The sequence below is a fragment of the Kitasatospora nipponensis genome (assembly GCF_039528135.1).
GTDB lineage: Bacteria > Actinomycetota > Actinomycetes > Streptomycetales > Streptomycetaceae > Kitasatospora > Kitasatospora nipponensis.
Genome location: NZ_BAAALF010000037.1, coordinates 1 through 54,825, shown reverse-complemented (window position 1 = coordinate 54,825; position 54,825 = coordinate 1). Strand labels below are relative to the sequence as shown.

Here is a 54,825-nt window from a genome sequence, read left to right as displayed (position 1 = left end):
CACAACGGCCCACCAGGACCCGCGTAGACAGCGCATCGCCGCCCACTGTTCACCGACCGGGCCACTCCACACCACTGCCGGCGGGCAACCTCTTGCCGCCTGGTTCGTGACTGCTCAACCCAGCCGTGTGCGGCCGCCCCTGCTCCAGGTTCACGGCCAGCTTGCGCCGGCAGGTGTTCGCCCTGCTGCTCGGCGGCGCCGAGGTCACCCGCCCTACCAGGGGACCGTCTCGCCGAGGCGGTCCAGGAACTGCAGGCCGGGGGCGCCGGCCTGGGCTTCGAGGACGTCGACGACGGCCGGGATGCTCTCCTGCGGGGCGAGGGGCGCGTCGGGTCCGCCGAGTTGCGTCCGGTTGTGACCGGGGTCGATGAGCAGCTTGGTGTGCCCGTCGCCGGCGTGGCGGGTGGCGTAACTGCGCATCAGCTGGTTGAGCGCGGCCTTGCTGGCCTTGTAGAGCTCGTAGCCGTCCTCGGTGTTTCGGGCGATGCTGCCCTGCTCGGAGGACATGACTGCGACGGTCCCGCCAGGCACGACGAGTCCGCGCAGGGCCTCCAGGGCACGCAGCGGGCTGAGCGCATTGGTGACCATCACCTCGGTGAACATGTCGGTCGGGACGTCGTGGATCGGCAGATCGCCGCGGTCGATGGCGGCGTTGACGAAGAGCAGATCGATTCGACGGCCCTCCAGGCGCTCGCGCAGGGCGGCCAGCTGTTCGACGCTGGTCATCTCCAACGACTCGACCGTCAACTGTCCGTTCCGGGCAGCGGCGTTCGCCTGCAGCTCGCCGCCGTCCCGGCGGGTCGTGGCGATGACCCGCCAGCCGCGTCGGGCGAGTTCGTGGGCGAGGACGAGCCCCAACCCTCGGGAGGCTCCGAGGACGAGGGCCTGGCGGTGGGATGTGGTGGACACATGCACTCCTTAGCGATAGGAGGCTTAGATTAGACGAGACGTTGCGTCTAGACAATGTGGTGGGATCGCTGCCCGGTAAGGTGTCCCGCATGCCCGAATCGAGCTCCCAGCCCTCCAGGCCCCGCTCCGGCAGCCGGCGCGACGAGGCCGCCCGACTGGCCGTGCTCCATGCCGCGGACGACCTGCTGGTCGAGCACGGCTTCGGCGCCCTCACGATCGAGGCCATCGCCCGCCGGGCCGGTGTCGCCAAGCAGACGATCTACCGCTGGTGGCCCTCGAAGGTCGAGATCCTCCTGGACACGCTCATCGAGGACAGCGACAAGCGCCTTCCCGTCCCGGCCGGGAAGCCCACCGCGGAGAGCATCCGCGACTACCTGCGCGGCTTCGCGCGATTCCTCACCGGCGACCCCGCCGGCAAGGTGCTGCTCGCACTCATCGCCCAGGCGCAGCATGACCCCGGCACGGCCGAGAGCTTCCACCAGCGCTATCTCCGGCCACGCCGTGACCAGGAACGCGACCTGCTCGCGCGCGCGGTCGACGCCGGCGAGATCTCACCCAGGCTCGACCCCGACGCCACGATCGACGCCCTGGTCGGCCCGCTCGTCTACTGCGCCCTGACGGGAGCGGGCATCCCCGGCGACCTGGTGGACACCCTGGTCGAGGACCTGCTGATGCCCCGACCGCGGTGAGCGCCCGCCGACTGCTCACCGGCCGTCATGGCATCCGCCGGTAGCCGTGTGCGGGAATCGGGCGCCCGCCCAACCGCTCCGTTCCGGCCTCAGCCCTGGTTGCGTCGGCGCGGCTCTTCGAGGTTCAACGAGATCGGCCTGGCCTGCTTGGACCCTCAGCGGGCGGGAGGTCGCCCCCGCCAACTCACCGTCGAAGACGAGGACTTCGTCATCTTGACGGCCACCACCCGCCCGCCCGAGCTCGCCCAGCCCCTCACCCGCTGGTCGATCCGCAAGCTCGCCGCCCACCCGCGCAGGGTCCACGGCCGGGTGATTCGCAGCGGCCGCGAGGCCTGGTCCGCTGGAAGGTGACGCCGCGTCGGGCAGACATCCGCAGCGAGAAGGGCATCCGGTGGGGCGGGCGTGCACTCGCGGCTCTCGACCGAGTTCATCGCCGAGGTCCTGGGCCTGAAGGTGAGTGCCCCAGCCGGGCCCTTCCTTCCCGTCGACCTGGGCAACGGCGTGACGCTCGACTACTACGACGCAGGCCCCCGCCTCACCGACGCAAGTCAGCTCAACCACCTCTGCGGCGGCCGCGGCGCGCACTTCACCGACCCGGAGGACCCCACCATGGAGATCATCACCCGGCCCTACATCCGGCGCCAACTCCCCCTGGGCGCCTCAGCCGGGGCCATCCCCGCCGAACGACTCCGAGCCTCCTCGCGCGCCGGCGCAGGCGAGGAGGCTCGGAGAGCTGTCACCGAACTCGACCGACCCTCAGAGGAGGGTATGTGACGTGATGTCGCTTCTGTCGTCACCGGCACGTGTGGCACCGTCGCATCCAAGCTGATCGGAGAGCCTGGCCGTGCTGACGTACCGGCCGTGAGCGACCGCGAGCCCTACGAGAGCGAAGCCCTCGGCCTGCACCGGGACGACGTCCACCCCGACGACAGCGTTCCGTGCCGTCGGTGCCGTGGTGGACGCCGAGGGCGAGGGCCGGATGACGTTGGTGCCGCCAAGTCGCGGGCAGGTCCAACAGCGCGTGGCCGACTGGGAGTTGTTCGAGCCTGCCGTCGCTCCCGTGATGGCCCGGCGCCCGGACGGTGAACCGGCGGTGAATCCTGAGGCCGCCTACGACCGGGCCGCCGTGGCGCGGCGGAGTTGACCTATCTTGTGACCCATGGCAGCTTCAAGTCCCGACCCGCTGGCAGAAGTTCTCTCCCGGTCGGCTGACGGCTGGTGGCGGCTGGAGTTCATACCCGACCAAGGGGTCGAGGTGCGCGCCATGCTCAAGAGGAGCAGCGTGCTGCCGATCCAGCTGGCGATCGGCTTCCTGCCGGCCATTCTGGTGATGGGCGTTCTCCTCCGGCTTCTGCCCCTCGGGGGTGCTCTGCTGGCGGTGGTCCTGATCCCCCTGGTCGGTCTGATCTTCCTGCTGGTGAGAGTGCTCATCACCGCCGACGCCGAGATGGTGCGGTGGATCGACTTCTGTCCGCCGGACTTTCCGGATCGGATGGTGCTCGGCCGGATGCGGGAGAAGAAGACCGAGACCGTAGGCGAGCTGCGCGGGGTCTCCGTGGTCGAGGAGTTGAGGCTGGGGGACCGAAAGTCGATCAAAGTGGTGCTCCACGCGCACCGGACGGTGGAGTGCGTGCCTACTGTGCAGTCCCCGATGGCCCGGGTCGACGCACCGGCGCTCATGGCCTGGTTGAGCGAGCAGCTCGCCCCGTTCGAGATCCCGGTGGAGTATCTGACCGATATCGACAGGAACTTCGAATGTCCGGAGGAGTGGTGGCCGGGTCGCGACATCGCCCGGTTGATCTGGCGGGTGCCCGAGCAGGAGTTCGAGCGGCTGGCCGCAGAGCACGGCCTCGAGGGGTATCTCTTCACCTCTCCCAATGAGGGGAAGAGCACCCCCGAGCCCGTCCTGCTCTACAACCCGGGTGTGGCCCACGGCCTGATCGAGGCGGTCCGCGCGAGCCGAAACTGACCGTCTCCCAGAGGACGGGGGGGTGACGTGATGTCGCTTCTGTCATCACCGCAGCGTGTGGCACCGTCGCATGCAGGCTGACCGGTAAGCCCAGCCGTACTGGTTCCCGGTGAGGGCGCTAGCGATCATCGATCACTTGTTCGGCGCGAGTCCGTTCGCGATTCGGCGACAGGTCGGTACGCGGTGGCCCGTCGTCACGCCCAGTCCTCCGGTTCCCAGGCGTAGAGCAGGTCGAGCAGCTCCCGGTCCCCGTCGAGTTGCAGGGAGTCCACCGAAATGCGGTCGTACCGCCAGAGGACCAGATCACTGGCCGTGCCGCGGATGGAGAGGCCTGCCGCTTCCGGGGCCTGGCCGATGGCGGGCAGCCGGGTGGTCCGTGCACCGTCGCCGTCGACCGTCAGACGCCAGGAGCGGTCCTCGGCGGCGTGGAAGTCGAAGGCGGCGGGCTTGTGCGGCCAGGCACTCCTCGTGAAGCTGGCGATGTACAGGCTCTCCTCGACACCGTCGAGCGCCACCTCGACGGCCAGTGAGGCCGAATCGCCCACGGTGAGCTGGGCGTCGTAGGTGTGCACCGCGATCTCCTGGACCTGGTGCCGGGCGACGCCACCGGCCGTGTGCGGCGTCTGCGTGACACCCCAGCCGGTGAAGCAGCCCTGGTCCGGACCGGCCTCCCGCAGGGCCGCCAGCATCAGTTCGGTCGAGGCGGCCAGCCAGGCCAGCACGCCCTCGCGCTCCTGCGGCGCGACCGCGTCACCCTGGGCCGGGGTCCTGGACGTGGCGTCCGGCCCGGCAGCGACGGTGGCGGCCCAGCGACGGCGGCCCTCGCCGATGTGCTGCACCAGGTCGAACAGCGTCCACTCGGGGCAGGTCGGCACGGGCAGGTCGAGGCTGGGCGCGACGGCGATCGCGGCGCGGAAGGCGGTTGAACGTTCGTCGATCAGCCGCAGCAGATCGGGAAACTCCAGAGGCTTGTACACGGCGGTAGTTCTACCACCTTGACCCATTCGCCCGACAGCGGTTTTCCCAGCCGTCACGGCGGGGAACTCCGGCCCGGGCGAGCCCACGCTCGGGCTTTCACCACGCCACAGCCGGGCCCCGCGTTTGGACCCGGCCCTGAGGGTCGGACCGGATGATCACCGGGGCTTCCGGCTCAGCGGCTGCCCGGCGGCGATCCGAGGGATCGACCCCTCCCTCGTGTATCCCGCCGCATGGCGCTGAGGTTCCGAATGAACGTCGCGCAGGTTCAAGTACGGGCCGGGTCGGTGTTCCTAGGATTTCGGCAGTGGAAGGGAAGCGTCCCGGCCGGTCCGGATCGAGGTGATCGGTTGTCGCCGGGCCACCTCGATGCCCAGCGGTACCGGCAGCGGGCGCTGCCTGCCTGCCTGCCTGCGAACGTCCCTGCGCCATCTGAGCTCGCTTGGCGCTCCGCCGGCGGCGCGTCGGGCACCGCCGGCAGGTTCCATTTCAAAGATGCACACGAGTAATCCTTCCCGTGCTTCACATGCATTTGAAGTCAACGATGGGGCTGTATACCGTCGAGGCGAAAGCGCAGGAAGCAACGCGCAGTTCGGCTCCGACCGCCGCATCACCCCTCCTCGAACAGGAGCACCACCATGTCAGAAACACCTTCGACCACTGACGTCGCCACCGACGCCGACCTGCTCGATCGGACCGCGGCCGCTGTGCGCGCAGCCGGCGAGGCGCTGCGCGAGCGCAGCGGCGAAGTCGTTCGCTACGAGAGCCGCGAAGAGCTGATGCGTGCGCTCGCCGCCAACGACGACGCGGCCCTGGCGATCCTGCGCCCGGCCCTCACCCAACTGCGGCCGCAGGCCCGGTGGGTGGAGGACGAACTCGACGGCGGGGCGCTGCCGGCCGGCGAGTGGTGGGTGGTGGACCCGGTCGAGGGCAACGTCAACCACCTGCACGCGCTGCCCGAGTGGGCGGTGACCGCCACCCTGGTGCGCGACAACCGGCCGGTGCTGACCGCGGTCCACCTGCCTCTGACCGGCGAGACCTACACCGCCTCCGCCGGAGGCGGCGCCCACCTCGACGGACGGCCGCTGAACGTCTCCGCGACCGTGGACCTCGGCCTGAGCATCGTGGCCACCAGTCAGGCCCGGCCGGACGAGGACGAGAAGGTCGTGCGGCGCGTGGGCGCCTCGATCACCGCGATGCTGTTCGACGCCCTGGTCGTCCGCACCTCGGTACCCGCGACCCTGCATCTGGCGAACGTGGCCGCCGGCCGGACCGACGCCTTCTGGCAGTTCGCCGGCGCCCGGGCGGACCTGCTGCCCGGAGTGCTGCTCGTCACCGAGGCCGGCGGGCGGATCTCCGACATCGAAGGCCGCCCCTGGACCCCGCAGAGCGAGAGCTTCCTCGCCACCGCACCCGGCGTCCACGCCCAGGCCATCGCCACGCTCTCCCGCTGACCCCGTCCACCACAACCACACCTACGCAAGGACCACATCACCATGACCACGATCGCAGTTCTCGGAAACGGCCGCGTCGGCGGCAACCTGGCCACCGCCCTCACCCGGGCAGGCCACCAGGTGACCGCGGTGGACCGCTCGCCGAGCGCCGCCGCCGACGCTGCCCGGGCAGCCGAGATCGTCATCAACGCCACCCCTGGCGCCGGCTCCCTGGAACGTCTCGCCGCCCTGCGCGAGGAGCTGCACGGCAAGATCCTCGTCGATGTCTCCAACGCCACCACCGACGCACCGGACGGACTGCCCGCCGATCTGATCTACCCCGGTTCGAGCCTCGCCGAGCAGCTCCAGGAGGCACTGCCCGAAACGCGCGTCGTCAAGACGCTCAACACCATGCTCTTCCCCGTGATGACCGCGCCGGCCGCGCTCACCCAGACGCCGACCGCCTTCCTCTCCGGCGACGACCCGCAAGCCAAGCAGACCGTCCGCGAACTCCTCACCGACCTCGGCTGGCTCACGGAGTGGATCACCGACCTCGGCGGGATCCGGACCGCCCGTGCCACGGAGGCCGCCATCCTCTTCGTGCCGCACTTCATCCGGTCCCACGGGTTCACCCCGTTCGCGGTCTCCATCGCCCGCTGACCGCCGAGGCCGCGCCGGCTGCGGCTGACACCGAGCCGGCACCGAGCCGGCACCGAGCCGGCACCGGCCTGGACGGTTCCCGGTGGGACACGCGTCGACGCGACTCGACGCGAGTCGACGGCGCTGAACCGCGGCCGTACCGTTGGTCACCCGCCTGCGGCCGGCCCGCGGCCCGGCCGGTGCCGGTCCGCCGAGCGCGAGGCCGCAGCGGCCGACCGGGCGTACTCGGTGGGTGTGCGACCGTAGCGCTTCTTGAAGGCCCGGGTGAAGTGACTGCCGTCCGCGAACTGCCAGTGTGCAGCGAGTTCCGAAATGCTCAGGCGCCCTGACGGTGCGTCGAGGGTGAGCCGGGCCTCGTGCAGCCGCCGGTGGCGGATGTAGGTGGTCACCTGCTCACCCGTTGCGGCGAAGGCCCGGTGCAGCGTACGGACGGAGACGTTGAGTTCACGCGCGAGCAGGGCCGGCGAGAGTTCGGGATCGGCCAGCAGTCGGTCCGCGAGGTCCTTGGCGGCCTGGGCGAGCGCGGGAGCCAACCGCGGCTCCACGTCGTCGAACCGGCCCTTCACCACCGCCTTGGCCAGCTCGACCAGGGTGTTCTGGGCGGCTGCCACACCGGCCGGGGCGAGGTCGGCCACGGTCGTGTGGATCATGTCCGTGAGGGCCGTCAGCAAGCGCATCTCGGCCGAGTCCGTCGGCCCGGTGACGACCAGGTTCCCGAGCAGGGGTTTGAGCTCGCCCGGGGGCAGGACGAGGAACTTCGCCGTGAGGTTCGCCGACGTCTCGAAGGCCGTCAGGCGCCCGACGTGCCGGACCAGGAACTGCCCGGCCGGCACGATCCGGTCGCTGCAACCGGGCAGGCCGCCCAGAGTCCATGCGCCGCGCCGCACGACGTACATGGCCACCAGATCCTGATCGCCGCCCGGGACGTCCGCGGTCCGGGTCGCCGACGCGGCGTGCAGATCGGCGATCGCCGCGCCGTGCACCTTGGCCACGTTGCCCTTGACCCGGAAGTCACCGACCGTATCCGTGCTGAAGGACGGCAGTTGGAAGACGTCGTCACCGACCTGCGTCCCATCCGCGCCGGAAGGCATCGAGTCCGCGCGGTGCGGCGTCCTGGGCGGTCGAGTCCACCGCGAACACCCCGCGCCTGCCGTCGGCCCCCGCTCCGGTACCGCGCATCGCTCTCCGATCCCCTCCCACGCACTGCATCCACGCCATGATGTGGTGATCGTGTCCCGCAGGGCACCGCCCTGACTCACCGTGGACACCGTACCGATCTTCCTGCGGACGGCTCACACGGCCGCAGTCGAGGGGCAGAGCTGCTGCTTGAGATCCGATCAGAGGATCCGACCGCCCGAGTAACGGTCAGGAGAGGGGAATCGGTCGCGGTTGGTCACGCTGCGAAGGCAGCGTCTCGCTCGGCCAGGTGACCGCTTCCGCAGCGGGTGTCGGCCCGGCGGGAGGCGACGAGTTGGGGTGCGGTGACCGCTTGCCAGCCTGCCTCGGCAGCCCCGCACGCACTGCACCCGGTGGCGACCGCGCCCCAGGCAGGCAAGCGCACCGTGTCCCGTCGGGACCACGCCCCTCAGGAGTGGCAATGACTCAACGGAGCGACATATCTCCCGCGCGGTGCCGGGTCGATTCCGGGCATTGGGGTTGCCCCGACCCGGACACCGGCGAGGGCGTCGATCAGTGAAAAGCTAGTTCCTGCTGAAGAGCGGATCCGTCTCTTCGTGGAGCACGCCCCCGACCACCGGCATCCTGGTCCTGGGATCCCCTGGCGGCAACGTCGCGACGACCTGAGGCATGGAGATCCTTGGCACCGTGTTGCCTGGTTGTGCCATGAGGAACTCGAGCGAGGTCCCGTAGGCCACACCGGCCACGCGCGCAAAGACGGCACACGTCGCGCACATAGGGCATGGCTCGGCCGTCGTCACCAAGACGGTCGTGGAGGCGGCAGTAAAGCTGCCCTTGTTGATGCTGTACCCCCGGAGCGCATTGAGCTCCGCGTGTGCCGACGGGTCGGCGCCGCCGGTGTTCGCCGCCCTCCAGACGATCTCACCATTGCCCACGTCGACGAGTACGGCACCGTAGCCGAAGGAATGAGCCGCCCCCTTCGCAACGTCGATCGCTGCGCGCATTGCTGTGTCGAGGTTCCTGCGCACGGGCTCCGGCAGTGCGTCGAGCGGCGAGGTGGGGAACTCGGGCTGGAGCGGCAGCTTGGTGGGCGGTGGGCACTGCTGGATGGGTGAGGCCTGCGCGTCTGCGCGCGCCTCACCCGAGAGCGACAGCGCCCCAACGGCACCAATGAAGAGCGCGCCCTGACGCAGCGCCTGGCGGCGATCGACCGAGTGTGGCATCGACGTCGTCATCGGACATCCGACCCAAGTGGACCAAAAGGCTGCGGTGTGGGTGCTCCCGAACATGCCGCAAGTCCCCTTGTATCCGACTTCGCGCAGCGCTTGCCGCCCTCGACGACGAGATCACGGTATTCCATGATCATCCCCTCTCGATTCTCGACTGTGACTGATGCCTGAAGTAAAGCCTTTAAGCCTTTCTGCATCCCCGTCGCTCGGACGCCCGGAGAACGGGAAGACGTCGCAGGGGTCAGGCGCGGCCCCGATGCCCGCCATGCCGGGGCGCTGGGCGCAAGTCCGGACTCGACCCTGAGGCGCTCAGCTGTGGCTGGCTGTCGTGCCACGGACGTGCCACGACGAGTGGCACGTCACGGTCAACCAAGTGGTGCGGATAGAGGTCTGTCCAATCCGGGAAGAAGACGCCCTCCGGACCTCGGCTTCGATGCGGCGGGCGGCGCGTCGGGCTTCTCGATCGAGCCCGAGGCCCGTCCGGAAGATCCGTCAGTGACACCGCCAGCCCCCGATGCCGGTCAGGGCGCCCGCCCGGTGCAGGGTCACATAAAGAGCGGATCCGTCTCTTCGTGGAGCACGCCCCCGACCACCGGCATGTTCGGCAGGGGGCCCGTCGCGACGACCTGAGGCATCGAGATCCGGATCGGCATGCGGGTGGGTGGATGTCCGATGAGGAACTCGAGCGAGGTTCCGTACGCCACGCCGGCCACCCGCGAGAAGATGGCACACGTCGCGCACATGGGGCATGGCTCGGCCGTCGTCACCAAAACAGTCTTCTGCAGAGCCTCCCCATCGGGGTGCAAGAGGCCGAAGTTCCGGAGCACGTTGAGCTCCGCATGATTCGTTCCGGGGCCGTCACCCCCCTTCGCCTCCGCGACGATCCGACCATCATCCACGTTGACCAGTACGGCGCCGAATCCGCGGAACCGCGGTGCCGGCGACACCACTTTGATCGCTGCGCGCATTGCCGTCTCGAGGTTCCTGCGCACGGGCTCCGGCAGTGCGTCGGGCGGCGAGGTGGGGAACTCGGGCTGCAGCGGCAGCTTCGTGGGCGGTGGGCACTGCTGGATGGGTGAGGCCTGGGCGTCTGCACGTGCCTCACCCGAGAGCGACAGCGCCCCAACGGCACCAATGAAGAGCGCGCCCTGACGCAGCGCCTGGCGGCGATCGACCGAGTGTGGCATCGACGTCGTCATCGGACATCCGACCCATTGGGCCCAAAAGGCCTCGGTGCGGGTGCGGGTACTCCCGGGCATGCTGCAAGCCCCATTGCATCCGACTTCGCGTAGCGCTTGCCGCCTTCGACGACGAGATCACGGCATTCCACGATCATCCCCTCTCGATCCTCCACCGACGCCGGGTCGCGTCTGATGTGGCGGGCTTTGGTCTGCTCAACTCAACGTATCGGTGGTTCAGTAGTGCGACTTAAGTGTCGCGCCCGGGTTCCACTCATTCGGGTGGGGTCGGCGCGGTCATGAAACACACCCTGGCCGTGTACGGCAGTTGTCGTCCCAGATCGGCCTCTGAGACATGCAGAGACTGAGCCGCCTACATCGCCGCTACGAACGCAAGGCCGAACTCTTGCTCGCCCACGAGACTCCGGACGGCGCGGCCCTGCGCCCCGCCCCCGTCGGCAAGGGCGGTCCGCCGTGGTCTTGATGGACCGGCCGCACTGTGGCTCCATGGACCTCTAACCCGGCATTGCTGCTGGGGGCTTGGGGGAACGGTGATGGAGACTCAGCAGCGGGTGGTTCAGCGAAACCGGCTCTTCTCGTCCTTGATCTGGGCGCTGGTCGCAGTCTCGGCGACCTTGCTGGTCTTCGCGATCGTGCAGAAGAACCTGCCGGGTTCTGCCGGACACTGGCCCTGGAAGCTGCAACTGCTGGACATCCCGACAGCCACGACCGCCACCCTCGGCACCGTGGGCGCCGCCATCGCCCGCGCCCAGTACGCGCGCAGCGTACAACCGGTCCTGAGCAGCGGCGGCCTGGTCGCCGAGGGCCTTGCCCCGAACGGTGCGCTGGTGTGGAAATGCACGATCGGCAATGCCGGTGCTGCGGCCGTGGTCGTCGTCGAGGCGAGCTACTGGGTCGAACTCACGCCGTCAGCCGGCGCCGCCGCGCCGGCACCGCGGCGGCGCTGGCTGACGCACGATGAGGTGGTGGCCCTGCTGGTCTCCCTGGGGCTGTCCGAACATGACGACTTCTCCGTGACCCTGGTGACTCCCGGCGCCGCGTACGGCGCGGAGTCGACCCACCAGGTGGCGTGGTTCACGGAGAGCGCGATGGGAGTGCTGGCCGACCTGTTCTTCCGCATCCGCGTTTCAGACCGGGCCGGGGACGTGCACGAGCGGACGCTTCCCCTGATGAAGAATCCCGTCCGTGACCTACGGCGTCCCTCGCGCACCTGATCTCTGGGCGTCACAGCGTGTCTCCTGGGCGGGTCGGAACCGCCCCCGTCTGCACGGCTCGGCAGCGGCCGACCGGTGGACCTGGGCGGTGGACCTGGCCGGTGATCGCCGCCCACACCCGGTTCCGCCTCACCCGGCCGCTCGTCGCCGCCCTCCGCCACCCCTGGGAACGGCCCGACGGAACCGAACAGGCTCACCACCGCCCGCGTCCGGCGCGGGCTCAGGAACCTGCACACGAGAGCCCCCTCGCGGCGTGTGCACCACAACCCGCCTGCCGTGGTGCGGCGTCGCCTCCGTCGTCAGCGACGGACGGTCAGGGTGACGATCGCGGCCTCGCGGGTCCGTCGGGGAGTACTCACGGGCGGGGAGTTCCGATCGGGTTGGGCACCGGGACGACGCCGGAGTCGATGAGGTGACGGCTGATCGGTGTCGCCAGTCGGATGGCCTCCTCGACACCCAAGGCGCCGAGTCGGGCGACCGGGTCGGCCGCGAGCCGGTCGGTGCTGCTCTCGATCTCCCGTCGCAGGGTTCCCCCGCTTCTGGTGAGCCGGCCGTCACGGTCCAGCAGGCCCTTGGCCGTGAGCCGGCGCCGGGCCTGGTCCCACTCACCGTCCGTCCATCCCCGGGTGCCCTGGATGAGCTCGCGGGGAACCCGTCCGGTGGCGACGTGGGTGAGGCCGGCCTCGATGCCGGTGAGTCCGCTGTGGACCAACGCGATGACGTGCCCGTCACCGCGGTGTTCCCGCAGGACGGTGGTGGCGAGCCAGAGGCGGCCGGCGAGGGTGGTCGGGCGGGGCACCGCCGACCAGGCCGCCGCCAGGGCCCGCCCCTCGTAGCTGCAGCCCTCCACAGCCTGCTCCAACAGCTGCACCAGGCGTTCGAGGTCGGTCGCGCTGACCGTCGTCGGCGTCAGGGCCCGTTCGAGCGGGACCTGCACGGCGTCCACGCGAGCCCGGAGCACCGTCTCTGGTGTCGCGTACGCCCAGGCGTCGGGCAGGGCCCGAGCGACCTTGCCGGGCGCGAAGGCGAAGCAGAGTGCCTGCGCGGCGGCCGCGCCGAGCGGTCCGACGGGTGCGAGGCGGCCCGCGAAGTACCCCATCCACCATCCGAGGAGGCCCACCTCCCGCGCGGCGCGGGCCGGCTCGGGCGCGAAGTAGACCAAGGCGTGGATCGGCTCCACGGCTTCCCAGAACCGCCTGGCGAGCGTGGCGGTCACTGCCACGGTGCCTCCTCTCCTCATCCGAGCCGCGCGGGTGCCCGGCTCGGATGATCAGCCTGCCTGTTCCCCGACAGGCCGGACAGTGCCAATCTGAGCGAATGGACCAGGATCTGGATTGGTGGGTGCGGATCGCCCTGGACGGCTGGCAGCGCCGCACGGGCCCCAGGTACCGGCGGATCGCCGCCGCTCTCGCCGACGCGGTGGAGCGCGGGCTCGTCGGCGCCGGGGACCGGCTGCCCGCCGAGCGCCCGCTCGCCGACGCGCTGGGAGTCAGCCGCGGCACGACGGTGCGCGGCTACGACGAACTCGCCCAGGCCGGATGGGTCGAGCGCCGTCAGGGGGCCGGCACCTTCGTCCGTCCGAGGCCGGCCTGGACCCACACCCCGACCGAGAACCCGACCTCGGCCCTGCTGCACCGGCGGTTGGCCGGCGCCGGCGACATGATCGACATCTCCCTGTCGGTTCCCCCCGGAACCGACCACCTGCCACCGATCCACGAACCGCTCCGCATGTCGGACCTCGCCGGCCACGGGCTGGACCCGGCCGGCCTGCCCGACCTGCGCGCAGCACTGGCACGCCATCTGACCGACCATCTCGGCCTGCCGACCACGGCGGACCAGCTCATCGTGACCTCGGGCGCCCAGCACGCGCTGTCACTGCTCTCCCTCGCCGTCATCTCCCCCGGTCGGCCGGTGATCACCGGATGCCCGACCTACCCGGGGCTCGCCGGCGCCATCGCGGGCCGGCAGGGCCGTCTGGTCACCGTCCCCGTGGACCCGCTCGGGGTGGAGACGCAGGCCCTGGAACGGGCGGCCGCGCAGGCCCACGCCCCGGTGATCTACGTCGACCCCGCGGCCCACAGCCCGACCGGTGCCGTCCTGTGCGGGTCGCGCCGGCACACACTCCTCCAGTCGGCCCGCCGTCACCGCGCGCTCGTGGTGGAGGACCTGACCCAGGCCGGCCTCCAGCTGGACCTGGAGCCCGGTCAGGCCGCTCCCGCCCCGCTGGCGGCCGACGACGCCTCCGTGGTCACCGTCGGCTCCCTGTCCAAGATGTTCTGGGCCGGCCTACGGATCGGCTGGCTGCGCGCACCGGAGCCCCTGCACCGTTACCTCCTTCGGCTGCGCTCGGCGAACGACCTCGCCCCCAGCGTCCCCTCCCAGCTCCTCGCGACCCGACTGCTGCACGCCGCCGACGCAGCCTGGCAGCAGAGCCTGCGCCAGGCCCTGCGTGCGCGACGCGACCTGCTGCTGACGCACCTCACCCAGCAGTTGCCCGCCTGGCAGACCCAGAGTCCGCAGGCCGGCCTCTCGATGTGGGTGACCCTCCCGGTCGCCGACAGCGAGACCTTCACCCACCTGGCCACCCGCTACGGCGTCATCGTCGCCTCCGGTGCCACCTCCTGCGTCGACGGCCGCCACTCGAGCGGTCTGCGGCTCTCCTTCGCGGAGTCCCCCAAAACCCTCGAGTCCGCTGTCGACCGCCTGTCCGTCGCCTGGGAGGAACACAGTCGCCGACTCGCATCGAGCCCGGGCTGAGTGCACGGCCCCGAGAGCGCCTGCCGCGGAACTCCCCGGCTGCGGCCGACACTTCCAGGACCGGCCACCCTGTCGTCCACAACCGGTGCCGGCTGCAACTCCGTCGAGTGGATCACCGTCGCGGGTGCCGGATGTGGACCACCCAGCCTGAAACGATCATGAAGCCGCCAACTCCGTCGGCACGAGCGGTCGGTTGCTCCTACCGCGGCCTTCGGGAGAGCCCGACCGCAGCGGCCGCACGGCCGCGGCACCGCCGACCCGGTCCGCAAACTCCGCCAGTCCGTTGCGTCGCAGTTGCGTCGTGGTCGGCCTGGCTCACCCGGTCGGCCCCGGTCGGCCGCGTCCTCACGTGCTTTGCGCCCCCGCAGTCCTAGATTCGGCCGAAACGCACCATTCCGCGCGCACGTGCCAACTCCTGCGCCACGCGCGCGTACGCGTCGATCGCCTCGAAGGACTGGTGGCCATGACACGTCGTCCGAACATCCTGATGATCGTCACCGACGAGGAACGCGCGGTGTTGCCTCGTCCGCAGGGCTTCTCGTTGCCCGCCCGGGAGCGGATGGCCGCGCGAGGCACCACCTTCGAGCGGTACTACACCGCCTCCGCGATGTGCAGCTCCGCCCGATCCGTCCTCTACACCGGGCAGCATCTGCCGATCACCGAGATCTACGACAACGACAACATGCCGTACATCCGCCCGCTCGACCCCCGACTGGGCACGCTCGGCACGATGCTCCGCGAGGCCGGCTACTACTGCACCTACCAGGGCAAGTGGCACCTCTCCAACGCCTACCTCACCCCGCAGCGCCCAGGACCCAGCACGAACGCCCTGGAGCCGTACGGGTTCAGCGAGTTCAACGACTGGGGCGACATCGACGGAGGCGCCTGGGCCGGGCTCAGGATCGACCCCGTCATCGCCGGGCAGGCCGTCAAGTGGCTGCGCAACCGGGCCCCGGTGGTGGCACCGGACCAGCCCTGGTTCATGGCGGTCAACTTCGTCAACCCGCACGACATCATGAGCTTCGACTACGGCGGCTCCTCCCAGGTGCAACTCCCGTTCGGCCTCGCCCACGCCGTCGTGGCCAGGGCGGCCGCCGACATCCCCGTGTACCGACGCCGCTGGGACTTCGACCTGCCCGCCACCCTGCACGACGACCTCTCCGGCGCGGCCCCGGCAGTGGCCGAGTTCGCACGGATGCTCGACGTCGTCTTCGGCCCGGTCGCCGACGACCGGCACTGGTACGACGGCCTCAACTTCTACCTCAACGCGATCCGTGACGTGGACCGCAGCATCGACCTGGTCCTCGACGCCCTGGAGGCCTCCGGACAGGCCGACCACACCGTGGTGGTCTTCACCTCCGACCACGGGGAGATGGCCGGCTCCCACGGTCTGCGACAGAAGGGCGGCCTGGTCTACGACGAGAACTTCCACGTCCCGTTGATCCTCAGCCACCCCGACTTCCCCGCCGGCGTGCGCACCGAGGCCCTCGCCTCCGCCGTCGACCTGGCCCCGACCCTGCTGGAGTTCGCGGGAGTCGACCCGGCCGAGACCGCCACCCGCCATCCCGGCCTCAAGGGCCGCTCGCTGCGCCCCGCTCTCGACGGCGGCACCGTCCGCGACGGCGTACTGACCGCGGTGGAGTCGGTCACGGCCCTGGACGCCGGCTTCTGGTTCGAGTTCGCCGACCCCGAGGCAGCCGAGCGGATCCAGTCCGGCGATCTGCGCCCGGACTGGACCAAACGCGGGTTCCTGCGCGGCTACACCGACAGCCGCCACACCTTCGGCCGCTACTTCTCGCCGCTCAACCCCAACCGTCCCACCGGGACCGAGGCGCTGTACGCCCAGAACGACGTCGTCCTCTACGACCGCGTGACGGATCCCGGCGAGACCCGCAACCTCGCCGCCGACCCCGCCCACCGCGACCTCGTCGCCCGCTACAACACCCTGCTCGAAGACCTGATCAGCGCCGAGATCGGCACCGACACCCGCGCCTGGGTCACCGAACGCCCCCGTCTGCTCGGCTGGCCCACCTGGCACGGCGACACCGACCAGCCCACAGCCGCCGCAGCCCCGCGCTGAACCCCGTGATCACGACCATGAGGGCCCGCGCAGAGTTCATCAACAGCGGTGAAGCGAACCCGCCTTGCCGAGCTTGAGCCGCTGGTCGACCAGCCTCCGGAAGTTGGAAAGGGGAAGGCCAGTCACGACATCGTCCAGCGCAACGACCCACGTCTGGACCTCATCGACCGCCGCAACCTGAAGCCCTGCTGCTGGAGCATCTCGGGATCGACGCCCTGATCGGGCGACCCGAGCTCCCGGGTCGGCATGCCGGGGACCTCACCTGACCCAAGTCCCGGTGCGCGCTGCCGCCGTCCGGCCAATGCCTCCGAAGGCGGTCGACCAGCGTCGCTGACCTCCGAGTAGCCGCACGAGCCGACCGCCGAAGCAGAGTTGCGCTCCGCGGGCGGGTCGCATCGCCGCACCGGGCCCTGCGATCCGGGCGGGCAGGCAGCGCCGACTCATGCCGACACCAACGGATCGGCAGCTGTGTCTCACCAGGCAGCAATCCGGAACCAGCTTGCGAATCAAGGAAGTTGTCCATCTCCCTGCCGGTCCACTTGTCACCGCCCGTGCTTACGCTGGTCGGATGGCGAATGGCGTGTTCCACACCGGATACGGCATCACGATCAACCTCACCCTCCCCGACCTCGGCCACCCCGGGCACCCCGGCCTGCTGGAGGAGATCCTGCGACCGGTCGACGAGCGCGACCGCGGCCTGCTGGAATGCCTCGACCACCATGCCAGCAGGATCTGCCGCTCCCAGCACGCGGACAAGTCCCCCTGGATGTTCGTCAGTGCCCGGCGCAGGAACGGCCGACTGATCCTCGTCGCCTCCCACCTGCCCGTCACCCACAAGGCCACCCCCGAAGAGAGCGCGCGCCACCGGGCGATGAAGGAACGGATCGCCCGCTGCGCGGAGCGGCACGGCCTGAGCGCACAGGTCGAAGCACGCTCGACGGACGGCCGCATCATCACCGACGTTCTGGTCACCGGGGCCGGCGGTCGGCGGATCGGCTGGGAGGCCCAGTACTCACCGATCACCGGCGAGACCGTTCGCCGCCGCTCGCGCAAGGCCGCCGAGCACGCCATCACACCGCTGTGGGTCACCGACAGCGAGAAGGCCGCGCTGATCGACCGGACCCCATGGGTACGGGTGGACGACTTCTCCTCACGCGACATCGCCTCCCGCCTGGCCATGTTCATCCGCGGTGGAATCCGCCACCTCCAGATCTGGAAGTGCCTGCCCACGAGCGAACGCCCTTGCCCGACCACCGGCAGCGCCTGCGGCCACTTCCACTCCGGCTGGTTCCTGCCGACCCTGTGCCTTCCGAAGAAGCCGCCCACCGAGGTGGACCGCCTGGTCGTGGCCAGCGCCGACGGCGAGTTCGTCCCGTTGCGCACACGCGCCGCCGGCGACCGGCGCGCGGTCGCCCACCTGTGGGTGCCCGTCACCGACCGGGACCGGTGGTGGGACATCGTCGGCCCACCCGAGTCCACCACCGACCCGGAGGACACCACCGACCCGGACGAGGAAGAGATCGCCTTCACCGGTGAGGACATCGACCCCACCTGCCGCTACGGCGAGCAGACCCACACCCGCAACGACACCCGAACCCGCCGAGACCACCCGGACGCCACCGGGCTGCACACCTTCGCCCGCGCCCCGCGGTCCCTGTTCGCCTTCCCCACGGTCTCCCCCACCCTGGACGCCACCGCCACCCAGCGCCAGGCGGCGGCCACCCGATTCGGCTGCCCGATCTGGGAAATCGGGCCCTGCGGCCTGTGCGGTGCCCCGATCCACCGCTACGGCAACCGCTCCACCCACGCCTGCCGATCCTGTCGCACCGCCCTGAACCACACCTGACACCGCGGTGGAGATCTCTGTGGATCAGGCTCCGCAGGGTCCTCTACGCTCGGCCGATGAGCGATGAGAAGGTCCCGATGGTCGGCGACTTCAGAGAACTCGGGCACGGCAGGCCGGACGGGCCATCGCTTCGGGCCGCCGCGGGCGTCAGGGAGCCGGCTCATGCTCGTGAGCTGATCCAGTACCTTCACAGCGGTGTGGTTCTGGCCGCAACGGCTGGTCTCACGCATGATGTCCTCAGCCCCGACAGGACCGTCATCGGTGGGCTCTGCCTGCTGACCGATGGCCGATGGCTTTGGTACTCCGACCTTGCCCACTACGTCGAGCACCATCATGTCGCTCTCGAACCCCGGTTCGTCGCCCATGCGCAGAGCGCAGACTGGACTGTGCCGCAACTCCGTCGCCAGGACCTGCTCGCCATGGAGGCCGCGCTCTTCGACGACGTCGCAGACTGACACCGGACTGCTGCACCTCACACCGCCGCCCGCGCCAGAGGCCGTGGGCCGGGCCGTGACGCCGGCCCACCGCGAGTGAGCCGCCGCAGGATGATGCCGATCATCCCCCAGCGGATCATGGTCTCAAAGTGGGCCGGGTTGGCCTCGTAGTCCCGGGCGAGACGCCGGTGGGCGGTGATCCACGACAGCGTGCGCTCGACAGCCCACCTGGGGCAGCTGACGCCACGGGCACCCGGTCCGCACGACGTGGGAGATCGGGTCCAGGATCCGCCGCCGTGGATGCTCCTGCCGCCGCCCGCCCTCGGCCCGACCCGCGCCGACGGGAGCAGCGGCTCCACCAGCGCCCACTGCTCGTCAGTCAGGTCCGACGGCAGATCCCAAGCGCGGTCTCAGACAGTTCTCATCCCACGGCAACCGGCCGAGCCGTTCCCGTGTCTTCACCCTGGAGAACGCACAGCCTGGCAGGGCGGGAGTCTGGTCGGCTGTCCTGACGATCCGGGGGGATCCATGCGCTCACGTCTTCTGTTGACGGTCTCCGTATCCACGCTCGTGGCCGGGCTCGGCCTGACGGCCTGCGGTGCCGACCCCGCCGCCCAGGGGCCCAAGGCCGGTGCGTCCGCTCCGCCGTCCGCAACACCGGCGTCCCCAACACCGGCGTCCGCAACACCGGTCTCCGTCGCACCGGCGGCGGGTCGGTCCGCGGCTCCGGCCGGGGCCACGACTGTGGCTCCTTCCGCGACCGCAACCAAGACCGCGTCACCGACGGTCCCCGAGAGTGCTCCTGCCGCCGCGTGCACGACGCAGAACCTGAGGTGGACGCTCACCCGCATCACCGATCCGGCCACCGGCGTCAGGGACCCGGCGAACGCCGAACTCGTGGCCGTCAACGCCGGTTCCCTCAGCTGCACCCTGGTCGGATACCCGAAACTCGAGTTCCACGTGGGCAAGGGGCCGCAGGCCGTCGGGGTCGGGAAAGGCCGCCCTGCCGCGGTCACGCTGGAGGCGGGCAAGGGAGCAGTGATCGCCCTGAGCTACTCCGAGCTGAACGGCAAGGGCCCCGACAGCGGCGCCTGTGTGTCCGTCACGGCCGGTGCCGCCGACGTGGCCGCTCCCGGCGACGGCACCACGGTGCGTGTTCCGGTGGTGGACCAGCGCGGCAGGCCGGCGCAGGTCACCATCTGCGGCGACGAGGTCCACATGAGCCCGCCCGTCGCCCGGCAGTAACGCCCGCCCGACCCGCGCCGGGTACCCGCCGGCCGCCGCAGTGCCCGCTCGCGGCGCTGGACAACCCCGACCACCGGGCCGCCCGCGACCAGCGCCAGGCCGCCCGCGAGGACGAGCAGCACCAGGCCCACCAGGAGCTGATGGGGTCCCGGTACTGAGCGCGGAACCGGCCTGCCTATCCCTCATCGACCTCCTGGTCGACGGCTTCGTTGGCACGGTCGATCTCGGCCATGTGCTCCTCCGCCCAGGTCCGCAGCCCCGCGAGCGCGGCTTCCAGGGACAGCCCGAGTCCGGTGAGTCGGTAGAAGACCCGCGGCGGCACGGTCGGTTCGACCCGACGCGACACCAACCCGTCGCGGGTCAGGCTTCGCAGCGTCACGGACAGCATCTTCTGTGAGACGCCGGGCATCCGGCGTCTCAGCTCTGCGAAGCGCACCTCGTCCGGTGTGGCATCGGCGAGCGTCTTGACGGCCATGGACGTCCACTTCGTACCGATGCGGTCCAGCAACTGCCGCGTCGGGCAGTGGGGATCGAACAGATCGCCGCGTACCCCACCACCGGCGCCCCGGGCTCCTCGGGTGGTCACCTGTGGCTCACCACCTTCCCTGAGAGTGCCGTCTAGGAAGCAGTCGGACAGTTACCTATCGTTCTGTGGTCACCAATGGTAACCATCCGGAGGAGCCGTCATGCCCGCGCCCACCGCACACCACCTGCGCCGCATCGCGACGAACGGCGTCCGACTCAACGTCGCAGTCGCCGGGGAGGGACCCGCAGTTCTCCTGCTGCACGGCTTCCCGCACACCTGGCAACTCTGGAGCGGCATCATGGGCCGACTGGCCGGACGGTACCGGGTCATCGCCCCGGACCTGCGAGGCTTCGGTGCCAGTGAACGTGCCGTCGAGGGTTACGACGCGGGCACCCTGGCCGCCGACGTCGAAGGGCTGCTCGACGCACTCGGCGAGCCCTCGGCAGCGGTGGTCGGCATCGACGCGGGCGCCGCCCCCGCAGTCCTGCTCGCGCTGCGCCGGCCCGGCCTCGTCCGGCGCCTGGTCGTGATGGAGGCGCTGCTCGGCCGCCTGTCCGGAGCCGAGGACGTCGTCGCGGGCGGCGCCCCGTGGTGGTTCGGCTTCCACGCCGTCCCCGGCCTCGCTGAGACCGTCCTGGCCGGCAACGAGGCCCCGTACATCGACTGGTTCCTCGACTCGGGGACGCTCGGGCGAGGAGTACCCGACGACGTCCGTGCGGCCTTCGTTCACGCGTACACCGGGGGCGAGGCCCTTCGCTGCGCGTTCTCCTACTACCGGGCCCTGCCCACCAGCGCGCAGCAGATCCAGGACGCCGTCGCGACGGCGCGGCTGACCATGCCCACCATGGCCATCGGCTCTCACCCCGTCGGCACCGGGCTCGAACGCCAACTCCGTCCCATCGCCGATGACCTGGTCGGACACCACCTCCAGGACTGTGGCCACATCATCCCCCTCGACCGCCCCGACGCCTTGTTCGCGCTCCTTGCTCCCTTCCTCTCCGCCGATCTGCCGATCTGCCGATCTGCCGATCTGCCGAAGTGAGTGGCGCGGCGCCGCCCTGGTCGATCGGATCACCGCCGTCCGGGGACGTGCCCCGCGCTACGGCGCGCCGAGTTCGGTCAGGGCAGCGTGCATGAGCGGGGCGGCGAGGGGGCTGAAGTGCTCGTTGATGCTCAGGGCCTGCTGGAGTTCGGTGCGTGCCGCGTCCCGGTGGCCCAGGGACTTCTCGATCATGCCCTGGTGGTAGTGGAAGAGGGCGTTGCGCATGCCCAGGGCGGTGGCCTGGCGGGACTGCTCCAGTGCTTCGGCGTCGCGGCCGGCTGCGTGCAGGGCCCAGGCGTAGGCGTCGTGCATGTCCAGGAACGGGCGGGTGCGCAGGCCCTGTTCGGCCAGGGTGACGGCCTGGTCGGGGTTGCCGTGGTCGGCTTCGAAGAGGGTGGCGTCGGAGTCGAGCGCGACGCCGTTGTCGGTGAGGAGTTTCTCCTCGCCGCGGAAGACCCGGTACTGCTGCTCGGCGTCCTTCGTGCGGCCCAGGGACTGCAGGAGTTCCCCCAGTTCCAGGACGTAGGAGGGCTGGGGGACCTTCGCGACGGCGCTGGTGAAGTCGACGACGGCCGCGTCGGTGTGGCCGAGGGCGGCCTCGGCCTTGGCGCGGCCCTCCAGCAGGTCGGCGGAGACCGGCGCGGCGGCAAGCCCTGCGTTGCTCTGGGTCAGGGCGCTCTTCGCGTCGCCTTGGTCGAGGGCGAGCTGGGCGAGGTGGTAGCGGGTGAAGGCCCGGTCGGCGGGGGTGGCGGCGTCGTTCAGGGCGCGCTGCATGTCCTCGGTGGCGGCGGCGGTGTCGCCGCGCAGTTCCCAGGCGTAGGAGGCGCGGGTCAGCGAGGGGGTGCCGGGACGCAGGTCGACCATGTGCTGCACGGCGTCGAACGACTCCGGGTAGCGGCCGAGTTGGGTGTAGGCGTCGGCGAGGATCCCGTACAGCGTGGCGTTGTCGGGGTTGATCGCGATGGCTTTCTGGGACCAGTCCAGGGCGGCGGCGAAGTTGTGCCGGGCGGCTTCGAGTGCGGCCATCCCGGCCATCGCGGTGAAGTTCTCCGTCGCCTCGATCTGCAGGGACCGGGTGAGGACGGCCTCGGCCTTGGGGTAGTAGGTGGGGTCGACGGTGGCCTTGGCCTGCTGGACGTAGTCCAGCCCCAGGGTGCCCAGCGCGGGTGCGTCCCCGGGCTTCTCGCGCAGGTGCTGCTGCAGGCCCGCGATGTCGGTGGCCAGCGCGTCGGCGGAACTTCCGGCCTCGCGCAGTCCCGCCGGTGCACCGACCGGCGCGGCGTTCGGGTCCGACCCCCCGGGGCTCTCCCGGGGGGTCAGTCCCAGGGCGCCGACCAGGAACAGCCCGACGCCGAGGGCGCCGGCCGACGCGGTGAGCAACAGCCGGCGCCCGCGCGAGGCGCCCGGGGTGATGCTTGGTGTCACGAGGTGCTCCGTGCTCGATGCGGTTCGGGTTCAGGGGGTGCGGGGTGACAGGGTGCCGTGGTCGGCGGGCGAGACCTGCGGGGACCCTTCCTTGGCGGCGGCGGCCGGTTCGGCGAAGACGACCAGGTTGGAGAGGTACTCGTGCTGCTGGTGGTCGTAGGTGCCGCCGCAGGTGATCAGCCGCAGGCCGGGCGCACCGCTCGCGTCGGAGCCGTAGACGACGTCGTTGGGGAAGTCGTCCTTGGCATAGCTGCGCAGCGCCTGGACGGTGAAGGTGGCGGTGGCGCCGTCGGATTCGTCGACCTCGATGCCGTCGCCCGGGTGCAGGGCGGACAGGCCGGCGAAGACCGCCGGTCCGGTGCGGGAGTCGACGTGGCCGGCGAGTATCGCGGCGCCGGGGCTGCCCGGGGCCGGTCCCTGGGCCCACCAGCCGGCCCGGTCGGGGTCCACGGGTGCGGTGAGATGGCCGTCGTCGGCGACCACGAGGTCCTCCAAGGCGGTGTCCACGCCGATGCGCGGTATCCGGAGCCGCACCGGCGGAGCATGACGTGTTCCCGGCGCGGTGTCCGGGTCGGCCTTCACGGTGGTGGGGTCCGTGTCGGCCGCGGTGCGTGGCGTGCCGGGCAGAGTGCCGATGTTCGCCGTCGGTGCCGCCGGTACGACACGGTGGTGCAGGAGTCCCATCGTGCCGGTGGCGCCGAGCGCCAGCCCCACGGTCAGCGACACCGCTGCCCCGAGCCGGACCCTTCGGGCACGGCCGGTGGCAGGGACCATTACCGCGCGGCGCGCCGGCGGCGCAGCACGACGACGGCGGCGCCGGTCAGCAGGACCCCGCCGCTCACCCTGTCGCCGGCCGCGATCGGCGTGCTGCCGGCCTTGGCCAGGCCACCGAGACCGGCCTCGACGCCGCCGCCCGGGTGCAGGGAGTCGGCCTGGTTCACGGCCAGGGTGCTGGGCAGCGCCACGTACGGGAAGGACCCGCTCGGCTGGCGGTAGGGGGCGTTGACGCCGTCACCGGCGGCGAGGCCGGGCACGATCTGCCCGGTCTGGGCCGCACCCTCGAGGGCCTGCAGCTCGATGTCGACGACGTCGTCGTTGAGCCGGCGACCGTTGGGGTAGCCCTGGAAGTCTCCGGCCAGGACACCGAGCCGGTTGGGCTGCGCGGTGACCGGTACCGCCATGTTGAGGCGCAGTTCCTCGGAGGGGAGGCCTTGCTGACGTCGGCGTTCAGCAGTTGGGAGTTGAGGTCGGCCTGGATCGGGCCGCCGGAGTTCTTGGAGATCCCGGTCAGGAAGATCTCCACCAGGTCGTTGCGGGGGGTGGCGGGGGCGGGGATGCCGTAGATGCTCTGGACGAGCTTGGGGACGATCGGGTCCTTGACCGCGTTGACCACCGGGGTCACGGTGTGGTCGTCCACCGGGGGCAACGCGTTGAAGGCGTCCTTGTACTTCAGCGGGACGACGACCTCGTTGACCAGCGGGTTGCCCAGGCGCGAGACCTGCCGCCAGCCGGCCTCGCCGCCCTTGTCCTTGACCCCTTCGCCGCCCTTGCCCTCACCGCCCTTGTCGCCGCCGTTGGTGCGCGAGTCGGCGACGACCGCGCCCTTGCGGTCGGTGGTGGACCAGATGCCGATCACCGGGTTGCGCGTCGCGTCGCCCTTCAGTGCCAGGTCTGCCTTGGGCACCTGCAGCGCGATGGTGTTGACGTTGTACCCGGCCAGCGTGTTGTGACCGGACTCCTTGAGGTTCCCGCCGTACAGCAGGTCGAAGACCCGCAGGTCGAGGAAGAACGGGTCCGAGGCCTGGCCGGCGTAGGTCTGCCCACCGCCGGGCACGTCCAGGGTGGCCTGCTTGCGCAGCCGCTCGTAGTCGGGCATCGAGGCCTTGCCGACGTTGGACGGGGCCGCGGGCACGTCCTTGAGCAGTGTCCTGGTCGACCCGTCCGCCTTGGTGACGGTGAGGGTGTACGTCTGGGTGAAGTTCAGGGTCGGGTCGGTGAGGTTGTTCACCACCCCGGTGTTGTACAGGAACTGGTTCGCGTCGTCCTTGTAGTGGTTGGTGAACGTCCACGTGTAGGTGGTGTCGGGCTTGCCGTCACCGTCACTGTCGATCTTGATGTTGTAGTGCGCGTCGTCCGCGAACGGGTAGAAGTTCGGGCCGCCGTTGGGCTCCTCGAACGGGATCCAGTTCGCCACCAGCGTCACCGTGTCCGGCTTGTCGGGGCTCGTGAAGGCGTACACGTCCGTGTTGTCCGCGCGTGGGTCGCCCGAGATCAGCGGCGCCTCGCGGTGACTGGAGGCCGAGCTCACGCCGGGGGTGAGTCCGGCGAGGCCGGCAGCGGCGAGCAGGGCCAGAACTCCCATCCCGGCCATCGGCCGCTCGACGCGACGGGCATGGACCGGCAGGCGGGGCGAGCGGGGAAGCGACATGATCCATCTTTCCGTTGGCGGTGACAGCACCCGCCGTCGCACCCCGTGGGCTGCGTTCGCATGCGGGTGGGTCGGCGTGGGGCGCCGGTGCACGCGGGAACCGGTGCGCAGAGGCCGGACAGGCTGCCGAAAGTGGTGCCAGGCGCACGCGCGGACACCGCCGCGCAGAGCACTCGACGCCGCAGGGCGCTGGGCCCGGCCGCTGTCATGTCCGACGGGCCGTGCGGCCCACACACCACGAGAACACTCACCGTGCCGGGAGGACTACTCAATGGAGCCATTCGAGGGGCGGCGCACCGCTCGTGCCACCCGCCCCGGCAGCCTGTTCACAAGGTGCGGACGGGCGGGATGAAGACCGAGCCCGCCCACAGCGACACCAGCCGCGTCGACACCGGGCAGCGGGTCTTCCTCAACGGCGTTCGCCGCCGGGTGAGCTCGGGTTCACCCGGCGCCCTGTGAGCCGATGTGGGCGAGCAGCGAGGCGGTGCCGTCCTCGGCGGCGATCCCGCGCGCGAGTTCGGCCGCGCGGTGGCGGTGGGCGGGCTCGGACAGGCAGGCGGTGATCGCGTCGCCGAGGGTGTCGGCGGTGAGGTCCTGGAACGGCAAGGGTCGGGGGGCCACTCCCAGCTGGTGCAGCCGGGACGCCCAGAACGGCTGGTCGGCCATGACGGGCACGGGCACGGCGGGTACCCCGGCCCGCAGCCCGGCCGCGGTGGTGCCCGCCCCGGCGTGGTGGACGACGGCGGCGGCGCGTGGGAACAGCCAGTCGTGCGGGACGTCGCCGACGGCCAGGACGTCGTCGCCGCGGCCGCTCAGATCGGCCCACCCGGCCTGCACCACCGCGCGCACGCCTGCCCGCTCCACCGCCGCGGTCACCAGCTCACTGAGCCGTTCGCCCTGTCCCACCGCCATACTGCCGAACCCGATGAACACCGGGGGCGGACCGGCCTGCAGGAAGTCGACCAGTTCGGCCGGGGGTTGCCAGCCCTGCGGCCGCACGGGCCACCAGTAGCCCACCACTTCTACCCAGGACGGCCAGTCCTCGGGGCGCGGCACCACCAACGGGCTGAAGCCGTGGAAGACCGGCCGGACGTCCACCGGCGCCGACGACGCGCCGGCGGCCAGCCCGAGGCGGGCACGCAACCGGGTCACCGCGCCGGCGAATACCCCCTCCGCGCGCCTCACCACGTCCCGGCCCGCGGCGAGGTTGCCCTGCGGCCCGAGGCCGTCGGTGTTCCGTGCGTTGGGCAGCGGGAACTGACTGGTGGCGAACGACGGTGCGAGGTAGGTGCCGATGACGGGGACACCGAGCGCCTCGCCGACCGTCCGGCTGAGCGGCGCCGGACCGAAAGCCGTGAGCAGCAGGTCGGCTCCGCCCGCCACCGCCTGCGCCACTCCATCGGCGAGCCCGTCCGCGTACGCCCTCGTCAGCGCCTGGGCCTCCTCCCGCGACGCCGCCCGGGCCCAGTCCCGGATCAACCCCTGCGGGTCCCCCGGCACGGACCGGTAGTCGAGACCGCATCCGCCGACGAGGGTGGCGAAGGACGGGTGGGCGGCCACGGCGACCTGATGGCCCGCGTCCAGCAGGCGGCGCCCCAGGCCGGTGAAGGGCGCGACGTCTCCTCGCGAACCGGCGGTGATGATCAGAATGCGCATGGCCCGATTCTCCGCCAGTAGGCCACGACAAGAGTGGCTCGGTCCTGCGGCATCGGCGACCGGGAGCGCCCCGGGCGCACCGCGCCGGCGCCTCCGCGCCGCGGCACGGTGCTCGGCTTGCGGCCCGCACACGGGCTCGGCACACGGGCGGAGCGCTTCCGCTCCTGGATCGTTGCGGGGACAGCCCTTAGCCGCCGCCACCGGACCCTGCTCCCCCGAGCCGCTGGTAGAGCACGTGCCGGGACCGTCGGGTGCGGGTCACGAGTCCGGCACGGTGGAGGAGTTGCAGGTGGTGGGAGACGGTGGCCGGGCTCAGGGCCTTGGCGGAGTGCACGGGCGAGACCGCGAACCTGACGCCTCCCAGGCCCTGAGCTCCCAGGCGGATCCGGATCACGAGCACGCCCCCTTCGCCGGTTCCTTCGACGGCAATCGAATCATTCGGTCGGTCGATCGGCGCGCTGTTCCCTGGAATCACCGCACGGACCGGCCCTGATGGGTCATGAGCCGTCAGGGGCACGGCCGAAGGCTTCGGCCGTGCCCCTGACGTGGTGACCGGCCACCGCAGATCCTGACAGCAGTGACGGGACGGCCTTCAGTCCTGCTTGATCGCGGAGATGTCGAACTCCAGGACGACCTTGTCGCCGACCAGCACACCGCCGCCTTCCAGGGCCGCGTTCCAGGTCACGCCGAAGTCCTTGCGGGAGATGGTCACCGATCCCTCCAGGCCGACCCGCCGGTTGCCGTAGGGGTCGACCGCGTTGCCCGTGTACTCGAAGTCGATGCCGACCGGGCGGGTGGTGCCCTTGATGGTCAGGTCACCGGTGACGCGGTACTCGGTGTCGGAGCGCGGCTCGACCGAGGTGCTGCGGAACGTGATGTCGGGGAAGGTGGGCGCGTCCAGGAAATCGTTCGCCCGCAGGTGCTGGTCGCGCTGCTCGACGCCGGTGTCGATGCTCTCGGCCTTGATCACCACCTGGACCGTGGAGCGGGCCGGATCGGCACCGTCCAGATGGGCGGTTCCCTCGAAACGCCCGAACGCACCGCGGACCTTGGTCACCATGGCGTGGCGGGCGACGAAGCCGATCCGCGTGTGGACGGGGTCGAGGACGTAGTCCCCGGTGAGCTCGGCGAGGGCGGTGGTGGTCACAGTGCCTCCGTAGGAACGGATCAAGGCGGCGGTCCGCCTGGACGGTTTCGGAACCACGCTAGGGCGTGACCGGCGCCCGGCTGGGTCAGGCGCACGGGGCGGCAGCAGACTGGGACCCTGACCGGGGTCCGCACGGGGCGGGCGGCCTGTTCGGCGAACCGGGAACGTGCGGGCTCCGTCCAGGTGGCGGCACCGCCGGCGCCCCGGGGATCACCACGGCCACACCGGCTCCGGCTCTCGCACAGGTGAGCGGCCTTGCTAGCGTGGGGGTGACACGCAGTCAGCACGGGGGTGTGCAGGGAGGGGATCCGGTGAAGGGGCAGATCGCGCACGCGTTGGAGGACGCGGCCAAGAAGACCACGAAGAGCTTGGCCGAGGACTTCGCGGGGTCCTACAAGAAGATCCTGAAGGACACCGAGCAGAACGCCACCAAGGTCGCCGAGCACACGGCCAAGAACGAGTCCAAGCTGGTCGACGGCCTCGGCCGGACCGGGAAGGGCGAGCCGGGCGCGGGCTCGGTGCGCGACCCGCACCCCGACGAGCACCCCTCCGGCGGCGGCAAGCCCCCCGAGGGCAACAGCGGCAAGGGCAACAGCGGCCCCGGCAAGGGCGACGGCGAGCCCGGCAAGGTGGAGGGCCCGAACCTCAACGGCGACGGCCGGCGCGGCGGCCAGCGCTCCGACGGCAACGAGGGCACCGAGACCGGCGGCACCGACCCGGTCGACCTGGTCTCCGGTCAGATGATCACCTCCGAGACCGACCTGGACATCCCCGGCCTGCTGCCGATCCTGCTGCGCCGCGCCTACGCCTCCGGCTACCGGATGGGCACCCTGTTCGGCCCGGGCTGGTCCAGCACCCTCACCCAGCGCGTGCAGGTCGACCACCAGGGCATCCACTACGCCGGCGACGACGGCCAGTTGCTGCACTACCCGGTGCCGACCGGGCCGGGCCGGCAGGTCCTGCCCGAGGAGGGCGCCCGCTGGCCGCTGACCTGGGACCACGCCGAGGACACCATCCGGATCCACGACCCGGAGACCGGCTGGACCCGCCACTTCCCCGCCGTCCCGGGGTTCGCCACCCGCCCGCTGGCCGCCCTGACCGAGCGCAACGGCCACCGGCTCGACATCGTCCACGACGAGGCCCGGCTGCCCGTCGAGCTGCGCCACAGCAGCGGCCGACGGGTGGCCGTCGGCCTGCTGCGCACCGCCGCCGGCCCGCGGATCGAGGAGCTGCGGCTGCTGGACGGCAGCAACGGCGGGCTCGGCACCACCGTCGTCGGCTTCGACTACGACGCCCGCGGCCGGCTGACCGACGTCGTCAACTCCTCGGGCCTGCCGCTGGTCTACGACTACGACGGCCAGGACCGGGTAACCGCCTGGACCGACCGCAACGGCCACCGCTACTCCTACGAGTACGACGAGGACGGGCGGGTGCGGCAGGGCCACGGCCCGTCCGGCGCGCTGAGCGTCGGCATCGACTACGACCCGGCGAACCGGGTCAACACCGTCACCGACAGCCACGGCGGCCGCACCGCGTACCACTACGACGAGCACCACCACCTGACCCGGATCACCGACCAGCTCGGCCACAGCGTCCGGGTCCAGCACGACCGTTACGGCCGCCTGCTGCGCTACACCGACGAACTCGGCCACAGCACCCGGCTGACCCGCGACGAGCGGGGCGACGTGGTGGGGGTCGACCGCCCGGACGGCAGCACGCTGCGGATCGCCTACAACGAGCTGCACCAGCCGGTGGAGATCCGCACTCCCGAGGGCCTGACCTGGCAGCAGGCCTACGACGAGCGCGGCAACCGCACCGCGCTGACCGACCGGGCCGGCGTCACCACCCGCTACCACTACGACGAGGCCGGTCGGCTGACCGAACTCACCGACGCGCTCGGCCGGGTCTCCCGGTTCGGCTACGACCCGGCCGGCCTGCTGACCGAGGCGGTCGACCCGCTCGGCGCCCGCAGCACCTACCAGCGCGACGCCTTCGGCCGGGTGACCAGCGCCACCGACCCGCTCGGCCGGACCACCAGGACCACCTGGTCGGTGGAGGGCCGGCCGCTCTCGCGCACCCTGCCCGACGCCGGCACCGAGTCGTGGACCTACGACGCCGAGGGCAACAACCTCACCCACACCGCCGCCGACGGCGCCGTCACCAGCATGGAGTACACCCACTTCCACCTGCTGACGACCCGCACCGACCCGGACGGCGCCCGCCACCGGTTCACCCACGACCGCCTGCTGCGCCTCACCGAGGTACTCAACCCGCAGGGGCAGAGCTGGCGTTACCAGCACGACGAGGCGGGCCGGGTGACCGCCGAGCAGGACTTCGACGGTCGCACCGTCAGCTACGGCTACGACGCGGCGAACCAGGTGCTGCACCGGGAGAACGGCGCGGGGCAGAGCCTGGACTTCGGGTACGACGTGCTCGGCCGGGTGGTCGCCAGAACCGCCGACGACGGGCGGACCACCAACTACGACTACGACCTGGCGGGCCGGCTGGTCGCGGCCCGCACCGCGGACTGCGAACTGACCCGCCGCTACGACCCGGTGGGCCGGCTGCTCGCCGAGACCGTCGACGGGCGGACCGTCAGCTTCGGCTACGACGTGCTGGGCCGCCGGACCAGCCGCCGCACCGCGGCCGGCACCGTCAGCGAGTGGACCTACGACGCGGCCGACAACCCGACCTCGCTCACCTCGGCCGGCCACCGGATCGACTTCGAGCACGACCTGCTGGGCCGCGAGACCGGCCGCAGCTTCGGCGGGCAGCTGGCGTTCGGCTTCGGCTGGGACGCGCTCGGCCGGCTGACCGGTCGCACCACCGCCGCCGGCGGCACCCCGCTGCTGCACCGCGCCTACAGCTACGGCCCCGGCGGCAGCCTGACCGGCATCACCGACCAGGCCCCGGACGGCACCAGCGCGCACACCGGCTACGAGCTCGACCAGGCCGGCCGGGTGACCGCCGTGCGCGCCGCCGACTGGACCGAGAGCTACGTCTACGACCGGGCGGGGCACCTCGCCGAGGCCGCCTGGCCCGGCCGCGGGGAGGGCGCAGCCCAGGGCGAACGCGCCTACCACGGCTCCCGGTTGCGCTCGGCGGGCCGAGTCGACTTCCGCTACGACGAGGCCGGCCGGGTCACCGGCCGCCGGATCCGCACCCTCTCCGGCCGGACCAGGAGCTGGCGCTACACCTGGGACGCCGAGGACCGGCTGACCGAGGTCGTCACTCCCGACGGCGCGCACTGGCGCTACCGCTACGACCCGCTCGGCCGGCGCATCACCAAGCAGCAGCTGATCAGCACGGGCGGCACGGTCCGCCCCAACGCCCCGAACGCCTCGGTCGACGCGGGCGCCCCGGACGCCCCGGACGACGCGGGCGCCCCGGACGACGCGGATGTCACGGGCGCCTCCGAAGGCCCCGACGCCGAGTTGACGGTCCTGCAGTGGACCGAGTTCGGCTGGGACGACTGGACGCTGATCGAGCAGACCGCGCACAGCCCGCAGCTGCCGGGGCCGTACACGCTGAGCTGGGACTACCACGGCCTGCACCCGATCGCGCAGAGCGAGCAGCTGGCCACCGGCGCCGACGACCAGGCCGAGGTCGACCGGCGGTTCTTCGCGATCGTCACCGACCTGGTCGGCACCCCCACCGAGCTGCTCGCACCCGACGGTTCGACGGCCTGGCAGCAGCGCAGCACCATCTGGGGCGTGCCGGTCAGCGCGGACCGGCAGGTCACCGACACCCCGCTGCGTTTCCCCGGCCAGTACTTCGACCCCGAGTCCCGGCTGCACTACAACGTGCACCGCTACTACGACCCGGTGGCCGCCCGCTACCTGACGACCGACCCGCTGGGCCTGGCCCCCGCGCCGGACGCCTACGGCTACGCCCCCAACCCGCTGGTGGCCTGCGACCCGCTGGGCCTGATGCTGCGGGCGCCCAACGGCCAGTTCATGGCCAACCCGAACGCGGTGCCCAACACCCACACCCGCAGGACCGAGTACCCGAGCGGCTACCGGCAGCCGACCCACGAGCACATGATCCGCCACTGGACGGACGAGGGCATCAACCAGCAGACCGGGCGCCCGGTCGACGCCGCCAACAACCCGATCCCACGCGACCAGCTGACCTGGCGGGACCGCAACGGTCAGCTCATCCCGCAGGGCCAGGTGACCTACGAACACGTGCCCGCCGTGGTCGACCACTGGAACAGCACCGGCTACGACACCGACCGTGCGGCACGCAACGACTACTACAACGACACCACTAATATGGAAGCGATGGACGGACCCACGAATTCGGCCGGCGGTGGCGCGATGACCTCGCGCTACCGCCAGACCACCGGACCGAATTACAGCCGCACGTGATCCACCTCCCGCCGCCCACCGACCGCACCACCCCTGGAGATCCGCGCCCATGGACCTGAGCGAGACCCTGTCCGGCATGCCCGCCGCCGAAGCCCTCGCCGGGCTGCCCGACGCCTGGCACTGGTCGCCGAACCCGCGCTTCCACTTCACCGCGGCGCTCGCCGCGGACGGCAAGCACGCCTTCCAGGTGAACACCCTCGACTCCTACGACCCGGAGCTGGTCACGGCCCTGCTGGCGTACGCCCGCGCGCACACCGACCAGTTGCTCGGCGACCCGCGCCCGCTCGTCGCGCTGCCCGGCTTCTCGGCCGCCGGGCGCGACGTCGACACCGCCGCGGTGGCGGCGCCGCGCGCGCACACCTACCACGCCCGGGAGAACGCGGCGCTGCACGCGCTCACCTACGCCGTCTTCCCCGGCTGGCACTACGAGTTCTCCGGTACCGAGACGGACGAGCAGGCGCTTTTCCAGGTCTCGCACCCGCAGGGCCTGCGGGCGACCAGCCTGGACCGGCAGCCCTCGCCGTTCCTGACGATGCGCTTCGACAACCCGCGCACCCAGGGCGGAAGCATCGGCCCCGACCGCGGGTTGACGAAGGCGGCGGTGCTCTTCCGCGAGCTGGAGCTGCTCGAAGGGGTCGAGGGCGGGTTCGTGGAGTTCGAGAACTTCCGCCACCAGGTGTGGCGGGCGACCTGGTCGGGCAGCTTCGTGCTGACCGGCCAGGGCGAGCGGCAGGAACTGGAGCGCGACGGGCTGCTGCGGTTCGCCGAGGCCGCGCTCACCTGACGGGCGCTCCGGCCGGGCGCGTCCACCGGGCGCGCCCGGCCTCCTTCCACGGGGGTGGCAACCGAGAACAAGGGGGTGGGTCGTGGCGATCGAACTGCCTGACCCGGTAGTGGATTTCCTGCAGGTCATCGGCGTCAACTGGCCGCAGGTCAACGAGGACAAGGTCCGCGAGTTCGCCTCGCACGTGCGGGACTTCGCGAACAACATCGACGACACGCACCAGCAGGCGAGCAGCACCATCAAGGCGATGGGCGACGCCTACCAGGCCAACTCCTACGACTTGTTGGTCTCCAAGTGGGCGCACCTGTCCCAGGGGCACATGACCGACCTGCTGAACGCCTGCCACGTGCTGGCCACCGCGCTGGACGCGGCGGCGGACTTCATCGTGGGGCTGAAGATCGAGACGATCGCCGAACTGGTGGTGATGGCCGCCAGCTTCGTCGCCGACCAGGCCGCCGCGGCCTTCACCTTCGGGCTCTCCGAGCTGGCGATGCCGCTGATCATCGAGGGCGCCGAGAAGATCGTCCAGGCGCTGGAGAACCAGCTGATCCAGTACATCCTCGCCCAGGTGGTCGAGGCCGCGCTCACCCCGCTGCTCGGTCTGATCGAGAAGGCGGTCTCGGGCATGACCTACTCCGCCCTGGAGGACATGCTCGACGCCTCCGGGGGTGGCGCCGGCAGCGGCTTCAAGATCCACCCCGAGGACCTGAAGGCCCACGCGGCGGTGTTCGCGCAGCACGCCGACAGCGTCCAGGCCCACGCCGGGGCACTGTCCGACAACATCGCCGGACTGGACTTCAGCTGACCGAGGGGGCGATCTGACGCAACGTCAGATCGCCCCCGCCTGCGAGGTCGTACCGGGCGCCGAGGAGGCCGACCTCCTCGGCACCGACCACCACCCGTTCTGGTCGCAGAGCCGCCACGCCGGAGCGGCGCCACCCCATGGTGAAGCGGTCCGAGCAGGCCGGCTGGCGTCCGCTGTCCTCGAACGACGGCCTGGCCTACGTCACCAGCGACCATGACAAGACTCCTAGCGACTCCTGAACCGGAAGCAGCGAACCCATGCGCGTCACCATCGACGGTCTGACGATCCACTCCGAGGCGGACCTGCACCGGGTGTTGGACCGGGAGCTGGACTTCGGCTACTACGGGTACAACCTCAACGCCCTGTGGGACCGACTGTCCACCGATGTCGAGCGCCCCGTCGAGCTGGTCTGGCAGAACTCCGAAGCCTCCCGGACACAGCTCGGAGTCGAGCTTTTCGACCGGATCGCGGCCCTGCTGGACCGGGTCGTGCGCCAGGACGAGAACTTCGGGTGGCAGGATCGTTTCACCGTGCGCTTCGAGTAGCTCCCAAGAGGCACCGAGCTCGAGGGCCCCGCCGGTATCGTTCCGGCGGGGCCCTCGAGCGTTCGCCGGCACAGTTCACCCCAGCTGCCGCAGCAACCGTCCCATCGCGCCATGCCGCAGCCGATCCATGTCGAGAGATGCCTTGCCGGATGGAACCGCAGAAGTCACATCCTCCCGGACCACAAGGGAACTCTTCGCTTTCGGGCCTCAGGCTCCGAAGACATCATCCGCTGGATTCGAGCTGAATTCAGCTCGCTCGATACTATTATCCGTCCTTCCTTTGGGGGCTTTTTCCTGCCCGGGCATCCACCTATCTTCTTCGTAGACGCATCACCGTGGTGTGGTGGTCACCATTCGGAAGGGAAATCCATGTTTGCCAAGCGCATCTGCGTTGTCGCGGCCAGCTCTGCCCTGTTCGCCGGCCTCGGGGTCACGGCCTCGGCCCAGACCGTCAGCCGCTTCGACGACGGCAGCTTCGAGAACCCGAGGGTGGCGGCCGGCAGCTTCACCACACTGTCCGCCGGGCAGGCCATCGGTCCGTGGCAGGTCACTGCGGGGAACGTCGACCTGATTGGCGCCGGCTTCTGGCAGGCGGCGGAGGGAGACCAGTCCGTCGACCTCAACGGCACCACTCCCGGCACCGTGGCCCAGACCTTCACCACCGTCCCCGGCGCGAACTACACCGTCACCTACGCCCTGGCCGGCAACCCCGCCGGCGGCCCGACCCTCAGGACCGGCAACGCCCTCATCGACGGGCAGGACTTCCAGGACTTCTCCTTCAACGTCACCGGGAAGTCCACCACCAACATGGGATACGTCAACCGGCAGTTCACCTTCCGGGCCACCAACGCCACCACCACCATCGGCTTCGCCAGCACCACGCCGAACACCTCCTACGGTCCGGTCCTCGACGACGTCCGGGTCGAACGCTGCGCACCCTGCCCGACCTGCACCAACGGCTGACGGGCCGGGCATGCTGGGCGGGCGGTGCCGGCAGGCACCGCCCGCCCAGCGATGACTCGACCTGGACCGGACGCGGACTTGGCAGGCGGCGATGGCCTTCCCTCGCCGCAGCCCGACCGCGCCGATCGCCGCGCTCCGGCTCGGAGCCGATCGCGCCTCAGGCGGTGCCGAGGGCTGTGCGCAGCACGTCCACGGCCTGGGTGATCGCGGCCTGGGCGGCCTGGGTGCCGCGCAGCGCGTTGAGCATCACGAAGTCGTGGATGATGCCCTGGTAGCGGGTGGCGGTCACCGGGACCCCGGCCGCGCGCAGCTTCGCGGCGTAGGCCTCGCCCTCGTCGCGCAGCACGTCCGCCTCGCCCGTGATGACCAGCGCAGGCGGCAGGCCGGTCAGCTGCTCGGTGCTCGCCCGCAGGGGGCTGGCGGTGATCTCGGCGCGCTGCGCGGGGTCGGTGGTGTACTGGTCCCAGAACCACTGCATGCCGTCCCGGCGCAGGAAGTAGCCCTCGGCGAACTGGTGGTAGGACGGCGTGTCGAAGGACGCGTCGGTGACCGGGTAGAAGAGCACCTGCTGAACCAGCGTCAGGTCGCCGCGTTCCTTGGCCATCAGGGTCAGCGCCGCGGCCATGTTGCCGCCCACGCTGTCCCCGGCCACCGCGACCCGGGCGCTGTCCAGACCCTTGCCGGCACCCTCGGACACCACCCAGCGGGCCACCGTGTAGTTCTGCTCGATCGCCACGGGGTAGCGGGCCTCCGGGGAGAGGTCGTACTCGGGGAAGACGACGGCCGCCCCGGCCCCGGCGGCCAGCTCACGGACCAGCCGGTCGTGGGTGTGGGCGTTGCCGAACACCCAACCCGCACCGTGGATGTAGAGGATCACCGGCAGCGGGCCCGCGGCGCCGGCCGGCCTGACGATCCGGGCCCGGACACTGCCGGTCGGGCCGCCCGGCACGGTGACCCACTCCTCGTCGACCGCGGGCTGGTCGATCCCGCCCGCCTGCACCTCGTCCACGGCCTTTCGGCCCTCGACCGGGCCGAGGTCGAAGAGGTAGGGCGGGTTGGCGGTGGCGGCGGCGAACTCGGCCGCGGCGGTCTCCAGGACCGGGACGGCGGGGGTGTGGTCGGACATGGTGCTCTCCTCACTCCGTGGCGGTGCGGGCTTCCTGCCCACGAATCGAAGACTATGACACGATTAACTTGTGCGCAAGGTAATCGTGGGCATTGAACTCGTGTCATCGCTGGTCTAGGCTCTGTGCGTGCGCCCGCGCGAACCGCCGCGGGTGCGAACGGCAGGTGCAGGAGGGTCGGATGAACGGCGAGGCGAACGCCCCGGAGCAGGAGTTCTCCCCGATACTCGGGGACCAGCTCTGCTTCGCCCTCTACGCCGCCTCGCGCGCCGTGACCACGCGCTATCGCCCCCTGCTGGAACCGCTCGGGCTGACCTATCCGCAGTACCTGGTCCTGTTGGCGCTCTGGCAGCAGGACACCGTACCGATCAAGGAGATCGGCGCCGCGCTGCAACTCGACTACGGCACCCTCACCCCGCTGGTCAAACGCCTGGAGGCAGGCGGCCTCGTCCGCCGCGAACGCCGCCCCGACGACGAGCGCACCGTCCTGGTCACCCTCACCCCCGAGGGCCACGCCCTACAGGCCCGGGCCGCCCACATCCCCACCGCGATGGGCCGCGCCATGGGCCTGACCCCCACCCAGTTCGACCAGGCCCGCACCCTGCTGCGCCTGCTCACCGCCAACGTCTCCGAGTAGCGCCCCACCGATCATCGGATTCGCGGTGCCCGCCGCCCTCGTCCGGTTGGATTTCGACTGCCCCAGGAAGGACGAGGGCCGGGCGCACGGCGTTCGTCGGAGGAATCGTTTCTCCAATCAGCCCACAGCTACCTTTAGTGGCGACACTGTTGCTGATAGTGAAATGGGTCCTTCTCGTGCGTCTTCGCAGCACCGTGGCCGCCGCCCTCGGCGCCCTCACCCTCGTCCTCGCGATCCCCGGATCGGCCTCGGCCGCCACCGGCGATTTCCTCTACCAGTACAAGGACAAGCTCGGCACCGTGACGCCCGGTGCCCTCGCCGACCCGCAATCAGGGGTGTGCCTCAACCTTCCGGAGCTTCTCAGTGACGGCGAGCCCGCCTTCTCCCCCAGCAACTTCACTGACGCGACGGCGACCGTCTTCGCCGAGGCCGATTGCGACGGCGACACCTACTACGTCATGAACCCGGGAAAGAAGCTCGGATCCGCGCCCAAGCTTCGCTCGGTCATCTTCTCCTGATCCGGCAACCTGGCGGCCGCTTACCGGAGGCGGCGGCAAGCGGCAGCCAGCAGGCGCCGGTCAGGCGGGGGTCAGGCGCCGGTCAGGCGGGGTCCTTCACCGCAAGCACGTCGACCAGGCGGATGTCGGGCGCGGCGGCGAGCAGGTCGGCGCCGACCGTCCCGAGGGCGGCGGGGATCCGTCCGTTCAGGTGTTCCTGACGGCCGGCCTCGTCCTCGAAGGCGTCGAAGATCCCGAAGGTGCTGCCGTCGACCTGGAACGCGTACCAGACGCGGGTGGCGGGCTCCTCCGCCACGATCGCGCGCCCGCCCTCGAGGAACGCCGCGAGTTCGGCCTCCTTGCCCGGCTTGGCCTGGAGCAGTGCCAGCACACCCAGCTTGAGCGTCATGTCGTCGTCCTTCGTTCGGTCCGGACGGCTCGTCCGGAGGTCGTTGTTCCTGGTGGTCGGTGCGGTGCCGTGCGATCGCTCCCGCACCGCCCACCGACGACGTTACGGAGACCGCGATCCGACCTGAAGTGACGGAAACGACACCTCTGATACCGTTCCCGACATGCAGATCGCTGTCGCCGTCGTCGAGGGGACCTTCGACTCCGGGCTCTGCGCCGTCCTCGACGTGTTCGGAACCGCCAACTCGCTGATCGGACAGCGGGAGCCGGGCCCCGTCCCCTTCACCGTGACCACCGTAGGCGCCGGCTCCCAGGTCCGCACCGGCAACGGGCTCCTCCTGGCCACCGAGCCCGTCGCCGGGCTCACCCAGCGGCCGGACCTGCTGCTACTGCCCGCGGTCGGGCTCAAGAGCCCCGATCAGATCATCGAGGCGGTGCGGTCGGACGCCAACGCCTGGGTCCCGGCACTCGCGGGCGAGGTGCACGCGGCCGGCGCCGACCTCGCGGCCGCCTGCACCGGTGCCTTCTTCCTGGCGGAGTCGGGGGTCCTGGACGGCCGGCGCGCCACCACCAGCTGGTGGGCCGGGCCCGCCTTCCGAGCCCGCTACCCCGAGGTCCGGCTGGACGACTCGCGAACCCTGGTCCACGACGGCGCCTTCACCACCGCCGCTGCCGCCTTCGCCCACATCGACCTCGCGTTGGCCGTGGTGCACCGCCACAGTCCGGCCCTGGCCGACCTGGTCGCCCGCTACCTCCTGATCGGGGACCGCCCCTCCCAGGCCGCGTTCGCGGCCCCCACCCTGCTGGCCCAGGCCGACCCGCTGGTGGCCGCCTTCGAGCGCTGGGCGCGCACCCACCTGGCCGACCCTCCCCCGCTCGGCGCGGCCGCCCGTACTCTCGGCGTCAGCGAACGGACGCTGCAGCGCACCACCCAGTCGGTGATCGGCATGTCGCCGCTGGACTTCCTCCAGGAGATCCGCCTCGACGAGGCGACCTTCCTGCTGCGGACCACGACGATGGGCCCCGACGCGATCGCCGCCCGGGTCGGCTACCGCAACACCAGCACCCTGCGGACCCTGGTCCGCCGCCGCCGCGGCACGACCCTGCGGGCCCTGCGGCAAGGCGGTGCCGCCCCGGAGCGAGAGCAGCAGGACTGAGAGGGGGTCGGGCGGCCCCGCCGCCGTTGTCCCCTTCGCCTCCCCCTGCACCCCCTACGCCCAGGATGGATCACCGAAGAACTTCGGTTCGCGCTCGTGCCGGCGGGCGGCGCCTGCACGCTGAACCGACCGATCCCTACGGCTGCCCGGAGGGCAGCGGGTCCTGGCCCAGCATGCGGTTCCCGTAGGTGGCCGAGTCGCGCACGGCGTCGAATCCGTATCCGAGCATCTCCTCCTCGTAGGCGCGCAGGGCCTCGGTGAGCGGTCGCCCGCCGGCGGCCTGGGCGAGCCGGTCGGCCAGGACTCGGGCGTCCCGCAGGGCGGTGTTCGCGCCGACGCCGATGACCGGGCTCATGGTGTGGATGGCATCGCCCAGCAGGGTGACCGAGGTCGTCTCCCAGGCGGCGACGGGCACACTGGTGCGCACCGCGACCGGGAAGATCGAGGCGGGGTCCTGACGGGACACCGTCTCGACCGGCCCGGGGTGCCAGCCCTCGACCAGCGAGAGCGTCAGCGCCCGCAGGTCCGCGCCGCCCATGGCGAACAACTCCGCGTCGGTGCAGGGGAACTGTTCGCGGCGGGCGCCGAAGACGCAGGCGAGGTAGGCGCTGTCGTCGCCGAGTTCGATGTCCGGGGCCAGGCGGGCCGTCACCTGGTGCATCGGTTCGCGGTACTGCACGGGAGCGAGTCCCACGAAGCGCCGCTCGGGTCCGACCACGGTGGTCCACAGTCCCAGCAGCTCGGGCGGGACCAGGGAGCGGGCCCGGTCGTCGGCGCAGGGGACCTTGCCGTAGAGCAGCCGCAGCCCGGCGTCGACGACGCGCGCCTGCGGCAGGTACTGCTTGCGGACCGCCGAGTTGACGCCGTCGGCGCCGATCAGCACGTCGCCCGTGGCGTTGGTGCCGTCCGCGAAGTGTGCCGTCACCGTGCCGGAGGCGCTGACGTCGTAGCGGGTGAGCCGGGCGCCGTAGTGCACGGCCTTGTCCAGTCCGGCCAAGAGGATCTGACGCAGCGTCATGCGGTTGACCGCCAGGTTCCCGCTACCGGGCAGGCCCGGGACGAGCGGGAGCTCCTGGACGTGCTGGGGGTTCAGGTGGTGGTCGAAGGTGGCTATACGCGACCCGGGGGTCCCGGCGGTGGCGGCGAACACCTGGTACGCCTGCGGGGTCAGCACGGCCCTGAGGGCGGTGATGCCGTCGGGGTCGAAGCGCAGGCGGTAGCCCTGGTTGCGGAAGGCCGGGCCGGGGTCCCTCTCGTGGACGGCGACGCTGATCCCCGCCCTGAGGAGGCCCTGCGCGAGGGCCAGGCCACCCAGCCCACCCCCGGCGATGATGACGTGCAGATCCGACACGGTCGTGTCCCTTCTCGGTCGTGAAAACGAGGAAGGGACGCACCGGGCTGCCTCAACGGGCACCGTACGAGCGACTGTTCGCCATCCGGACTACCTACCGGACCGTGACTTTCGTACGTCCGCCGAAGACGCTAGCACAGGTTCGGCCACCCCCGGCGGCGTCAACACCCGCTGCCCCACGGCGAAGTGCGCGGAACGGGCCGTCCGCCCGCGGTCTCGGGCACGCGACGTTCGGCGACGCACTCGCGGGCACCGGACGCCCGCTCGTCATCGCCTCCGGCGGCCCGGTCGGGGCGTCGCGGGTCAGGACGGGCGGCCGGCGCTCTGCGCTCAGGGTCTCCGGGGCAGGCGGACCGTCAGAAGCCGGGCCATGGGCGCCAGCCGGCGACCCAGGGCGAACAGGGACTCCGTTCGCGAGCGGTCGGCGTCCAGCACCGTGAAGAGGTACACCCCGAAGTAGAAGGTGATGGCCGCATTGGCCAGGTCACGGGGCGGGACGAGCTTGGCCAGCGGTGTCCCGCCGATCACCCGGTCCAGCGTGGACTCGGCGAACTCGATCCAGGCCTGCGCGCGTTCAGTGATCGGGCCGCGCAGTTCGGGCTTCGAGACGGCAGCGCCGACCAGCTCGGAGAACACCGCGTGATGCCCTCCCTCGATGTCGTCGTGGTAGATCCGCTCGGCGGCCACCACCAGTTCCTCGAGCGTGCGCACGTCGGCGACGGTGGCGCGATGCACAGCCAGGCGCTCTTGCGAGACCCGCTCGAAGACGGCCACCAGCAACGGCTCGATCCCACCGAAGTGATAGAAGATCAGGGCCGAGTTGACACCGGCCTCCCGGGCGATCGCCCTGGCGCTGACGCCGAGGTAACCGTGCCCGCGTAGCGTCCGGGTCGCGGCCTCGATCAGCCGCTCCCGCGTCTGGGCCCCGCTCTCGGCAGCACTGACCATCGCTCCACCCCTCTCTTGCGCCTGCCCCGCTCGATCCCTCATCATACGGTTTAATCGAACGATTAAACCGATCGCTCAAGGGGGGAAGGGATCGTCACGGCCCGTGAGGGCAGCGGCTGGTGCGACTCCCGGTCGCGGGTCCGCGCAGCCGGCGGATCGAGATCGCCCCTCGCGTGGCGAACCGGCAGCGCCACCCGCGCCGTCAGAAGGCGCCTTTCAGCACTCCCGCCGAATGCACCCGCATTCCCAGCGAGTGATTTCTCCCGGTACGGCCGTCCCTTGGTACACCGTGCGATCGCCGAACGGAGGCGTGTAATGGAGAAGGCGAACGTGAGCCTCGCGGAGATTCTCCGACTTGCCCGTGAACGGACGGGCCTCACCCAAGAGGAGTTGTCGGCGTCCAGCGGCGTGAGTGTGCGCACCATCAGTCATCTGGAGTGCGGTGCGGTGGCCAGGCCGCGCGCCGCCACGGTGCGCCGCCTCGCCGTTGCGCTGCACCTGGACCAGGACACTTCGGAGAAGCTGCACATGATCTCTCGCGCGCACTCGGAGGACCTGCTCGCAGCATTGTCACGTGCGGGTTTCAGCGCCTCGCAGGGGTCGCCGTGAGCGCCTCGGAGTTGCGCGCGAACTGCTAGCTGATGACCTGTCAGGAGTACGCGCCAGTCAGTAGGTTCTGTGGTGCTGAAGGAATTCACCTTCCGCACACGACCCCGTGGCGAACGCCGGACAGGGTCGGCGGCGCCGCATTCCGAAAGGACGAAATGATATGACCATGAGGTTCAACCTCGGGCGTCGTGTTGCGACGGCTGCGGCCGTCGCGGCACTTGCCGCAGGTGGATTGGGCGTGGCGGCGGGCAGCGCGTCGGCGTCGGGAAACCAGTCCATCGGGCTGAGCACCTACCACGGGGTCGGTGTCTACTCGGGGGCCGCGGCCAACACTCCCAAGGTGGCTGACGACTTCGCCCCCTACGGTGGGTGGGTCGCCTCGGACTGCTGGGTGCCCGGCCAGTACGTCACCAGCCAGGGTGACGTCTGGTACCACGTCTACCAGGAGCACTACAACGGCGGCAAGATCACGTACCAGTACGGGTACGTGTACGCGCCCTACGTGGACAACAACCAGATGCTCTACAGCGGACAGCTCATCCGGTGCCCGTGGGGATAGCAGCCGTCGGGGTGGCGGCGTTGACAACTCCCCGCCACGAGGCACGATGACGCGTTCGAGGGCCTTCACGGGGGAGGGCCCTCGAACGGCCTCGCCGTCCGGCACCCAGCGCGGAGGTTCACCGATGACCACCACCCCTCCTACGACCGCCCGGCCGCCGCGATGGGCACGGCCGGCGCCGGCCGGTTCGGCGACAGGTCGGTGCGGCGCGGTGGTTTCGTGGCCCTCAGACGTTCGGGTTCCTCGGTCGGGGGCGGGCCAGGGCGATCAGGTTGCCGGCGTTGCCCGGGCTGAGGACGACGGTCAGCTGTCCGGAGCCGCGCGGGAAGTAGCGGGCGGCCCAGTGGCGGTGGAAGGACCGGGCACCGCCGACGGTGTACATGGAGGCGGCCGCACCGGCGCTGGTGCCAGGCCCGGCCCAGGCCTCCAGCGTGACGTGGTCGTTCCCGTCCACCGCGACCACGGCCGCCGCGTGGTAGGGGCTGAGGGCGAAGTCTGCCGGCGGGGTGGTGGCGATGCTCAGGTACGCCTCGCCGACCGCGGGAGTCGCCCGGGCGTTCCTCGGGCCGGGGTAGTTCTGGGCGAGGGCGATGTTCGGGGCGTAGCCCGCGCCGAAGTCCGCCGGGCCCGCGCCGTTCTGGGCGATCGTGCTGTGCAGCCCCGCCTGCGTCCTGAGCTCACCGACCGCGTTGTTCATGATCTCCTCGGCCGTGTGCAGGCAGTCGTTCACGATCACGCGGTTGAGCTGGTACTGGTCGTACTGGGCGCCGTTGTTGAACAGGTCCTGGGAGACGTGGGTCAGCCGTAGGGCCGGATGCACGGCCTGACCCTGCAGGGCCCACAGGGACCCGTCGTTCTGACGGATCGCGTAGTGGTCGTTCTGCGACACGATCATGCCGGTCACGGCGTCCACGCGGCGGAGCTGGGCAACCGGTCGGGCGGACCCGGAGGTGCCGCCTTCGTCGTGGCGGGGTCCCACGTCGCGTGCCGGGGTGGCGCCGGACATCACACGCCGGGCGTTGGCCTCGGCCGCCACCTCGAAGCGGTCCGTCGGGTCCGACAGCCGTAGCCCGTCGCCGTGGTCGGTGCCCGCCACCGCTGCGTGACGCTGCTGCAGGACATGCGTCAGTTCGTGGGCCAGCGTGTGCTTGTCACCGCCTTCCGGGCCGAGGACGACATGGCTGCCGGAGGTGTAGGCCCGGGCGCCGATCTGCTCGGCGGACCGCCGCGCCCCGCTGTCGGCGTGGACCCGCACGTCGGAGAAGTCCGCACCGAGCCGGGCTTCCATCTCCTGTCGCAGCCCGGACGCGAGGGGATGGCCGGCCGTGCCGAGGACACCGTGGACCGCCGAGCGCTGCACGTCGTCGCCGGCCTGCGGCCGGCCGCCGAGAACGCCGGCGCCGGGACTGGACCGGGCCTGCAGCATCCTGGTCACCGCCGCGTTGCCGATGCTGCGCTGCAGTGCGACGAGCCCTTGCGGCGTCAACGCGCTGACGCCGGCAGGGGCCGGGTCCGGGCGCGCCCCGCGCTCGAGAGCCACGGGTGGCGCCGGACGACGTTGCGACTTCTCGTCCTCGTGATGGGTGCGCATCCGCGGGCCTCCTCGAAGCGTTCGGCACGTGCACCCCTGCCTATGCGTCCCGCGACCGGGCGACCAGGACCACAGGGGCAGCACCGCGGGCACTCCTCGGGCGGGACCGAACCGCCCGCGCGGGACACCCTGCCGGCTGCTCAGGTGCGGAAGAGCGCGACCTTGAGAGCCTCGTTCGCGCCGGCGTCCGCGAACACGTCGTAGGCCTCCTGCATCTCGTGGAGCCCGAAACGGTGGGTGACCAGGCCCGCGACGTCGAGCCGTCCGGCCGTCAGCATGTCGAGCAGCAGGGGGGTGCTGCTGGTGTCCACGAGTCCCGTGGTGATGGTGACGTCCTTGATCCACAGGTCCTCCAGATGGAGGGTGGCCGGCTTTCCGTGCACGCCGACGTTGGCGACGCGGCCACCGGGGCGCACCACGCGGGTACAGAGCTCGAACGACTCGGGGACGCCGACGGCCTCGATCGCCACGTCGACGCCCCGACCGTCACGGGTCAGGGCCCGGACCGCCTCGTCGGTGGCCTCGGCGACCGTGAGCACGACGTCGGCGCCGGCTCGCCCGGCGGCGTTCAGGCGGCTCGTCGCCGGGTCGATCGCGATGATCCGGGCGGGACTGTAGAGCCTGGCGGTGGTGATCGCGGCCAGACCGATCGGGCCGGCGCCGACGATCACCACGGTGTCGCCGGGGCCGACCCCGCCCTTGCGGACACCGACCTCGTAGGAGGTGGGCAGGATGTCGGCGAGCAGCAGGGCACTCTCGTCGCTCACCCCGTCGGGGAGCTTGTGGAGGGAGGTGTCGGCGAAGGGCGTGCGGACGTACTCGGCCTGGGTGCCGTCGATCAGGTGTCCGAGAATCCAGCCTCCGCCGCCGGTGCACTGGCCGTAGGTGGCCGTGCGGCAGTAGGTGCAGCGGCCGCAGGCGGAGATGCAGGAGACCAGGACCCGGTCGCCCTCCGTCACCGTCCGCACGCCGGCTCCGGTCCGCAGCACCGTGCCGACGGCTTCGTGGCCCAGGATCCGGCCGGCGGTCACCTCGGGCACGTCACCCTTGAGGATGTGCAGGTCGGTGCCGCAGATGGTGACGGCGTCCACCCGTACGACCGCGTCCTCGGCGTCCTGGATCACCGGGTCGGGAACGTCGTCCCAGGTGCGACGTCCGGGGCCGTGGTAGGTCAGGGCCTTCATGTCCGATCACTCTCCTGACAGGTCTCGCGGCTGGTCCGCCTTCTCGGCCTCCCGAACGCCACGACCGCGGCCTGTGAGGCCGGGCCGTCGTCCGCCGGCTGGTGCTCGCCCGGGCCGCGGACGAGGCAGGGTACTCGGGGTCGACCCCCACGACGACGGGGGAACGCCCGTCCGCGTTCCCGGGTCCCGCCCTTCGCTTCGTCCCCGCCTGCGGGCGGCAGCCCCCGGCGGCCCTGCGCTCCCTCCTCCTGCCAGCGTCCCCCACTCGGCGCTCGGCGGCATCAGGGCCGCCCTGCCGGTACCGCCCGGCGTCAGGTGAGAGGACTCGGCCGGCGGGCGCACCCAGGTGTACGGGCTGACGGCCGGCGCGGCCGTGCTCGCCGTGCTGCTGTTCCTCGGCCCGCTGCTGACGTACACGCCCTCGGCCGTCCTGGGCGCCCTGGTGGTGTTCGCCGCGATCCGGATGATCGACGCGGCTCCCCGTCGGTACGCCGATGTGGCCGCGGGCGCATGGGTGCCCGGGCCCAGGGACTCTCACGGGCTCCGGGGTTCACCGCAGGGTGCGGAAGAACTCGGTGAGGTCGTCCGCGAGGAGTTCGGGTTCCTCGTGGGCGGCGAAGTGCCCGCCCCGGGGCATGCGGGTGTACCGGGTGATGTTGTAGGTGCGCTCGGCCCAGCTGCGGGGCGGCTGGGTGAGGTCGGCGGGGAACAGGGCCAGGGCCGTGGGCACGTCGACCCGCTCGACCCGCCTGGTCAGCCCCTGGGCGTATTCGTAGTAGGGCCGCAGGGAGGTCGAGATGGTACCGGTGAACCAGTAGAGCGAGGCCTGGGTGAGGAGGAAGTCGTCGCTGAACCGGGACGACAGGTCACCGCCGCAGTCGCTCCACGCACGGTACTTCTCGAGGAGCCAGGCGAGCAGTCCGGCCGGCGAGTCGGCCAGACCGTAGCTCAGGGTGAGGGGGCGGGTGCTCTGCTGGTGCTGGTAGCCGCCCTCGTGGGCGGACCAGAGCGCGACGGAGTCGAGGTACTCCCGCTCCTCGGGTGTGACGTGGGCCGGGTCGTGGGCCGGCGGGCCGGCGACGGCCGTCAGATGGATGCCCGCCACGGCCTCGGGGTGGGCTTCGCCGAGGCGGGAGGTGATGCCGGCGCCCAGGTCGCTGCCGTGCGCGGCGTAGCGTTCGAAGCCGAGTTCGTCGTGCATGAGGTGGTGCCAGATCTCGTGGGTCTGCGGCGGCCGGGCGAGTGAGGGCCGCTGCGGCGAGAAGGCGAATCCGGGGAGCGAGGGGACGATGACGGTGAACGCGTCGGCGGCGTCGCCCCCGTGGCGCGAGGGGGTGGCCAGCCGGCGGGCGAGGGCGGTCAGCTCGAGGAACGAGCTGGGCCATCCGTTGGTCAGGACGATCGGCAGGGCGTCGGGGCTCTCGCCGTCGAAGCGCAGGTAGTGGACGGGGGTTCCCTCGATGTCCGCGACGTGGGAGGGCAGGGCGTTGATGGTGGCTTCGTGGACGCGCCAGTCGTAGGCGTGGGCCCAGTGGGTGACGAGGCGTTGCAGTTCGCCGGGGTCGGTGCCGGCCTCCCAGCCGGTGGCGGGCCAGGGGGCCGGCCACCGTGTGCGGAGCAGCCGTGAGCGCAGTTCGTCGAGCTCGGCCTCGGGGACGGCGATCACGGGCGTGTGGCGGGTCATGCGGATCTCCAGGGCTGGGTTCTCACGGGGCGGCGGCGGCCTGGGTCGATCGGGGCCGACCGGCTGGGCCGAGTGTCCGGTCGATCGCCTCGCGCGTCCCGTCGCGGGACTGCGGCGCGATCGCGAGAAGGGCGTGCATGATCATTCCCTCCAGCAGGGCGTCCAGGCGGGCGGCGCCGTCCGGGTCGGTGAACCGGGCCAGAACGGCGCAACTGTCCTGCGTCCAGGCCTGGGTCAGTGCTCGCAGTGCGGGGTTCCGCAGGGCCGCCAGGTGCAGCTCGAAGCCGAGGACCGCACTGCGGTGCCTCGCCGGACCTCCGTGGACGAGATCGACCAGGACGTCAAGGAACTGCTCGCGCGTCCCGACCCCCTCGAACAGGGCCTCGAACACCGCGGACTGCAGCTCCACATACCGGGCGAAGGCCTGCGCCTGGAGATCGGCCAGGCTGGTGAAGTGGTAGGTGATCGAGCCGAGCGGCACGCCCGCCCGGGCGGCGATGTGCCGATGCGTCGTTCCGGCCACCCCGTGGTCCGCGATGACGTCGAGGGTGGCGTCCAGGATGTGCGTCTTGCGGCCGGGGTCGTGGCGACGGGTTCGCCGCCGCCCGTCCTTCGATCCGACGGGGGCCCGGCGTTCATCACCGGCGGATTCGCCGGCCGTCTCGCCTTCGGGACGGTCCGCCGAGGGCGGTTCGTGGTGCGCCATGCGCACCACCGTAGATCCATAGGAACAGATGTACAAATCAATCGTTGCTCATCGCCCTCACGACGCGGCAGCACACCCGCACCGACGGGCCTCCCGCGCGGACCGGCCCCGGGGCGGGACGGAAATCCGGTCACTGCGGTGGGGTGCGGACCGCTTGCGCCGCCCGTCGCGATCGACCGCCGCTGCGAGCGGACCCGGCAGGCGACCTGATGAAGTCTGGAAGTCGCCTGACTGCGGACCGTTCGATCGCTTAGCGTCAATGTCCATGGCACACATGGACATTGCACTGCGGAAGGCTGCCCTGCTCTTCGAGGGCGCGATCGGGATGGCCCTGGTGGATGCGGACAACGGCGTCACTCTGGGCGCACTCGGCGGCAGCTCGGACTTCGATCTCACCGCCGCGGCGACAGGGAACGCCGAACTCCTGCGCACCATCAAGCGGACGGCAGGGCGGCTGGGCCTGACGGGCTCGGTCGAGGACATCCTGATCACCCTGAACACCCAGTACCACCTGATTCGTCCCCTGACCTCCCGCAGCAACGGCGGCCTCTTCCTGTACCTCGCGCTGGACCGCCGGTCCGCCAACCTCGCCATGGCGAGGCACCAACTCGTTTCTATCGAGGGACAGTTGAGTCCGGTCTGGTGAGTCCATCGGTGACCGTCCGATCGGCCCCGGCAGGCCACGTCCCCGGCCCCGTACGGAACCGACCGCTCGCCGGGGTCGGCAGATCCCCACCGACCCCGGCGGAGGCCTTCCGAGCGGCGCGCTTCGGCAGCTTCCCGGCTGCTCATGCGCGCGGCTCGTGGAGCGCGTCGCGCGGCCCTGCGACCTCTTCGGTACAGGACACGGCCTGTCCGCCACCCCTGCGATGGTGGTTCACGAGCCGCCACGGGGGACACAGCCCCAGGCCATGACGGCCGCGCCGCGCTTCTTCCGGCGGCGCACATCCGAGAACCGAGGCAAGGAGCGGGCCATGTCCGTGACGACCGCCACCCGTCCGAACCTCCGGGGGGCCGCGCGCGAGGTGCTGGACTTCCACCGGTCCGGCTTCGGCGGCGGGCCCTGGTGAGCACGCCATGACCGTCCTCGACACCCGCACCCTCAACCGCGCGACCCTCGCCCGTCAGTACCTGCTCGACCGCGCCGACACACCGACCCACGACGCCGTGGCCCATCTGTGCGGACTGCAGGCACAACAACCGCAGGAGCCGTTCGTCGGCCTCTGGTCCCGCCTCCAGGCCTTCGAACCCAACGCCCTGGACACTCTGCTGACGGGGCGTCAGGTGGTGCGGACCCACCTGATGCGCCGCACCGTCCACCTCGTCACCGCCGACGACGCACTGGCCTGGCGGGCCCGCCACGACACCATGCTGCGCCAACGGGTCCTGGCCACCTACCGACGCGAACTCGCCGGCATCGACCCCGACGAGGTCGCCGCAGCGGGGAAGGCGGTCATGGCCGACCACCGGCCGCGCACCATGGCCGAACTCGTCCAGGCGCTCCAGGACCGCTGGCCCGCACCACCTCGCCGTGTCCTGGGCGAACTCCTCGTCGCCGCCCTGATCCCGATGGCCCAGCTCCCACCACGCGGCCTGTGGCACACCACGGCAGGCGTACGCAATCTGCCGCTGGCCCGCTGGCTCGGACGCGACCTCGACCCGCCCTCCCCCGACCCGAGCGACCCGACCGGGCAGCACCTGGTACGGCGCTACCTGGCCGCCTACGGACCCGCCGCCGGCGCCGACATCCGCGCCTGGTGCGGCCTCGCCGGGCTCCCCGCCGCCGTCAAGGCCGTCCGCGAAGAACTCGTCACCTTCCACGACGAACGCGGCCGCGAACTCCTCGACCTGCCCGACGCACCGCGCCCGCACCCGGACACCCCCGCACCGGTCCGCTTCCTGCCGGCCTTCGACAACGCGATCCTCGGCTACCACGACCGCAGCCGCATCATCGACGAAGCCCACCTCGGCCTGTCCGTCGCCGGCCTGCGCGCCGTCCTCGTCGACGGACGCGTCAGCGCGACCTGGACCGTGCGCGACAACCGACTCACCGTCACCCCGCTGCGCCCGCTGACCACCGCCGACCGGGAAGCCGTCCACGCCGAGGCCCGAGCCCTGGTCGAGTTCCTGGACGAGGGCATCGACCGGGTCCACCTCGAAGCCACCGACGGCCGGGCCCGACCCTGACGGTGATCTCGCGGGTGCAGGGCAGCCGGGGCCTTCCTGCGAACCACTGCGGACCTCCCCCGCCGTCAACAAGCCGCTGGAGCAGCACCGACGCGCGGCGGCGCCGGCCGAGCGGTTCCCCCGGCGGGCGGTACCCGGCCACCGGCCGGGCGCCGTCGCGGACTCCTGACGGTCAGCGGGTGGCCGGGCGCCGTCCAGGCCACCCTGCACGCGCTCTTCGGGGACACCGCGTCCGTGGGCGCCGGGCCGCCCCAGGCGCTCCGGACCGTCCGCTCGGGTCCCATGGCTCTCCTGGCACCTCCGGGCCGGTGAGGACGACGAGCGCCCCACCGGCCCGGCCGCGGTGTCGGCAGCCCTCGGGCGCCAACGGGCGAGTGGACGAACGGACTGGCACCGGGCTCGCGCCGGCTCACGATCACAGGCTCGAACACTGGCCCTGTCGGGCGCCGGTCACCGTGTTCGGGTGCCCGTCGTTGGTCGGCGCCGGAACGTTGCCCGAGCAGTTCAGCGATCCCCCGACGGTGTTGCCCTCGATCTCGGCGCGGGAGTCCTCGGGGAAGGGGCCGGTGCCGGTCGTGCCCTGCACCACGAGCGTGCCTCCGATGTGGTTGCCGACGAGTTCCGCGCCGCCGCGGTTGTTGGACAGCGACACCGCGCCGGTGATCCGGTTGGCGGCGCAGCCGTCGTCAGCCGGATCCCCGATCACCACGAATCCGCTGGCCCCGGTGACGTTCGCCGCTCCGGTGACCGTGCTGCCGCAGACGCCGAGCAGGGTTCCGTTCGAGGCCAGGATGCTGCCGCGGATCGTCGAGTCGCTGATGAACAGTGCGCCGCCGGCCGTGTCGTGGACCGCGCCGCCGACCGTGGCGTTGACGATGCAGGTGCTCCCGCTGCCCGCGGTGACCGCGTTCGGGACCGACCCGGTGATGGTCCTGGTGCAGGTCACCGTCTGGGCGGTGGACTCGGGTCCGCCCGCCAGGAAGTTGCCGTCGCCGCTGTACTGGGCGTTGATCGTGTGGGTGCCCGGCAGCAGGTTCGATGTGCTGATCTGGGTCCGGCTGCAGTTGGTGCCGCCGCCCGGTGTCAGTGTTCCGGTGCCGAGGAGTGTGCCGCCGTCGCGGATCTGCACCGTCCCGCTCGGCGGCGAGGCCGGGTCGGTGCTCGCGGCGGCGGCGCACACCGTGTCGGTGAAGGTGACGGATTGGCCGAACGCCGACGGGCCGGCGGACGCCAGCGTCGTGGTGACCGCTGCCTGGCCGACCGTCTGGAGCAGCGTCGGGGCGGTACTGCCGTGGAAGTCGGCGTTGCCGCCGTAGGCGGCGTCCACGGTGTGCGGGCCCGGGCTCAGGGTGGCGATGCCGCTCGACGTGGCCTGTCCGGTCGTGGTGTCCACCGGGACCGGGCCGCCGAGCGGGGTGCCGTCGACCTTGAAGCTGACCGTGCCACCGTCGGGTACGGGTGCGACCGTCGCGGTGAAGTTCACCGGCTGGCCGTACACCGAGGGGTTGGCGGAGGACGCCAGCGAGGTCTGGGAGGTCTGCGGAACGGTGAAGAAGATCGCGTCGATCGGCGGGGTGCTGGTCGGGTTCAGCCCGCCGGTGTTGCCGGGGAAGGCGCCGTAGAAGGTGTCGCCGACGGCCTTGAGCTGCTGGTAGTCGCCGAGGACACGCTGGTAGACGTTGCCGTTGTCCGTGTACGGCGACGAGAAGGACTGCAGGACGGTGTCGGTGAAGGTGGCGCCGTGGTCGGTGCTGCGGGCGAGGTGCGCGGAGAAGGTGGGGAAGCCTGCGGTGTTGTTGCCGTCGAAGGTGTCGTAGAGGACACCGATCGTGCCGTCGCTGAGGACCGCGACGGAGGGGAGCGCGGCGTTGGTCGAGGCGGAGACGGTGTGCTCCGCTCCGACGGTGAGGCCGCCCGCGCCGTTGTCGGTGAGCCGGCGGATCCTGATCTGGTTGTTGCCCGCGACGTCGGCACCGTAGGCCACGTAGACGTCACCGTTGGACGGATCGACGGCCGCGTGGTCGATGCCGCCGAGCAGCGCGTTGACCGAGCCGAACTTGTACGTCGTGCCCTGGTGGGTGTCGACCGTGGCCACCGCGATGCCGTTCGCGTTGCCGCCCAGCGTCCAGGTCGCTCCGCCGTCGGTCGACCGGTTGAGCCGGTAGGTGATGTTCTGCGGGTTGCCGAGGGTCCCGGTGGCGGTCTGGGTCTGGAAGACGGAGTAGATCGTGCCGTTGCGGGGGTCGGTGGCCAGGCGGGTACCGCCGCTGGTGTTGGTGTCCGTGACGACCGCGCCCGGCGAGTTGTCCGCGGTGACGTCGACCGGGGGCACACCGTAGGAGACCGCGACCCGCGCCTGCGCCGTCGGGGTGCTGCGCAGGTCCTCGTACGCGACGTAGACATTGTTCTTGGTCGCGTCGATCGGGTCGCGGTTCGTCAGCAGCCAGGGCTGGTCGGCGTTGGTGCGCGAGCCGCTGGTGATCTGGGTGCTGGCGGGGTTGGCGGGGTCGGGCGTCCAGCTCCAGGACGCGGCGTTGGTGGGGTCGCTGGTCGAGCCGGTCACCACCCGGGTCTGGGGGCAGCTGCCGTTGCACGTCAGGAAGGCGCCGTAGAGCGTGCCGTCCCGGCCGTAGTCGACGGTCTGGTCGGCCGGAGCGTTCACGGTGTCCGTGAGACCGGGCGGCGCCGGGATGGTGTGCTCCTCGGTCCACGTCCTGCCGCTGTCCGACGAGTAGAGCAGGTCGGCGTTGCCAACACCCCAGAACTGCTGGTTGAAACGGGTGATGACGATCCGTTCGGGATGGAGCGGGTTGATCGCGATGGAGGGCTCGTTGCCGCCGGCGCTGCCGGCGGCCGCGGTCGCGTCGATGGTGAAGACTCCGGGAGCCGCCCTGAGGGCCGGCCTCGCCGGCGCGAGGGTCGCCGACCCTGCGCCGAGGCGGGAGTCGGGCGGGGCGCTCCGCACGCCCTGGTTCGCCGGTGCGGGAGCTGTCGGGGCTCCGTCCGCCCAGGCCTGCGAAGGCAGCAGGGACAGCGGCGCCGACAGGCAGAGCGAGACGGCGGCGGCGAGTGCTCGTCTCGCCGCAGGTGGCGCCTGCCGAAGCGTAAGCGCGTCTCTTTCGGGTAGCACGGGTGGTCCCCTCGTCGGATACACGGTGATCGTTAGTGTCCGTACGAGTTCTCGGCGGCAGCCGCCAGGCGCACCGCCCCACCACCCGTTCGCATTCGAGCACCACTCAGCCGGCCCAGAGCCCAGGAGCCGCCACCGCGGCGGCCGGGCGCTAACAAGGACTCTCGGCGGTCCGGTGGCGTGAGGAGCCGCGACCCTACCGGCGGCCGGCAGCGGTGATCTGCGACGGGTCCCCGACGTTCCCGCGCACGGGTCCGGCCCGGTCACCGGACGCCGGTGGCGTCGGGTGACCGGGCCGGGTCGAGGGTGTCAGTCGTCCTGGCCCTCGTGGCCGCGCCCGCCGCGCGGCAGGTCGATGGACCAGATGCCACGGCCGTGGGTGGCCGCGTACAGGTTGCCGTCCGGGCCGATCCGCAGCTGCATCACGGTGGTGGTGGGCAGGCCCTTGCCGAGGACCTTCCACTCGCTCGCGCCGGGGGCGCGGTAGAAGGCCGCCAGGTCGGTGCCCAGCGCCAGGCCGCCGTTCGGCAGCACCCGGATGCCGTCGGCGGGCACGTCCGGCAGGTTGCCGCTGATGTCGCTCCAGTGGGCGCCGCCGTCGCGGCTCTCGAAGACGTGGCCGACGCCGGCGCCGGGGCCCTCGGTCCAGGAGCGGGAGAAGCCGCTGATGGTCACATACACGTGGCTCGCGTTGGCCGGGTCGACGTCGAAGCCGGAGACGTACCGGTTGGGCAGGGTGCCGTCGACGGGCAGGTTCAGCTGGTGCCAGCCGGTGCCGTCGGCGTTGCCGGTGGCGATGCCGCGGGTGAAGCCCTGGTTGTTGCAGGGGCCGCACCAGCCGGCGTAGACGGTGCCGCCCGAGGCGACCACGGCGGTGGCGAGGTGTCCGGCGCCGAGGTCGTAGGCGCTGGTCCACTCGGCTCCGCTGCGGATCGCCCAGCCCTTGTTCTGCACCCAGACGTGCTGGCCGCCCGCGACCCAGGAGTTGGGGTTCTTGGCGTCGGCGGCGATCGGGGCGATGAAGCGCGCGGCGCCGGAGTCCTTGTCGGGCGGGGCGACCTCGTACTCGGTGGCCTTGGTCGGGTCGGTGGTCCAGGCGCCGTTGTTGACACCGCAGTCCTGGGTGACCCACATGTCCAGGTTGGTGTACTCCTGGGCGATGTCGCAGCCGTTGTTCGGGTCGACGATGGTGTCGCCGCCGTCGCCACCGAAGTTGGACCCCATCACCTTGTCGCGGCCGCGCAGGACGGACTGGCCGTTGTCCTGCAGACCGCCGCTGACGACGTAGCCGTGACCGGCCGGGTCCTTGCCCACGCCCACCGAGTAGTACTGCAGGGTGTCGATGGTGCCGTCGTTGAGCGAGGTCCAGTCGGTGGCGTGACCGGCCGCGTCCGTCGCCCCGTTGAGCGGGCGCTTGTAGATGCCGCCGTCGTTGCCGACGAAGACGAAGCTCTGGCCGTGGTAGCTGCCGATCGCCACCGCGTGCTGGTCGGAGTGGGTGGTCGGCGAGCAGTCACCGGTCTGCTTGCTCGGGTCGATGCTCCAGCACGGGAAGCCGAAGTTCCAGTACGGGCCCGGGGTCTTCC

Annotated in this window: 44 protein-coding genes and 6 pseudogenes; 26 read left to right on the top strand and 24 right to left on the bottom strand. The window is 71.3% G+C overall.

The genetic code is table 11. The annotated features are described in order from the left end of the window. Window positions 1-213: 213 nt before the first annotated feature. Window positions 214-909 carry an SDR family NAD(P)-dependent oxidoreductase gene (locus ABD323_RS13650; protein ID WP_344441735.1) on the bottom strand — a complete coding sequence of 232 codons (696 nt, stop codon included), beginning with the start codon at window positions 907-909 and terminating at the stop codon, window positions 214-216. An 89-nt stretch (window positions 910-998) separates the two neighbouring features. Between ABD323_RS13650 and ABD323_RS13645 the strand changes: the two genes are divergently transcribed. The 4 genes and pseudogenes from ABD323_RS13645 (at window position 999) to ABD323_RS13630 (ending at window position 3,567) form a co-directional block, all read left to right on the top strand. Then, the gene (locus tag ABD323_RS13645) at window positions 999-1,598 is read left to right on the top strand and encodes a TetR/AcrR family transcriptional regulator (protein ID WP_344441734.1); all 600 of its coding nucleotides are present in this window, start codon (window positions 999-1,001) and stop codon (window positions 1,596-1,598) included. A gap of 120 nt (window positions 1,599-1,718) precedes the next feature. After that, a pseudogene (locus tag ABD323_RS13640) lies at window positions 1,719-1,931 on the top strand (helix-turn-helix domain-containing protein); the annotation flags it as partial. A gap of 69 nt (window positions 1,932-2,000) precedes the next feature. Then, window positions 2,001-2,237 (top strand): annotated as a pseudogene (locus tag ABD323_RS13635) (VOC family protein); the annotation flags it as partial. Window positions 2,238-2,757: 520 nt separating this feature from the next. After that, on the top strand, window positions 2,758-3,567 hold the full coding sequence (locus ABD323_RS13630; RefSeq protein ID WP_344441733.1) for a hypothetical protein: 810 nt from the start codon (window positions 2,758-2,760) through the stop codon (window positions 3,565-3,567). Between the two features lie 194 nt (window positions 3,568-3,761). On the opposite strand, the gene ABD323_RS13625 is transcribed toward ABD323_RS13630, so the two are convergent. Continuing rightward, window positions 3,762-4,544, bottom strand: a complete 783-nt coding sequence (locus ABD323_RS13625) for a maleylpyruvate isomerase family mycothiol-dependent enzyme (protein WP_344441731.1) — start codon at window positions 4,542-4,544, stop codon at window positions 3,762-3,764. Between the two features lie 636 nt (window positions 4,545-5,180). Here ABD323_RS13625 and ABD323_RS13620 point away from each other — a divergent pair. Both ABD323_RS13620 and ABD323_RS13615 read left to right on the top strand, forming a co-directional pair. Beyond that, entirely contained in the window at window positions 5,181-5,996 is an 816-nt protein-coding gene (locus ABD323_RS13620; protein WP_344441730.1) for an inositol monophosphatase family protein, read from the top strand. A 42-nt stretch (window positions 5,997-6,038) separates the two neighbouring features. Further along, window positions 6,039-6,635: an NADPH-dependent F420 reductase gene (locus tag ABD323_RS13615; RefSeq protein WP_344441729.1), complete on the top strand. Its 597-nt coding sequence runs from the start codon at window positions 6,039-6,041 to the stop codon at window positions 6,633-6,635. Window positions 6,636-6,781: 146 nt separating this feature from the next. Here ABD323_RS13615 and ABD323_RS13610 read toward each other — a convergent pair whose 3' ends face one another. The 3 genes from ABD323_RS13610 to ABD323_RS13600 all read right to left on the bottom strand — a co-directional run bounded on the left by ABD323_RS13610 (window position 6,782) and on the right by ABD323_RS13600 (window position 10,200). Further along, entirely contained in the window at window positions 6,782-7,726 is a 945-nt protein-coding gene (locus ABD323_RS13610) for a helix-turn-helix domain-containing protein (protein ID WP_344441728.1), read from the bottom strand. Window positions 7,727-8,335: 609 nt separating this feature from the next. After that, the gene (locus tag ABD323_RS13605) at window positions 8,336-9,007 is read right to left on the bottom strand and encodes a deaminase (protein ID WP_344441726.1); all 672 of its coding nucleotides are present in this window, start codon (window positions 9,005-9,007) and stop codon (window positions 8,336-8,338) included. Window positions 9,008-9,546: 539 nt separating this feature from the next. Continuing rightward, window positions 9,547-10,200 (bottom strand): tRNA-specific adenosine deaminase, encoded by a 654-nt coding sequence (locus tag ABD323_RS13600; RefSeq protein ID WP_344441725.1) that lies wholly within the window; start codon window positions 10,198-10,200, stop codon window positions 9,547-9,549. Window positions 10,201-10,733: 533 nt separating this feature from the next. Here ABD323_RS13600 and ABD323_RS13595 point away from each other — a divergent pair. Continuing rightward, the gene (locus tag ABD323_RS13595; protein WP_344441724.1) at window positions 10,734-11,414 is read left to right on the top strand and encodes a hypothetical protein; all 681 of its coding nucleotides are present in this window, start codon (window positions 10,734-10,736) and stop codon (window positions 11,412-11,414) included. A gap of 355 nt (window positions 11,415-11,769) precedes the next feature. Here the strand turns inward: ABD323_RS13595 and ABD323_RS13585 are convergent, their stop codons facing one another. Next, on the bottom strand, window positions 11,770-12,636 hold the full coding sequence (locus ABD323_RS13585) for an SCO6745 family protein (protein WP_344441723.1): 867 nt from the start codon (window positions 12,634-12,636) through the stop codon (window positions 11,770-11,772). A gap of 95 nt (window positions 12,637-12,731) precedes the next feature. Here ABD323_RS13585 and ABD323_RS13580 point away from each other — a divergent pair, with 95 nt between their 5' ends. The 4 genes from ABD323_RS13580 (at window position 12,732) to ABD323_RS13565 (ending at window position 18,552) form a co-directional block, all read left to right on the top strand. Continuing rightward, window positions 12,732-14,171: an aminotransferase-like domain-containing protein gene (locus ABD323_RS13580; protein ID WP_344441722.1), complete on the top strand. Its 1,440-nt coding sequence runs from the start codon at window positions 12,732-12,734 to the stop codon at window positions 14,169-14,171. A 463-nt stretch (window positions 14,172-14,634) separates the two neighbouring features. Then, complete coding sequence (locus tag ABD323_RS13575; protein WP_344441721.1) at window positions 14,635-16,251, top strand: sulfatase family protein; 1,617 nt, start codon at window positions 14,635-14,637, stop codon at window positions 16,249-16,251. A gap of 568 nt (window positions 16,252-16,819) precedes the next feature. After that, window positions 16,820-18,097: a competence protein CoiA family protein gene (locus tag ABD323_RS13570; protein WP_344441720.1), complete on the top strand. Its 1,278-nt coding sequence runs from the start codon at window positions 16,820-16,822 to the stop codon at window positions 18,095-18,097. A gap of 56 nt (window positions 18,098-18,153) precedes the next feature. Then, complete coding sequence (locus ABD323_RS13565; RefSeq protein WP_344441718.1) at window positions 18,154-18,552, top strand: hypothetical protein; 399 nt, start codon at window positions 18,154-18,156, stop codon at window positions 18,550-18,552. Window positions 18,553-18,762: 210 nt separating this feature from the next. On the opposite strand, the pseudogene ABD323_RS13555 reads toward ABD323_RS13565, so the two are convergent. Continuing rightward, window positions 18,763-18,926 (bottom strand): annotated as a pseudogene (locus ABD323_RS13555) (transposase); the annotation flags it as partial. A 349-nt stretch (window positions 18,927-19,275) separates the two neighbouring features. Here ABD323_RS13555 and ABD323_RS13550 point away from each other — a divergent pair. Continuing rightward, a complete protein-coding gene (locus ABD323_RS13550; RefSeq protein WP_344441717.1) occupies window positions 19,276-19,776 on the top strand; it encodes a DUF4232 domain-containing protein in 501 nt (166 codons plus the stop codon). Window positions 19,777-19,951: 175 nt separating this feature from the next. Here ABD323_RS13550 and ABD323_RS13545 read toward each other — a convergent pair whose 3' ends face one another. After that, window positions 19,952-20,362, bottom strand: coding sequence for a winged helix-turn-helix transcriptional regulator (locus ABD323_RS13545; RefSeq protein WP_344441715.1), 411 nt, complete (start codon window positions 20,360-20,362; stop codon window positions 19,952-19,954). Between the two features lie 100 nt (window positions 20,363-20,462). On the opposite strand from ABD323_RS13545, the gene ABD323_RS13540 reads away from it, so the two are divergent. Continuing rightward, entirely contained in the window at window positions 20,463-21,344 is an 882-nt protein-coding gene (locus ABD323_RS13540) for an alpha/beta fold hydrolase (RefSeq protein WP_344441714.1), read from the top strand. A 57-nt stretch (window positions 21,345-21,401) separates the two neighbouring features. Here the strand turns inward: ABD323_RS13540 and ABD323_RS13535 are convergent, their stop codons facing one another. From ABD323_RS13535 to ABD323_RS13510, 6 genes and pseudogenes are all read right to left on the bottom strand, one after another. Next, complete coding sequence (locus ABD323_RS13535; RefSeq protein ID WP_344441713.1) at window positions 21,402-22,769, bottom strand: tetratricopeptide repeat protein; 1,368 nt, start codon at window positions 22,767-22,769, stop codon at window positions 21,402-21,404. A gap of 30 nt (window positions 22,770-22,799) precedes the next feature. Beyond that, window positions 22,800-23,495, bottom strand: a complete 696-nt coding sequence (locus ABD323_RS13530; protein ID WP_344441711.1) for a class F sortase — start codon at window positions 23,493-23,495, stop codon at window positions 22,800-22,802. Window positions 23,496-23,542: 47 nt separating this feature from the next. Beyond that, a pseudogene (locus ABD323_RS13525) lies at window positions 23,543-25,197 on the bottom strand (DUF4331 domain-containing protein). Between the two features lie 441 nt (window positions 25,198-25,638). After that, entirely contained in the window at window positions 25,639-26,853 is a 1,215-nt protein-coding gene (locus ABD323_RS13520) for a glycosyltransferase (RefSeq protein WP_344441710.1), read from the bottom strand. 187 nt (window positions 26,854-27,040) lie between these two features. Beyond that, window positions 27,041-27,247, bottom strand: a complete 207-nt coding sequence (locus ABD323_RS13515; protein WP_344441709.1) for an ArsR/SmtB family transcription factor — start codon at window positions 27,245-27,247, stop codon at window positions 27,041-27,043. 198 nt (window positions 27,248-27,445) lie between these two features. Then, window positions 27,446-28,000, bottom strand: coding sequence for a YceI family protein (locus ABD323_RS13510; protein WP_344441708.1), 555 nt, complete (start codon window positions 27,998-28,000; stop codon window positions 27,446-27,448). Window positions 28,001-28,311: 311 nt separating this feature from the next. Between ABD323_RS13510 and ABD323_RS13505 the strand changes: the two genes are divergently transcribed. The 5 genes from ABD323_RS13505 (at window position 28,312) to ABD323_RS13485 (ending at window position 35,467) form a co-directional block, all read left to right on the top strand. Beyond that, window positions 28,312-32,370 carry a DUF6531 domain-containing protein gene (locus ABD323_RS13505; protein ID WP_344441707.1) on the top strand — a complete coding sequence of 1,353 codons (4,059 nt, stop codon included), beginning with the start codon at window positions 28,312-28,314 and terminating at the stop codon, window positions 32,368-32,370. A 49-nt stretch (window positions 32,371-32,419) separates the two neighbouring features. Then, window positions 32,420-33,154: a hypothetical protein gene (locus ABD323_RS13500; protein WP_344441705.1), complete on the top strand. Its 735-nt coding sequence runs from the start codon at window positions 32,420-32,422 to the stop codon at window positions 33,152-33,154. Window positions 33,155-33,236: 82 nt separating this feature from the next. Beyond that, window positions 33,237-33,959, top strand: coding sequence for a WXG100-like domain-containing protein (locus tag ABD323_RS13495; protein WP_344441704.1), 723 nt, complete (start codon window positions 33,237-33,239; stop codon window positions 33,957-33,959). 257 nt (window positions 33,960-34,216) lie between these two features. Continuing rightward, the gene (locus ABD323_RS13490; protein WP_344441702.1) at window positions 34,217-34,504 is read left to right on the top strand and encodes a barstar family protein; all 288 of its coding nucleotides are present in this window, start codon (window positions 34,217-34,219) and stop codon (window positions 34,502-34,504) included. Between the two features lie 369 nt (window positions 34,505-34,873). Next, window positions 34,874-35,467, top strand: coding sequence for a choice-of-anchor C family protein (locus ABD323_RS13485; protein WP_344441701.1), 594 nt, complete (start codon window positions 34,874-34,876; stop codon window positions 35,465-35,467). Window positions 35,468-35,624: 157 nt separating this feature from the next. Here ABD323_RS13485 and ABD323_RS13480 read toward each other — a convergent pair whose 3' ends face one another. Next, entirely contained in the window at window positions 35,625-36,593 is a 969-nt protein-coding gene (locus tag ABD323_RS13480; RefSeq protein ID WP_344441700.1) for an alpha/beta hydrolase, read from the bottom strand. Window positions 36,594-36,772: 179 nt separating this feature from the next. Here ABD323_RS13480 and ABD323_RS13475 point away from each other — a divergent pair, with 179 nt between their 5' ends. Continuing rightward, a complete protein-coding gene (locus ABD323_RS13475) occupies window positions 36,773-37,228 on the top strand; it encodes a MarR family winged helix-turn-helix transcriptional regulator (protein ID WP_344441698.1) in 456 nt (151 codons plus the stop codon). Window positions 37,229-37,365: 137 nt separating this feature from the next. After that, entirely contained in the window at window positions 37,366-37,746 is a 381-nt protein-coding gene (locus ABD323_RS13470; protein ID WP_344441696.1) for a hypothetical protein, read from the top strand. 82 nt (window positions 37,747-37,828) lie between these two features. Here ABD323_RS13470 and ABD323_RS13465 read toward each other — a convergent pair whose 3' ends face one another. Then, window positions 37,829-38,134 (bottom strand): putative quinol monooxygenase, encoded by a 306-nt coding sequence (locus tag ABD323_RS13465; protein ID WP_344441694.1) that lies wholly within the window; start codon window positions 38,132-38,134, stop codon window positions 37,829-37,831. Window positions 38,135-38,297: 163 nt separating this feature from the next. Here ABD323_RS13465 and ABD323_RS13460 point away from each other — a divergent pair, with 163 nt between their 5' ends. After that, window positions 38,298-39,290 (top strand): GlxA family transcriptional regulator, encoded by a 993-nt coding sequence (locus ABD323_RS13460; protein ID WP_344441693.1) that lies wholly within the window; start codon window positions 38,298-38,300, stop codon window positions 39,288-39,290. 136 nt (window positions 39,291-39,426) lie between these two features. Here the strand turns inward: ABD323_RS13460 and ABD323_RS13455 are convergent, their stop codons facing one another. Further along, a complete protein-coding gene (locus ABD323_RS13455) occupies window positions 39,427-40,641 on the bottom strand; it encodes an FAD-dependent oxidoreductase (protein WP_344441692.1) in 1,215 nt (404 codons plus the stop codon). Between the two features lie 330 nt (window positions 40,642-40,971). Beyond that, window positions 40,972-41,589 carry a TetR/AcrR family transcriptional regulator gene (locus ABD323_RS13450; protein ID WP_344441690.1) on the bottom strand — a complete coding sequence of 206 codons (618 nt, stop codon included), beginning with the start codon at window positions 41,587-41,589 and terminating at the stop codon, window positions 40,972-40,974. Between the two features lie 315 nt (window positions 41,590-41,904). On the opposite strand from ABD323_RS13450, the gene ABD323_RS13445 reads away from it, so the two are divergent. Next, entirely contained in the window at window positions 41,905-42,198 is a 294-nt protein-coding gene (locus ABD323_RS13445; RefSeq protein ID WP_344441689.1) for a helix-turn-helix domain-containing protein, read from the top strand. Window positions 42,199-42,436: 238 nt separating this feature from the next. Next, window positions 42,437-42,757, top strand: coding sequence for a hypothetical protein (locus ABD323_RS13440; protein WP_344441688.1), 321 nt, complete (start codon window positions 42,437-42,439; stop codon window positions 42,755-42,757). Between the two features lie 226 nt (window positions 42,758-42,983). On the opposite strand, the gene ABD323_RS13435 is transcribed toward ABD323_RS13440, so the two are convergent. Together ABD323_RS13435 and ABD323_RS13430 are read right to left on the bottom strand one after the other, a co-directional pair. Beyond that, the gene (locus ABD323_RS13435; protein WP_344441687.1) at window positions 42,984-44,348 is read right to left on the bottom strand and encodes an eCIS core domain-containing protein; all 1,365 of its coding nucleotides are present in this window, start codon (window positions 44,346-44,348) and stop codon (window positions 42,984-42,986) included. Between the two features lie 140 nt (window positions 44,349-44,488). After that, on the bottom strand, window positions 44,489-45,532 hold the full coding sequence (locus tag ABD323_RS13430) for an alcohol dehydrogenase catalytic domain-containing protein (protein WP_344441686.1): 1,044 nt from the start codon (window positions 45,530-45,532) through the stop codon (window positions 44,489-44,491). A gap of 337 nt (window positions 45,533-45,869) precedes the next feature. On the opposite strand from ABD323_RS13430, the pseudogene ABD323_RS13425 reads away from it, so the two are divergent. Then, window positions 45,870-45,992 (top strand): annotated as a pseudogene (locus ABD323_RS13425) (SulP family inorganic anion transporter); the annotation flags it as partial. A 90-nt stretch (window positions 45,993-46,082) separates the two neighbouring features. Here the strand turns inward: ABD323_RS13425 and ABD323_RS13420 are convergent. Together ABD323_RS13420 and ABD323_RS13415 are read right to left on the bottom strand one after the other, a co-directional pair. After that, complete coding sequence (locus ABD323_RS13420) at window positions 46,083-47,216, bottom strand: epoxide hydrolase family protein (protein WP_344441685.1); 1,134 nt, start codon at window positions 47,214-47,216, stop codon at window positions 46,083-46,085. 22 nt (window positions 47,217-47,238) lie between these two features. Beyond that, window positions 47,239-47,922, bottom strand: coding sequence for a TetR/AcrR family transcriptional regulator (locus ABD323_RS13415; RefSeq protein ID WP_344441684.1), 684 nt, complete (start codon window positions 47,920-47,922; stop codon window positions 47,239-47,241). Window positions 47,923-48,187: 265 nt separating this feature from the next. On the opposite strand from ABD323_RS13415, the gene ABD323_RS13410 reads away from it, so the two are divergent. Both ABD323_RS13410 and ABD323_RS13405 read left to right on the top strand, forming a co-directional pair. Beyond that, window positions 48,188-48,568: a hypothetical protein gene (locus ABD323_RS13410; protein WP_344441682.1), complete on the top strand. Its 381-nt coding sequence runs from the start codon at window positions 48,188-48,190 to the stop codon at window positions 48,566-48,568. 431 nt (window positions 48,569-48,999) lie between these two features. Further along, a complete protein-coding gene (locus ABD323_RS13405) occupies window positions 49,000-50,109 on the top strand; it encodes a winged helix DNA-binding domain-containing protein (RefSeq protein WP_344441680.1) in 1,110 nt (369 codons plus the stop codon). Between the two features lie 415 nt (window positions 50,110-50,524). Here the strand turns inward: ABD323_RS13405 and ABD323_RS13400 are convergent, their stop codons facing one another. Both ABD323_RS13400 and ABD323_RS13395 read right to left on the bottom strand, forming a co-directional pair. Then, a complete protein-coding gene (locus ABD323_RS13400) occupies window positions 50,525-53,074 on the bottom strand; it encodes an Ig-like domain repeat protein (RefSeq protein WP_344441679.1) in 2,550 nt (849 codons plus the stop codon). Between the two features lie 474 nt (window positions 53,075-53,548). After that, a pseudogene (locus tag ABD323_RS13395) lies at window positions 53,549-54,825 on the bottom strand (glycosyl hydrolase); the annotation flags it as partial.

Bases quoted from the DNA above. Each gene is read 5' to 3' on its own strand.
- ABD323_RS13480 (WP_344441700.1), bottom strand. From the start codon at position 36,593: ATGTCCGACCACACCCCCGCCGTCCCGGTCCTGGAGACCGCCGCGGCC.
- ABD323_RS13615 (WP_344441729.1), top strand. From the start codon at position 6,039: ATGACCACGATCGCAGTTCTCGGAAACGGCCGCGTCGGCGGCAACCTG.
- ABD323_RS13610 (WP_344441728.1), bottom strand. From the start codon at position 7,726: ATGCCTTCCGGCGCGGATGGGACGCAGGTCGGTGACGACGTCTTCCAA.
- ABD323_RS13435 (WP_344441687.1), bottom strand. From the start codon at position 44,348: ATGCGCACCCATCACGAGGACGAGAAGTCGCAACGTCGTCCGGCGCCA.
- ABD323_RS13490 (WP_344441702.1), top strand. From the start codon at position 34,217: ATGCGCGTCACCATCGACGGTCTGACGATCCACTCCGAGGCGGACCTG.
- ABD323_RS13405 (WP_344441680.1), top strand. From the start codon at position 49,000: ATGACCGTCCTCGACACCCGCACCCTCAACCGCGCGACCCTCGCCCGT.
- ABD323_RS13465 (WP_344441694.1), bottom strand. From the start codon at position 38,134: ATGACGCTCAAGCTGGGTGTGCTGGCACTGCTCCAGGCCAAGCCGGGC.
- ABD323_RS13520 (WP_344441710.1), bottom strand. From the start codon at position 26,853: ATGCGCATTCTGATCATCACCGCCGGTTCGCGAGGAGACGTCGCGCCC.
- ABD323_RS13450 (WP_344441690.1), bottom strand. From the start codon at position 41,589: ATGGTCAGTGCTGCCGAGAGCGGGGCCCAGACGCGGGAGCGGCTGATC.
- ABD323_RS13475 (WP_344441698.1), top strand. From the start codon at position 36,773: ATGAACGGCGAGGCGAACGCCCCGGAGCAGGAGTTCTCCCCGATACTC.
- ABD323_RS13645 (WP_344441734.1), top strand. From the start codon at position 999: ATGCCCGAATCGAGCTCCCAGCCCTCCAGGCCCCGCTCCGGCAGCCGG.
- ABD323_RS13415 (WP_344441684.1), bottom strand. From the start codon at position 47,922: ATGGCGCACCACGAACCGCCCTCGGCGGACCGTCCCGAAGGCGAGACG.
- ABD323_RS13420 (WP_344441685.1), bottom strand. From the start codon at position 47,216: ATGACCCGCCACACGCCCGTGATCGCCGTCCCCGAGGCCGAGCTCGAC.
- ABD323_RS13410 (WP_344441682.1), top strand. From the start codon at position 48,188: ATGGCACACATGGACATTGCACTGCGGAAGGCTGCCCTGCTCTTCGAG.
- ABD323_RS13580 (WP_344441722.1), top strand. From the start codon at position 12,732: ATGGACCAGGATCTGGATTGGTGGGTGCGGATCGCCCTGGACGGCTGG.
- ABD323_RS13430 (WP_344441686.1), bottom strand. From the start codon at position 45,532: ATGAAGGCCCTGACCTACCACGGCCCCGGACGTCGCACCTGGGACGAC.
- ABD323_RS13570 (WP_344441720.1), top strand. From the start codon at position 16,820: ATGGCGAATGGCGTGTTCCACACCGGATACGGCATCACGATCAACCTC.
- ABD323_RS13565 (WP_344441718.1), top strand. From the start codon at position 18,154: ATGAGCGATGAGAAGGTCCCGATGGTCGGCGACTTCAGAGAACTCGGG.
- ABD323_RS13540 (WP_344441714.1), top strand. From the start codon at position 20,463: ATGCCCGCGCCCACCGCACACCACCTGCGCCGCATCGCGACGAACGGC.
- ABD323_RS13630 (WP_344441733.1), top strand. From the start codon at position 2,758: ATGGCAGCTTCAAGTCCCGACCCGCTGGCAGAAGTTCTCTCCCGGTCG.
- ABD323_RS13620 (WP_344441730.1), top strand. From the start codon at position 5,181: ATGTCAGAAACACCTTCGACCACTGACGTCGCCACCGACGCCGACCTG.
- ABD323_RS13460 (WP_344441693.1), top strand. From the start codon at position 38,298: ATGCAGATCGCTGTCGCCGTCGTCGAGGGGACCTTCGACTCCGGGCTC.
- ABD323_RS13575 (WP_344441721.1), top strand. From the start codon at position 14,635: ATGACACGTCGTCCGAACATCCTGATGATCGTCACCGACGAGGAACGC.
- ABD323_RS13485 (WP_344441701.1), top strand. From the start codon at position 34,874: ATGTTTGCCAAGCGCATCTGCGTTGTCGCGGCCAGCTCTGCCCTGTTC.
- ABD323_RS13600 (WP_344441725.1), bottom strand. From the start codon at position 10,200: ATGACGACGTCGATGCCACACTCGGTCGATCGCCGCCAGGCGCTGCGT.
- ABD323_RS13445 (WP_344441689.1), top strand. From the start codon at position 41,905: ATGGAGAAGGCGAACGTGAGCCTCGCGGAGATTCTCCGACTTGCCCGT.
- ABD323_RS13605 (WP_344441726.1), bottom strand. From the start codon at position 9,007: ATGACGACGTCGATGCCACACTCGGTCGATCGCCGCCAGGCGCTGCGT.
- ABD323_RS13500 (WP_344441705.1), top strand. From the start codon at position 32,420: ATGGACCTGAGCGAGACCCTGTCCGGCATGCCCGCCGCCGAAGCCCTC.
- ABD323_RS13595 (WP_344441724.1), top strand. From the start codon at position 10,734: ATGGAGACTCAGCAGCGGGTGGTTCAGCGAAACCGGCTCTTCTCGTCC.